Raw genomic sequence first — 57,103 nt, 5'->3', positions numbered from 1 at the left:
GGGTCGAAATAGGCCAGCGTGTGCTTCATCCAGTTCACGTCGTCGCGGTCCGGGAAGTCCTCGCGCGCATGGGCGCCGCGGCTTTCCTGGCGGTTCGCCGCGCTCTCCATGGTGACGATGGCCTGCGAGATGAGGTTCTCGTATTCCAGCGTCTCGATGAGGTCCGAGTTCCACACCAGCGAGCGGTCGGTGACACCGATGTCGCTCGAGGCGTTGAACACGTCGTGGATGAGCTTCTTGCCCTCCTCGAGCACCTCGCCGGTGCGGAAGACGGCGCAGTTGTTCTGCATCACCTTCTGCATGGAGAGGCGCAGCTCGGCGGTGGGGGTGCCACCGCAGGCGTAGCGGTACTTGTCGAGGCGGGAGAGCGACAGCTCGGCGCTGTTCTCCGGCAGGGGCCGGTGCTTCTCGCCGGGCTTCACCAGCTCCGCCGCGCGCAGGCCGGCGGCACGGCCGAACACCACGAGGTCGATGAGCGAGTTAGAGCCGAGGCGGTTGGCGCCGTGCACCGAGACGCAGGCGGCCTCGCCGATGGCCATCAGGCCGGGCACCACCTTGTCCGGGTCGCCCTGGCGCTTGTCCAGAACTTCGCCGTAATAGTTCGTGGGGATGCCGCCCATGTTGTAGTGCACGGTGGGCAGAATCGGGATCGGCTCGCGCGTCACGTCCACGCCGGCGAAGATCTTCGCGCTCTCCGAGATGCCGGGCAGGCGCTCGTGGAGGACGGCGGGATCGAGATGGTCGAGGTGGAGGAAGGCGTGGTCCTTCGCCTTGCCGACGCCACGACCCTCGCGGATCTCCATGGTGATGGCGCGCGAGACCACGTCACGCGAGGCGAGATCCTTGGCCGAGGGGGCATAGCGCTCCATAAAGCGCTCGCCCTCGGAATTGGTCAGGTAGCCGCCTTCGCCGCGGGCGCCCTCGGTGATGAGGCAGCCCGAGCCGTAGATGCCGGTGGGGTGGAACTGCACGAATTCCATGTCCTGCAGGGGCAGGCCGGCGCGCAGCACCATGCCGCCGCCGTCGCCGGTGCAGGTATGGGCCGAGGTGGCGGAGAAGTAGGCGCGGCCATAACCGCCGGTGGCGAGCACGGTGAGGTGCGCGCGGAAGCGGTGGATGGTGCCGTCGTCGAGCTTGATGGCCACCACGCCGCGGCAGCGGCCTTCCTCATCCATGATGAGGTCGATGGCGAAATATTCGACGAAGAACTCGGCCTGATGCTTCAGCGCCGCGCCGTAGAGCGTGTGCAGCATGGCATGGCCGGTGCGGTCCGCCGCGGCGCAAGTGCGCTGGGCGGTGCCCTTGCCGAAGTGGGTGGTCATGCCGCCGAAGGGGCGCTGGTAGATCTTGCCGTCCTCGGTGCGGGAGAAGGGAACGCCCCAGTGCTCCAGCTCGTAGACGGCGGCCGGCGCATTGCGCACGAGGTATTCGATGGCGTCCTGGTCGCCCAGCCAGTCCGACCCCTTGACGGTGTCGTACATGTGCCATTCCCACTTGTCGTCGCCCATGTTGCCGAGCGAGGCGGCGACGCCGCCCTGGGCAGCGACGGTGTGGGAGCGGGTGGGGAACACCTTGGTGATGCAGGCGGTGCGCAGGCCCGCCTCGGAGCAGCCCACCACGGCGCGAAGGCCCGCGCCACCGGCGCCGACCACGAGCACGTCGTAGGTGTGATCCTCGATGGGGTAGGCGGCGCCGTTGATGCCGGGCGCGGCAGCCCCGTTCGTTGCGGTATCGGCCATGTGTCAGCCTCCCAGGCTGATCTTGAGCACGGCGAAGGCGCCGGCGAGGGCAACGGCAATGCTGAAGAAGGTGTTGGCCACGATGAGCAGCACCTTGAGGCCTTCCGTGTGCACGTAGTCCTCGATGACCACCTGCATGCCGATGCGCATGTGCGTCGTAACGGAAAGCAGCGTCAGAAGAATGATCACCGCCACCAGCGGATGACCGAGCGTCGCGCGGGCCGCGGCGTAGCTCTGGCCGGCCACCGAGATCACGATGATGATGAAGGCGATGGAGAGCAGGAGGTTCGCGGCGCCGGTGAGGCGCTGCGTGAAGAAGTGCTCGGTGCCGGACTTGGCGGCGCCGAGGCCGCGGACGCGGCCGAGGGGCGTGCGCATGGTGGCACGTGCGGGCGCGGGGCCGGAGTGGGGGGTGCTCATGGCGTTCTCCTCAGCCCTTCAGCGCGAGGCCGATGATCCAGACGACCACGGTGAGCACCACCGAGCCGGCCAGGGTGGCCTTGGCGAGCAGCACGCGCTCCGGACCGAAGCCGTGGATGAAGTCCCAGATGAAGTGGCGCACGCCGCCGAGGGCGTGGTGCAGCAGGGCCCAGGTGAAGCCGAACAGCACGAGCAGGCCGATGGGCGAACCCGCCACCGCGCTGAAGGTGGCGTAGGCCGAGGGCGAGGTTGCGGCCGCGAGCAGCCACCAGACCAGGATCGCCATGCCGAAATACAGCCCGACGCCCGTGATGCGATGCACAATGGACATCATCATCGTGAACAGAGGACGGTAAATCTGTAGGTGTGGCGATAGGGGGCGATCAATGCGCTGAGGGCTGTCGGCCATGGGGCCTCCTCCTTAAAAATCGATCGATCAGGTATCTCAATCGTCGTCTCTTCGCAACGATTCCAAAGCACCTTGGGCGGCTTTAAAGACCGATACGCAGTGGCCGGCAATTGGATGATCGTCCTATGCCCGCGCTTGTAGCGACCGTTTGCTGCGGTGCCAACGCCCCGCCGGGGGGCGGAGCGTCAGGCGCACGAACGAATATGCCGCCTTCGCGGCGCGGCGCGGCGCAGAAATATCCGGGGCGTACCGGCGGGCAGGCGAAAAAAAACGCCGGGCGAGCCCGGCGTTTTCTTGAATTTCGACTGGATCGGTCGATCAGAAGCGGTAGGTCACGCCCGTACCGAAGATCCAGGGATTGATCTGCGCGCTGCCCTGCAGGTAGGCACCGCCGACGGTCTGCAGCAGGAAGTCGGGCTGCAGGAAAATCTTCTTCACGTCGACGTTGAAGCCCCAGTGGCGGTCGATCATCCAGTCGAAGCCGGCCTGGAGGGCGAAGCCCCACGCATCGTTGACCTTCAGCGAGGAGAAGGCCGGGTTGGTGGCTTCCTGGCTGAAGAAGGCGGTGTAGTTCACGCCGGCGCCGATGTAGGGCTTGAACGGGCCGAAGTCGGTGAAGTGGTACTGCAGCGTGAGGGTGGGGGGCAGCAGCCACACCTTGCCGACCTGGCCGAGGCCGGTGATGGTCCCCGCGCCATTGATGTCGTGGGGCGTCACGCCCAGAATGAGTTCGGCGGCGATATTCTTCGTGAAGTAATAGGTGATGTCGAGTTCGGGAACGACCGAGTTGGAGATGGAGAGGTCGGAGCCGGGAATGCCCGTCACCGAACCGCCGGCCTCCGGCACCACGTAGAGAGCGCGCACACGGATCTGCCAGGGGCTCAGCGGCTCTTCAACCGCGGGGGCCTTGTAGACCGGGGTGGAAAGATCGGCGGCCGTCGCGCTGCCGGCAACGAGGGCGCTGAGCCCCGCCGCGAAAATGATACCAAGTCCGAGCTTCGACATGCCCCGCTCCCACAAGCCCTTTGAGATAACTGATGGGAAACACTTCCTCCTGAGAGGCGCTGTTCAGTTTGATCTAGATCAAATTGGCAGCGGTGCCGCCGCGTGTGTGGCCGGGATGACACACCTCCGCCCCGCCGCCGCCGTATTCGCAGGGCAAGCCTGTTCCCGCTGGCAGGGGCGGCGGCCGCGATAAAATCTATTTGTTTCAAGAGGCTTATTGCGCTCATGACGGTCCTTGCCGCCCTTGTTCGCCGCCGACTGGCCCCCGATGCTTCGACTTTAGACGTGTGGCAATCGTGGCTGCGGCGGGGCGCCGCTGGCAGCTGGATGTTCCGTGCGAGTCTCTTTTTGTTCCTGCTTTGGTCGGGATCTGCTCCGCTCCATGCGGAATCGGTCAAGGACCTCAGGCTTTCGGTCAACGGGGAGACGCGCCGCTACGTCGTGGTGACACCCGATGGCGTCACCACGACTGCCCCCACGGTGATCGCGCTGCATGGCGCGGCCCAGACGCCGGAAAGCTTCCGCGCCTATTTCGGGCTCGATGCCGCGGCGGCAAAGCACGGCTTCGTTGCCGTCTATCCGGAAGGCGAGGGGCGGACGTGGAACGATGGCCGCCCGGCGGCCATGCGACTCAAGATGATGCTGCGGCCGGGCGACGACGTGGGGTTCCTGGTGGCGCTGGCGCGGCGGCTGGCGGTGGACGGCATCGCCGATCCGAACCGCATCTACCTCACCGGCATTTCCAACGGCGGCTTCATGGTGCAGCGCATGGCCTGCGAATATGCCGAGCTGTTCGCCGCCTATTCGGCGATCATGTCCACCGCGCCGGCCAACTATAAGGAAGAGTGCCAGCCGTCGAAGCCGGTCTCCATCCAGTTCATTCACGGCACGGCGGATTCGGTGATCGGCTATGCCGGTTTCTGGACGCCGCTGGGTTCGACCCTCTCCGCGCCCGACAGCGCCCGCCTCTATGCCGCTCTGGACGGATGCGGGCCGGCTACGAGCACCAAGCTGCCCGACCTTGCCCCGGATGACGGTACCACAGCCGAGCTGCGCCGATGGGAAGGGTGCCGGGATGGCAGCGCGGTGGAGCTCATCACCATCGAGCGCGGCGGGCACCAGTCGCCGGCCATGGTGGAAACCAAGCCCGACCTCGCCACGCCATTTCTCGGCCTGCGCAGCCACGACATCGATGCCGGCGAGGAGATTTGGCGCTTCATGTCGGTCTATGGCGGTGTGCCGGCCGCGGCGGCGCCTGCCGCTCCGCCGCGCAAGCCGAAGCCCAAGCCGACCGGATCCGGGGCTGCGGCGAAGCCGCCGGCGACCAACTCGGGGGCGGCCGACGGGAGCAAGCCGGCGGAAGCGAAGCCGACGGCTGCCAAGCCCCAGGGGGCAAATGCCGCACCGCCCACGGCTTCGGCCGGGGCGGCGTCGGGCGCGGCCGGTCAGCGCGGGATCAGCGCCCAGTAGTCGAGATCGAGGATGACGCTCGGGTCGTAATCGCCGTTCTCCGCCTTGAAGGGGAAGTCGGCGGTCGGCCGGTCCTTGGTGGCGACGGTGCGCAGGCGCAGCGCGCCCACGTCGTCCCGGCCGGGCAGTTCCTGCGCGTCCAGCACCTCGCTCCAGGCATGGACGGTGAGGCCGGCGAACAACGGCGCGACATGGCGGCCGCCATTGATGGCGGCGATGTGGAAGGCGTTGGCGAGGCCGTTGAAGGAGAGCGCACGGGCGATCGAGATCACGTGCCCGCCATAGATGAGCCGACGGCCGAAGCGGCCCTGGCCCTCGGTGAACTGGTTGAAGTGCACCTTCGCCGTGTTCTGGTAGAGGCGGGTGGCGATCATGTGCTCCGCCTCCTCCACCGTCATGCCGTCCACATGGTCGATGCGCTCGCCCACCGCATAGTCGCTGAAGCGGGCGGTCGAGCCGGAGAGGTCGTCGCGCCAGCCGCCGAGGTCGAGCACGGGCACAGCGCCGCCAAGGGCATCGGGGGCCAACGCCGCGGGAAGGGTGGGAACCACGGGCTCGGGCGCGGGGAGGGAGGGGTCCGCCTTGCGCACCATCACCCAGCGCACATAGTCCAGCATCTCGGTGCCGTCCTGGTTGAAGCCCACGGAGCGGACATAGACGACGCCGCTCTGGCCGTTGGAATTCTCACGGAGGCCGATGACTTCGGACACGGCGGTCAGGGTATCACCCGGATAGACAGGGGCGAGGAAGCGGCCGCCGGCATAGCCGAGATTGGCCACGGCATTGAGCGAGATGTCCGGCACCGTCTTGCCGAACACCGTGTGGAACACGAGCAGGTCGTCCACCGGGGCGGCCGGATAGCCGATGTCCTGGGCGAAGGTGTCGGCGGACTGGACCGCGAAGCGGGTGCCGTACAGGGCGCTGTAGAGGCTCACGTCGCCCACCGTCACGGTGCGCGGCGTCGCGTGGCGGATCACCTGTCCGACGCTGAAATCCTCGAAGAAATTGCCCCGGTTGGTCTTGCTCATCTAGGGTCCCCCAATTCGTCGGCGCATGTTGCAGAGCCCGTGGGTGCGACGCAACAGGCCGAAGGGAGAACGTGCCGAATCTCGGCCGCGATGCCGGATCGGCTTGACGCGTGCCCCCCTCATGGTCCTCATGGGGCGTTCCGGAGGGGTGCTGGGCCACTCCGGAAGGCGCAGCGGGCAAGAGGGGGCGTTCGTGTCGGGTTCGGCGAGCCAGAATCTGTCGTTTCAGGCCATGATTTTCACGGCCTGCCTGTTTCCCTTCTACATTCTCGCTGCAACGCTCACCAATTCGGCGGCGATCCTCACGGACCTGCTCGCCACCTCGTTCGACCTGACGGCGCTCACCGCCTGCTGGCTGGTGCTGAAGCTCGCCCACAAGGCCCATGCGGGCAAATATGCCTACGGCCTCGGCAAGCTGGAAAACCTCGCCGAGCTGATGATCGCGCTGCTGCAGACGATCCTGGTGGTCATCGCCGGCACCCGCGCCATCATCCGCGTGATGCACCCGGAGGGCGTGGACGGCGCCGAGCTCGGGCTCTTCGTGGCGGCCCTGGCGGTGGTCGGCAACGTAATCCTGAACCGCAAGGCCACGCGCCTCGCCCACGAGACCCATTCGCCGGTGCTGGCCGCCCAGGCCCGCGTTCACCTCGTCTCGGCCATCGCCTCCGGCTCGGTGTTCACGGTCACGGTGATCCTGTCGATCTTCAACAACATCCCGATCCTGTACTACCTCGATCCGATGGGCTCGTTCGTGGTCATCGGGTTCATGATCTACAACATCTACGCCATGCTCTCGAACTCGGTGGCCTCCCTGCTGGACCAGGCCATCGACGAGGCGGGGCAGCTGCGCATCCTCAAGGTGCTCACCACCCATTTCGACGACTTTGACGAGCTGGGCGACATCCGCACCCGCCAGTTCGGCGGCAAGATGTTCGTGGAGCTGCATCTTGGCTTCGAGAGCGACTGGACGGTCGCCCGCGCCCGCGCCGTGGTGGCCAAGCTCACCGAGTCGGTGAAGCGGGAGTTCCGCGAGGCCGGCGACGAGGTGGATGTGTCCATCGTCCTCATGCCCGGCCACGCCGCTTCTGCCGAGGCGAAGGCGGTCTGATCCGCCGCCGCGCGTCCTGATCGGCGCGCCCTTTGCGCAGGCTCAGTGCTCGGAGAGCACCACCTCGTCCGACCACTCGCCTTCCACTTCCTTGACGATGGCCTGGCCGCAGATGACGCGGCCCTGAACGCTGTCGAAGGTGAGGGTGGGAGCGCCGTGGAGCTGCCAGCCCCGGTTGAGGGCGGCGGACACGCGCTTGCAAAAGGCAGCGTCGTCGGGGCCAGTGAGATAGCGATAGAGCTTCATGGTTCAGTCCCCCCGGGGTCTCAGAGCCGCGCGCCGATGCGACGGGCGACGGCGTCGCGCTTGTCCTGGAAGCCCTGCGTCCGGCCACGGACCTCCTCGACAAGGCGGGGATCCTCCTTGTCGCGGGGCGGGAAGGGCGGTTCGGGCTGGTATTCGATGGCGAGGGTGATGCGCCGTGCCTCGTCCTCGCCGGCGATCTCGCTCGCCAGCGCCAGCGCCAGGTCGATCCCGGAGGAAACGCCGGCGCCGGTGAGGCGATTGCGGTCGATCACCACCCGTTCCTCCACCGGGATGGCACCGAGATGGGCCAACTGCGGCAAAGATAGCCAGTGGCAGGTGGCGCGGTAGCCCTTGAGCAGCCCCGCGGCACCAAGGATCAGCGAGCCGGTGCAGACGGAGGTCACATAGCGCGCGCCGTCCGCCATCTCCTGCAGGAAGCCGAGGGTTTCCCGGTCTTCCATGAGCTCAAGCTGGCCCGGCCCGCCGGGCACGAACAGCACGTCGCAGTCGTGGATTTCCTTGAACGCGGCGGTGGGCATGATGGAGAGACCCGCCACGTCCTTCACCGGTCTGGTGCTCGTCTTCCAGACGATGTCGATCTTCGCGCCGGGCAGCCGCGCGAATACCTCAAACGGGCCGGTGAGGTCGAGCTGCGTCATGTCTGGATAGGCGACCATGACGATGTGCAGGGGCGCAGGAGCGGTCGGGGCGGCGGGTGTGGTCATGGTGCGGTCAGCTGCGGGCGGCGATGGCGTCGGCCAGCGCGACGGTGCGCTTCGCCATCTCGGCGTGGAGCAACTCCACCATGCGGCCGTCCAGCGTGATGACGCCCTTGCCCGCATTCTCCGGCAAGGCGAAGGCGGCGATGATCGCCCGGGCCCGCGCCACCTCGGCCTCCGGGGGGCTGAAGGCGATGTTGCAGGGCTCGATCTGGCTCGGGTGGATCAGCGTCTTGCCATCCATGCCGAACTCCACGCCCTGGGCGCATTCGGCCTTGAAGCCGTCGAGGTCCTGGAACTGGTTCCACACGCCGTCAAGCACGTCCACGCCATAGACGCGGGCGGCGGCGACAACGAGGCTCAGCCAGCCGACCATGGGCGCGCGGCCCGGCACCAGAGCGGCACGGGTTTCCTTGGCGAGGTCGTTGGTGCCGAGGACGAACACCGAGAGACGGGTCAGCGGGTCCTGCGCGGCGGCGGCGATGGCCTTGATGTCGAGGATCGCCAGCGGCGTCTCGATCATCGCCCAGACCCGCGTGGTGGCCGGCACGTCCAGCGCCTTGAGGCGGCGGCCCACCGTGACGAGTTGCTCCACCGATTGCACCTTGGGCAGCAGGATCGCGTCGGGCGTGGCGGATGCGGCGGCTTCCAGATCATCCGGTCCCCACGGCGTGTCGAGGCCATTGATGCGGATGACCACCTCGCGCGGTCCGAAGCCGCCGGCCTTCACCGTCTCGACGATGCGGCCGCGGGCTTCGACCTTGGCGTCGGGGGCGACCGCGTCCTCAAGGTCCAGGATCACCGCATCGGCCGGAAGGGTGCGCGCCTTCTCCAGCGCGCGGGCGTTGGAGCCGGGCATGTAGAGGACGCTGCGACGCGGACGGATGGACGCGGCGGAATTTCCCTCGGACATGACGGCTCCTCGACCCATGCAGCGGGCGGCGCCCGCACTTCTTCCCTGAAATCGGTAAAGCGCCGCTCCGGCTTTGCAAAGCGGATTTTGCCGCGCTGCGGCAGAGGTGGTCAGGCTGCCGGAAAGACGGGAACCTTCAGCGCGCCGGCGGAGCGGCGGCCGGTTCGGCGCCGGGAGGCGGCCAGGTGAAATCGTCGGCCCGCCCACGGACGGGTGGCGGCGCAACACCATCCTTCAGTACCTTCGCGGCCGAGGCGGCGCTGGTGGAAACCTGCACCGCATCGGGGCGCGCGTCGCGGCCCGTGGCCGGGGCACCGGCGAGGGCGGAGGGCCGCTCCGGTCCGCTGGTGGCGTCCGGGGTCGGCGAGGCCTTGGCGCCGCCGCTCTCCTCCAGCATGCGGTTGATGTCCTTCTGAACGAAGAAGGCCAGCTTTCGCCCGCCGGCGCGGGTAAAGCGCACGCCATCGTTGAATCTCAGGCGCCTGCGCTGGCCGTCCACCGCCGGGCCGTTCGCCATGTACTTCCCGTCCTCGTCGACGAAGCCGTCCCAGACATTGGCGAAGGTGAGCCCCGCGCGGGCGACGCGGGCGCGCAGAATCTCGTTCAGCTTGGCATAGTCATCGGACAACTGGCCGTTGGCGACGGGGGCAAGGCCGACCACGATGATCCGTCCGGCCTTTTCGCGCAGCGCGGCAAGCACCTCGTCGACACGCTTGCCATAGAGCTCGTTCCACCGCTCGGTCATCGGCTGGGCCTGGGTATCGCCATCCTTGATGGGCTGGAGGTCGTCCGAGCCGAGCGCAACGACGGTGACGGAAGGCCGCGCGGTCGCAATCGCATCGGGAAGGCGGGCGAGCCAGTCCACCGGCGTCGGCAGGAAGCCGCTCTCGTCGACCGTGTTGTCGACGATCGCGATGCGCTGGCGCTCCGGCACGTAGGAATCGGCGAGGCCCTGCGCCAATTGGCCTGCCATGCGGTCACCGAGCACCAGAACGAACTGGCTGGGCGGGACACGCTTGCCCTGGCTCGCGGCATCGGCGGAGCCATAGACGACGCCTGTGGGCTCGGCCGGCGCCTGGGGCTTTACCTGCTGCTGGGGCGGAGGCAGGAGGTCGGGCTGGGGCTGGAACGGCCACCAGCCGGAATTCTGCGGGGGACGCTGCTGTTGCTGCTGCCGCTGTTGGGGCTGGGGATTGCCGCGCGGCACGTTGGCCGGGGGACGTAGGAAGAAGAAGAAGTCGTTCTGCGCAAAAGCGGGGCGCGCCGCATCGGCGGCCAGCAGCACGCCGGTAAGAAGGGCGAGCAGAAGCAGTGCGAGGGGATTGGGCCGCACAGGCACACCGCCTCGCCTCCGGCTTGGTCCGGTCTCGGAAGAATGGGGTTCCGCTGCGCGCCACATATCCTAGCAATGGACCAGCGCGGCGGCTCAATCAAGGCGTCCGCGGAGCGGGGGCGGTGGGCAGGTTCGGAGCCCCGAGCAGCGCTCCGGGCCGCCGGGCGGGTTCTGGCGCGGCGTAGAGATAGGGCGCGCCACGTCTCAGAGGCATTGAAAACGAAAAAGGCCGCCAGTGGCGGCCTTCTGGAAGAACGGAGCGGCTTGCGCTCAGTTCAGCTTGGTCTTGACCTCGCCGATGGCGTGGGAAATCAGCCGATCGGAGACGTCGCCGGTTGCGGCGCGGCCCAGAAGAACCTCGGCGGCCTTGGCGGCGGCTTCGGCGGCGATGGCCTTCACGTCGGCCACGGCCTGGTGCTCGGCCTGGGCGATCTTGTCCTCGGCCATCTTGGTGCGGCGGGACACGAAGTCTTCGATCTTGGCCTTGGCCTCGGCCGCGAGGCGCTCGGCCTCCGCCTTGGCTGCGGTGACGATGGATTCAGCCTCAGCCTCGGCCTCGCGCTGCTTGCGCTTGAACTCGGCGACGAGCTTCTGCGCCTCTTCCTTCAGCCGGCGGGCTTCTTCAAGCTCGGCCGAGATGCGCTGGCCGCGGCTGTCGAGCGCGGAAGCGATGGCGCGGTGGGCGCCGGCATAGATGAGGATGCCGACGAAGACCACGAAGGCGATGGCGACCCAAAGTTCAGCCAGTGACATCTCGTTCATAACGTGGTCCTCGGGTCCGTCTGCGTCCGCCCGGTCCGGGCCCGCGCGACGTTGAAACGTCAGGGTCTCGTCCAGAACGCGAACCGGTCAGGCGCGTTCAAAATTCCAGAACCCGGCTGCCCTGAAGGCGCGCGGGCGTCGCGGCCCTCAGGCCGCGTCCTTCTTGGCGAGGGCGCTGTCGACGGCCTGTTCCACCTCGTGCTGAGCGGGGCTCGTGCCGATGAGGGTGGAGACGATGGCGCCGGTGGCGTCCACGGCGATGCCCTTCACATGGGTGAGGGCCTCGGTCTTGGTGGAGGCGATGCGCTCCTCGGCAGCGGCGAGCTTGGTGGCGAGCTCCGCCTCGAGCGACTTGCGGTTGGCGTCCTGCTCGGCATTGAGACGGTTGCGCGTCTCGCCGGCGATGGAGTTGGCCTTGGCGCGAGCCTCGGCGAGGGCCTTCTCGTAGGCCGCCTGGGCGGCCTCGCTGTCAGCCTTGTGCTTCGCCGCCTCCTCGAGGTCGTCGGCGATGCGGTCATGGCGCTCTTCCAATATGCGGCCGATGCGCGGGAGGGCGATGCGGCTCATCAGGAAGTAGAGGAGGCCGAAGCTCAGGACGAGCCACAGCAGCTGCGAGGCGAAGGTGGTGCCGTCGAAGGGCGGGAAGTGGCTCTTCTTGCCATGATCTCCGGCCGCATCCGCATGTCCCGTGCCGGGAGCTGCGGCGGCAGGCTCGTGGGTCCCATGCCCGGCGGCGCCGGTGGGCGGAGCCGCCTGTGCGACCGTGGCCGGCTTGCCGGCAGGATCGCTCGCCGCCGAGACGGGAGCGCCCATCAGGACCGCACCCGCAAACGCCAGCGCGACAGTCACTTTCCACGACTTCATCATGGCTTGCCCGCCTTCGCACCTGTCGAGGCAAGGGTGCCTCGTCACAGGGTGTCAATCACTGCGCCCGGGCGCTTGGCGCCCGGGAGACCTCTTCCGTCGCGAACCTGAGATCAGGCCACGAACAGCAGGACGAGGGCGACGACGAGCGAGAAGATGCCGAGACCTTCCGCGAGCGCCGCGCCAATGAACGCGCGGGCGAACTGGCCGTCGGCAGCCGACGGGTTGCGCAGGGCGCCGGAGAGGAAGTTGCCGAAGATGTTACCGACGCCGACGCCGGCGAGACCCATGCCGAGGCAGGCGAGACCGGCACCAATGAACTTACCAGCTGCGGGATCCATGGACTGCTCCTTCAAAAACTCGAGTGTTGGGGTAATCGGCGGAACGGCGAGGCGACGTCCAGATCAGTGACCCGGGTGGATCGCGTCGTTGAGGTAGATCGAGGTGAGCACCGCGAACACGTAGGCCTGTAGCACAGCCACCAGAAGCTCCAGCGCGGTGAGCGCCACGATCATCAGGAAGGGCAGCGTCGCGCCGAACCAGCCGGCCACACCGGCCGAGGCGAGGCCCACCACGAAGAAGGCGAACACCTTCAGCGCGATATGACCGGCCAGCATGTTGGCGAACAGACGCAGCGACAGGCTGATGGGGCGGGAGAGGAACGAGACGACCTCGATCACCACCAGGAAGGGAAGCAGGAAGCCCGGGACGCCCGACGGCACGAACAGGTGCAGGAAGTGGGTGCCGTGCTTGACGAAGCCGTAGATGATGACGGTGCCGATCACCAGCAGCGCCAGAGCGGCGGTGACGATGAGGTGCGCCGTGACGGTGAAGGTGTAGGGGATGAGGCCCACCACGTTCGCCACCAGCACGAACATGAACAGCGAGAACACCAGGGGGAAGAACACCATGCCCTGGTTGCCGGCGCTGTCACGCACCATCTTGGCGATGAATTCGTAGCTCATCTCCGCCGCCGACTGGGCCCGGCCCGGCACCAGGGTGCGGCCGCGGGTGGCGTAGGTGAGGAAGAAGAAGATGATCGCCACGATGCCGAACATGAACACGGCGGCGTTCGTGAACGAGAATTGCACGCTGCTGAGGTTCAGCAGGTCCACGTAGCGCTTGATCTCGAACTGGTGGATCGGATCGACGGTCATCCGAACGCGCCCCCTGCCATCGCGGCCTCGGCCGCTGAACCCAAGATCACGGCCGAAGCCGCCAAATGTATCAACAGGCCGAAATCCGCTGCCGGACCCCGCCCCAATGACCCGGACGGCTCGCGCCGCCCCGAAAACCCTGTCCCGCCGCGCCATCCCCGCTTCGAGGTGGCGCCCGTCAGGACGCGCCGGGGCCCTTTTTCCGGCCTTCGCCGGACGCCCTCAGCATGTTCGTCACGCCCGCGGCGAAGCCGACCAGCGTGAATACGATCAGCCCCCAGGGCGTGATCGAGAAGAAGCGGTCGATGCCGTAGCCGATGAGAGACCCCACCAGAACGCCCGACACGAATTCTGCACCCAGCCGGAAGGCAAGCGCGACGCCCGACTTGGACGAGGTATCCTGCTCTTTCGGAGCCGGCACCTCGGCTTTGGCGCGGACGTGGCCCAACGAGGTGTTGAGCTGCTCAAGCCTTGCGGAGAGCTCGGTATCGCTTGGCCGGGAGCCTCCCGCCCCGCCCGGTCCGCTTTTGCCTCCTGCGGAGGTATTGTCAGGTCCGGACATTGCGCGAGTTCCTGGCTCCGGTGGAGGACAGCAGCCCTCCCCCTCGAACCGCGGCGCACCATAGTTGCGTCAAAATTGAGTGTCAAGGCAGCCGTAGGGGGTATCAAGTTTTTGAAAATAAAGAAGAAAAATGTGGCTGCGACATCGTGCTTCGCCGTCTCGGCGCTGCCGCAGTGGAAAGCGTGCACCCGCCTCCTTCCGTACGGGCGCTCCGGCGCCCTGAGAAAGGCCAAGCTCCAGCAAGTCTTGGGAGGCTAGACGGCCTCGCGCAGCCGCTCGGCGCTCTGCAAATCCACCGAGACCAGACGGGATACGCCGCGCTCGGCCATGGTCACGCCGAACAGGCGATTCTGGTGGGCCATGGTGATGGGATTGTGGGTGATGGTGAGGAAGCGCGTGTCGGTGAGGCGCGTCATTTCCTCAAGCAGGGTACAGAATCGCTCCACGTTGGCGTCGTCGAGCGGCGCGTCCACCTCGTCCAGCACGCAGATGGGCGCGGGATTGGTGAGGAAGACGGCGAAGATGAGCGCCATGGCGGTCAGAGCCTGCTCGCCGCCGGACAGCAGCATCAGCGTCTGCGGCTTCTTGCCCGGGGGCTTGGCGATGATGTCGAGGCCGGCCTCCAGCGGATCGTCCGCGTCCGTGAGCACCAGTTGCGCCTCGCCACCGCCGAACAGCGTGTCGAACAGCTTGCGGAAATGCCCGTCCACCACCGCGAAGGAAGCCTGAAGCCGTTCGCGGGCCTCGCGATTGAGGCTCTGGATGGCGGCGCGCAGGCGGCGGATGGCTTCGTTGAGGTCGTCGCGTTCGGTGGTAAGCCGGGTGTGCTGGGCCTCCGCTTCCTCCAGCTCCACATCGGCACGCAGGTTCACGGCGCCGAGTCGATCCCGGTCGCGCTTCGCCCGCTCCAGCGTCGCCTCAATGGCGGCGACGTTGGGGGGAGGGGATGAGTCGGTCAGACCGGCCTGTTCGCGGGCAAGGTCCGGCGGGCCGTCGAGGATGTCGGCGATCTCGCGCTGGAGGTCGTCGCGGCGCTGGCGGGCGCCTTCCAGCCGGGCGTCGGCGCGGGCGGCCTCGGCGCGGGCGCCGGACATGGCTTCCAGCGCGTCTCGGGCGGCCCGGTCGGCGGCGGCAAGCGCCTCCTCGCCCTCGGTGAGGCGATCGGCGGCCTCGCGGCGGGCGGCCTCCGCCTCTTCCAGCGCATTCATGAGCGCGCGGCGGCGGCGGATGAATTCGGAGGGGGCTTCCTCGATCTCGGCGAGCTCGGCCTTCGCCTCGGCCTCGCGGGCGGCGACGGCGGCAAGCCGTTCCCCGGCACCGCCGGCGCGCTGGCGCCAGGAGCGTTCTTCCGCGGCGATGGCTTCCAGCCGGCGCATGCGCTGGGTGGCGTCGCGCCTCAGCGCATCGAGCCGGGCGCGGGCCTCGGCCACGGCGGCGCGGCGTTCGGCGGTGTCGGCGCGGGCGCGGGCCAGCTCTGATTCGAGCACCTGCGGCGTGTCGAGGGCGGCGAGCTGGCGCTCGGCGTCGGCCAGCGATGCTTCCGATTCGGCGCGCACGGCGGCGAGGCGGTTGCGTGCCTCGGCCAGAGCCGAAAGGCGCGCGAGATGCTGTGCGGCGCGGCGCTCGGCGGCTTCCAAAGTGGCACGGCTCGCCTCGGCGGAGCGCTGTGCGGCGCGGCGGGCCTCCCGAGCGAGATTTTCCCCCTCGGCGGCCTGACGCAAGACGGCTTCGCGATCGGCGAGGGTCGCACGTACCTCATCGAGATTTGCTTCCGCCAGAGCCGCCTCGGCCTCGATGTCGGCGAGGCGGTTGCGCTCGGCGAGGCGGCGGGCGGCGGCTGTGGGGGCATCGGCGGCGGCGACCACGCCGTCCCAGCGCCACAGGTCCCCCTCCATGGAGACGAGGCGCTGGCCCGCCTTCAGCCGGCTTGCCAAAGCGGGGCCGTCGGCGCGGGCTACGATGCCCACCTGCACCAGCCGTCGCGCCAGCGCCGGGGCGCCGGAGACGAACCGCGACAGGGGCTGGGCGCCTTGCGGCAACGGGGGGTCGGACGGGTCCAATGCCGCGCCGGCCCAGCGGGCGGGGGCGGCGCCGTCCACCGGCAAATCGAGATCGTCACCCAGGGCGGCGCCCAGCGCCGTCTCATAGCCCTTGGCGACTGTGACGAGATCGGCCACGGGCGGGAAGCGCGCATCGCTGGACTGGAGCACCTTCGCAAGCGTTCGCGCCTCGGTCTCCAGCCGGCCGAAACGGGCCTGCGCCTCGGCGAGGGTCGGGCGCAGTTCCTCGATGGCGCGGCGGGCGACGGTGTGGGCCACCTCGGCGTCGATGCTCGCTTCCTCGGCCTCGGCCAAAGCGTCGCGGGCGGCCTCGGCCTCCATGCGCAGGCCTTCGAGGGCGTCGGTGCCGGCCTGCTGCTTCAGGCGGCTTTCCTCGGCCTCCACCGAGGCGCGCTCGGCGGCGTTGCGCACCAGCCGGTCGCGCGTCTCGCGCAGAAGCTGTTCCAGAGAGGCGCGTCGGGCGCCGAGATCGGCAAAGTGCGCGGTCTTTTCTTCCAGCGCGCGCTCGGCCTCCTCCAGAAAGGCGGCGGCCTCTTCCTGCATGTCGGCGGCAATGGCCTCGCGCTCGGCCGCTTCCTCCTGCTCGAAGCGCAGGTTCTCGGCCTCGGCGGCGAGACGCTCCAGCACGCTCTCGGCGTCGTGGGAGAGGGCCTCCTCGCGGGCGGTATCCTGGGCCAGCTGGACGAGACGACGTTCCAGCTCTTCCTTGCGGGCGGCGAGGCGGGCCTCCTCGGCATCCAGCTCCTGGCGGGCATGGGTGATGCGCTGTAGCGCCGCGGCGGCTTCCGCCTCCTTCTGGCGCAAAGCGGGGAGGGCGTGGGCGGCGAGGGCCTGAAGGCGCGCGGCCTCGGCCTGAAGGCGCGTATGCTCGGCGCCGTCGCGCTTGGCGGCTTCCACGGCCTGCTCGGCATCGGCCAGCGCCTTGGTGACGTCCTGCCAGCGCAGCCAGAGGAGGGTTGCCTCGCACTGACGGATTTCGGCGGCCAGCGACTTGTAGCGCACGGTCTGGCGGGACTGGCGGCGCAGGCTGTCCACCTGCGTGCCCAGCTGGGTGATGACATCCTCCAGCCGCAGCAGGTTCTGCTCGGCGGCCTTCAGCCGGGTTTCGGCCTCGTGGCGGCGGGCGTGGAGGCCGGCGACGCCGGCGGCCTCTTCCAGGATGCGGCGGCGGGCATTGGGCTTGGCGCCGACGATCTCGCCGATCTGCCCCTGCCGCACGAGGGCGGGGGAGCGGGCGCCGGTGGAGGCGTCGGCGAAGATGAGCTGGACGTCGCGGGCGCGCACGTCCTTGCCATTGATGCGGTAGCTCGATCCGGCGCCGCGCTCGATGCGGCGGACGATCTCCAGCTGGTCCCACTCATTGAAGGCGGCAGGGGCGGTGCGGTCGGAATTGTCGAGGTGCAGCACCACTTCGGCCGAATTGCGCGACGGCCGGCCCGTGGTGCCGGAGAAGATCACGTCCTCCATGTCGTTGGCGCGCATGGCCTTGTAGGAGCTTTCGCCCATCACCCAGCGCAACGCCTCGACAAGATTGGACTTGCCGCACCCGTTCGGCCCCACCACGCCGGTAAGGCCGGGCTCGATCAGGAGATCGGTGGGCTCGACGAAGGTCTTGAAGCCCACGAGCCGCAGGCGGTCGAACTTCATGCCGCGATCTTGGCTGTGGGGACGGGAAACAGGATCATCGCCTCGGGGTGTGCCAGCCTTTCCGGTGGAGGTCAAACCAGCGTGCATGCCCCGCCGCCCCTGTGCAAGCCTTGGCCGGGCAACGATCCACAGGGGGTGCCCGGTGCGCCGGCGGGAGATGCGCGTCGGTGCGTCCTGGGGTTGTGTCGGCGCCTCCCGCCTTACCTTCCGCCCCTGAAAGGGGTACAAGGCGGCAAGCGCCGCATTGCGTCGGTGTGACGGCGCCCCATCTAAGGGGGGCTTGTCCCGGCGATGCCGCCTTCGGGCGCCGCGGGGCTGGATTTTCGGGGATTGCGACACATGCTGCTCAATCAGGCAGGCGCCACGGGTGCCAAACCGGCTGCGGCTTCCGACAGCGCCGGCGGGGACATCATCGACACCACCACCCAGACCTTCATGGCCGAGGTGATGGAGGAATCGAAGCGCCGCCCGGTCCTCGTGGATTTCTGGGCGCCCTGGTGCGGCCCGTGCAAGACCCTCACCCCGGTGATCGAGAAGGTGGTCAAGGCCGCCAAGGGCAAGGTGCGCCTCGCCAAGCTGAACATCGACGACCATCCGGTCATCCCCGGCAAGCTCGGCATCCAGTCGGTGCCCACGGTCTATGCCTTCGTGAACGGCCAGCCGGTGGACGGCTTCATGGGCGCCCTGCCGGAGGGACAGGTGAAGGCGTTCATCGATCGCCTCCTCGGTCCCGGAACGGACGGGCTGGAAGAAGCCCTCGCGGCGGCCGAAGGCGCGTTGGCGGATGGCGATTTGACCGCGGCGGCGGAGATCTTTGCCGGCGTGCTCGGTGAGGAACCGGACAATCTGAAGGCACTCGCCGGCCTCGTGCGCACCCAGGTCGCGGCCGGCGCGCTGGAGCAGGCCAAGGCGACGCTGGCGCTGGCGCCCGCCGACAAGGCCAACGACCCGTCGGTCGCCGCCGCCCGCGCTGCCCTTGATGTGGCCGAGCAGGCCGCCTCGCTGGGCGATCTCGCGACGCTGCAGGCCAAGCTCGACCTCGACCCGGCCGACCATCAGGCCCGTTTCGACCTCGCGATCGGGCTGAATGCCAAGGGCCGGCGCGAGGATGCGCTGATCCACCTGCTCGACATCGTGAAGCGTGACCGCTCCTGGAACGAGGATGCCGCGCGCAAGCAGTTGGTCCAGCTGTTCGAGGCCTGGGGTCCGACCGATCCGCTCACCCTTTCGGGACGTAAGAAGTTGTCAGCGATCATGTTCGCCTGAGAGCGCGTCCTTCCAAACGCGGGTGCGGGACGCTGCCTTCGATCGTTCGGGTCGATGCGCTTTCCCGATGCGGACGGAGTTTCGCGCGACGGCGCTCGAAAAGGATTTTTTCGTGGCTACCAACCGCAATTACCTGTCGCCGGCGGACATTCCGCCGGTGATCCCTGTCTTTCCGCTCACCGGCGCGCTGCTGCTGCCCCGGGCGGAACTGCCGCTCAACATCTTCGAGCCGCGCTATCTGGCCATGGTGGACGATGCGCTGTCCGGCGCGCGGCTCATCGGCATGATCCAGCCGGACGAGGCCGCGCCTGCGGGCGCGAGCGGGCCGGCGGTGCACAAGGTGGGCTGCGTGGGGCGTCTCACCCAGTTCGGCGAGACCGGCGACGGGCGCTATCTCATCACCCTGAGCGGCATCTGCCGCTTCCGCGTGGTGGAAGAGATGCCGGTGACCACCCCCTACCGCCAGTTCCGTATCGATACGGCGCCCTTCGCCGAGGATTTCGATGTTTCGGCGGGTGAGGCGGAGGTGGACCGGGAGGCGGTTCTCGCAGCGCTCGCGGCCTTTCTCGACGCCAACAAGCTGGAAGCCGACTGGGACGGCATCCGCCAGGCCGGCACCGAGACGCTGGTCAACGCGCTCTCGGTGATGTCGCCTTACGGCGCACTGGAGAAGCAGGCGCTGCTAGAGGCGGAGGACCTCAAGGCCCGTGCGGACATGCTGGTGGCCATTACCCAGATGATGCTGGCGCGCATGCCCGGCGACGGCGAAGGCTCGCTTCAGTAGCTCAGGGCTCTACCGCGAAGCGCAGCCGGCCCGCAGGGGCGAGGGTGCGGGCGTCGAAGGTGCGGATCTCGGTTGCGCCGTTGACCTCGATGGCCACCACCACCACGTCGCCGGAGACGGCGGTGGAGACGATCCGGGCGCCCTTGGGCAGAAGCGCCGTCATTTCGCCGGTGGCCAGCGGTTTTGCCCGGATCATGCGATAACCGATCACGCCGAACACGGCCGCCACTCCCAGCACCATGACCAGCATGGAGATGCTGGAGAAGCGGCGGAACTTGCGGATCACGCGCTCCTGCTCCGGCGTCAGCGCCTCTTCGGGGGTGTCGATCTGGGGCGGGCGGTGGAACATGAGGGGCCGGGGCTCCTGGCGGGACAAGAATGAACGCGAAGACGACCGAAGCTGCCCTTGCCGACGGCTTCGACGACCTCACCGATGAGATCGGGCCGGACGAAGCCGGTCAGGACGCGGGCGCGAGCCTCACCCTCGCCGTCGCCCCCGAGGATGCGGGGCAGCGGCTGGACCGCGTCCTGGCGCGCCTTGCGCCCGAACTCAGCCGCACCCGCATCCAGCGTCTCGTAGCGGAAGGGCAGGTGTCCATCGGCGGGGGAGTGGTAGGGGACGCGGCCGCGAGGGTCAATGCCGGCGAGGTCTACACCCTGACCCTGCCGCCTCCCGAGCCGGCCGAGCCGGTGGCGGAAGACCTCCCGCTCACCATCGCCTTCGAGGACGATCACCTCATCGTCATCGACAAGCCGGCCGGATTGGTCGTGCATCCCGCGCCGGGCCATGCCTCCGGCACGCTGGTGAACGCGCTTCTGCATCATTGTGGCGACAGCCTCTCCGGCATCGGCGGGGTGCGCCGCCCGGGCATCGTCCATCGCATCGACAAGGATACCTCTGGCCTGCTGGTGGTCGCCAAGTCCGATGCCGCACACAAGGGCCTCGCCGCCCAGTTCGCCGACCACGGCCGTACCGGGCCGCTGGAGCGCGCCTATCTCGCCTTCGTCTGGGGCGTGCCCGAGCCGAAGGGCAGGGTGGATGCGCCCATCGACCGGCATCCGACCCATCGCCAGAAGATGGCGGTGCGGGGTTCCGGCCGTCACGCGGTGACCCATTGGGAGGTGCTGGAGACCTTCGTCGGCAAGACCGGGGCGGAGGTGGCGAGCCTCATCGAATGCCGGCTGGAGACCGGACGGACCCACCAGATCCGCGTCCACATGGCCCATGCCGGCCACCCGCTCCTGGGAGATGAGGTCTACGGCCAGGGCTTCCGGACCAAGGTCTCCCTGCTGCCGGACGAGGCCCGGGCCTGCCTCGCCGCACTGGGCCGGCAGGCGCTTCATGCCGCGCGGCTCGGTTTCGCGCACCCGGTGACGGGCGCGGAATTGTCGTTCGAAAGTGAGTTGCCGCAGGACCTTGCGGCTCTGGAGGCGGCGCTGCGCGACTAGTTTGTGAGCGTGCAGAAACGCAATTCGCTCTCGCAGCGACGTGAGAGGATGAAACCTATCCGCGCCCCATTCGTATCTATATCATCGTGCGTCGCGGTCGGCGTCATGCGGCCGCACGAGCGGCTGCCCGGATGGGGGCCGCGGGAGAAGGAGGCCTCGTGATGGCCCAGCATAAGTCCATGCCTATTCCCTCCGCAGAGGGCGGGCTTTCGCGGTACCTGGAGGAAATCCGGCGGTTCCCCATGCTGGAGCCGCAGGAGGAATATATGCTCGCCAAAAGCTGGCGCGAGCACGGGGACCGCGACGCCGCTCACAAGCTGGTGACGAGCCATCTGCGTCTCGTGGCCAAGATCGCCATGGGCTACCGCGGTTATGGCCTGCCCATCTCCGAGGTGATCTCCGAGGGCAATGTGGGCCTCATGCAGGCGGTGAAGCGGTTCGAGCCCGAGAAGGGCTTCCGCCTCGCCACCTATGCCATGTGGTGGATCCGTGCCTCCATCCAGGAATACATCCTGCGCTCGTGGAGCCTCGTGAAGATGGGCACCACGGCGGCGCAGAAGAAGCTGTTCTTTAACCTGCGCAAGGCCAAGAGCCAGATTTCCGCGCTGGAGGAGGGCGACCTGCGCCCCGATCAGGTGCAGCAGATCGCCACCAAGCTCGGCGTGACCGAGCAGGACGTGGTGGACATGAACCGCCGCCTGTCCGGCGACGCGTCCCTCAACGCGCCGATCCGCGAGGACTCGGAGGGCGGGGAGTGGCAGGACTGGCTGGTGGACGAGCGCCTCGACCAGGAGGAGCAGCTCGCCGAGAGCGAGGAGTTGGCCAACCGCCGCTCAGCCCTGTCCGGCGCGCTGTCCGTGCTCAATGATCGTGAGCGTCGCATCTTCGAGGCGCGCCGGCTCTCCGACGACCCGATGACGCTGGAAGACCTTGCCGCCGAGTTCGGCGTGTCGCGCGAGCGCGTGCGCCAGATCGAGGTGCGGGCGTTCGAGAAGGTGCAGAAGGCGGTGATGGACCGCGTTCGGCAGATCGAGGCCCCGGAGGCGGTCTCGGCCTGAGCCGGGACCGCGCGACTTCTCACATTCCTCCCTGAGGTGCCGTTAGGTGATCGGCGTGAGAGTATCACTTGCCGCTTGCGGCCGGAGAGCACTCCTATAATACCTCCGAAGGCTTTCCCGTGGTGTGGGGGCTACACCTGGGTTGACCTATACGGCACTCAATCAACTCTAAATATCTGCTCCTTTGCGAAAATCGATCCAAATGGGGATGGATTGGATCGATCTGATCTGGATCGCATGGACTTAGCATGATACCCGCCTAGCTTGACCTCTGGGGTGGCTTTGACAGGAACTCCCGTGCCGACGGTTGTTCCTGCCAGCGGTTCAGCCATGGCGCGCGTGGTGGCAGTGGGCAATGCGGGATGTTGCGGTCATTGTCGTCGATGACGACAAGGAGTTCCTTCTTGAGGTGCGAGAGGGCCTCGCACTCGAGAACCTGCCAGTCGTCTGCGCCTCTTCGCCTTTGAGCGCTCTCGATATCGTCGAGCAGAACTTCGCCATACGCGTTTTGGTCACCGACCTTGCCATGCCGGGTCTCGACGGTCTGGAGCTGATCCGTCGCGTGGGTGAGCTTCGTCAAGGCGCGCAGATTCTTCCCATCATTCTCACGGGAAACGCATCGCTGGAGAATGCCATTGCCGCCTTGCGCATGGGTGCGGTGGATTTTCTCCAGAAGCCGGTGGAAATCGCCGATCTCGTGGCCGCCATTCGGCGCGCGCTGGACCTTTCCGTGCAGAAGCGGCGGGCTGCGACCCTGCTCGACGATCCTCTGGCTCTCCTGCGCCTGCTCGACGGCCTGCGCATGGACCGCAAGCGGGTACTTCCAAGGGTTGCCGGCGGAGATGCCGCCTGGGAAATGCTGCTCGATCTCGCCATGGCGCAGGCCGCTGGCCGGCAGGTTTCGGTCTCGGCGCTGTGCGCGGGGGCCGGAACCTCAACCACCACGGCCCTGCGTCGCCTCGAAGCGCTTGAACATGAAGGGCTCGTCGAGCGGCACCCCGACCCCGAGGATCGCCGAAGGGTATGGCTCCAGCTCACCCACAAGGGTGGGGCATCCGTTCGCCAGGCCGGCCGACGCTTTGCTGAAACTCTCCGCGCACTTATTTAGTAGTTATCCGTACGAGAGTTGTATTTTGCGAAAATGTCTCGCCGCAATGAACTATTTTTGGCCTCATGCCTTAGGATAAATGGGTTCATTCTGGATGCTATGACTATATTCTGAACCTGATTATCATTGTGAAAATTTTGGTACCCGGGCACTTTCCGCGCAGTTAAGCGGGTGGAGTGCCATGGGTGCAGCTGTTCTTGCTGATGACGGCGGTCGCGTCATCAATCCCTCTCACCATGAGAGAGGTCTTGTGGCGGCTTGGCTCGGAAATGCCGTCGGAACGTTCGTCGATGTCGGTGCGGGTGATCCCATCCGCGGCAACCAGACCTATCATCTCGAGCTGAACGGCTGGAAAGGGCTGCTCATCGAGCCGTCCGTCGAGCTGGCCAAGGCGTTGGAGACGACGCGAAAGTCTCCGGTCGTCCCGGTCGCCTGTGCGGGGCCTGGAGCGCCCGACACGCTTCAGCTCTGGCTTCTGGGATGGGAGGCGCGGTCGCACCTGTTCCCCGGCGACCAGCCGAGCGGCATGATCCGGGTGGCGGCCAGAACGCTCGATGACATTCTGGCGGAGGCGGGCATCACCAGCTTCGACTTCCTCTCCGTCGACGTGGGCGGCACGGAGGCGGACGTGCTTTCCGGCTTCACTGCGTCCCGCTTCAAGCCGCGTCTCATCCTGGTCGACGACCGGGTGAATTTCGGCCGCAGCCGTCGCCTGCTGCGGGCGCATGGTTACGTGCCGGTCCGTCGCACCGGGCACAATGCCTGGTTCGTGCCGCGCAGGCTCGCCCGCATTGCGCTCGCGGACAGGATGACGCTCGCGTGGCACTATGGGCCGGCCCGCCTCACCCGGCGGCTGATGCGTCGCGTCATGGTTTGATCGCGGCGAAGGCTGCCCCTTAGCCGGCGGGGTCGGCCGCTTCCACGGCCGCGCCTCGCCTTTGGTGGAGCGCGGACAGGACGAACGATGCGATGAGCATCAGGCCGACGCCGATGAAGATGCCGGCGAGGCGTTCCACCACCGGCATCAGCTCGGCGGGTGGCCCGCCGTCGGTGACGAGCGCGGTGATGAAGGCGACGCCGCCCTGCGTCCCGATATAGCTCTGCGGCCCGCCGCCGGTGTGCAGGCGGGAGAAATAGAAGATGCCGCCCGCGAGCACGGTCAGATAGACGAGAAGAGTGTCGAGCTGGAGCAGCAGCGCGGCCAGCCCGGCGAGCGCGCCCAGGACGCAGCCGAGCACGCGCTGGCGCCCGCGCCCGCGCATGGTGCCGAAATCCCGGTCCAGCACCGCGAGCGACGAGCCGATGGCCTGCGGCAGCGATGGCAGGTCGAACCACGACCACAACGTCACCATGGCAACTGCCGAGATGCCGGCCACGAGGCCGATGTGCACGAGATCGAGGTCCGCCGGATGAGCCGGCACGGGCGTTGTAGCCGGCGCCGCCCGATCGGTGCGCGGGCGCCCAACGGCATGCACGACGGCGCTCGCCACCACGCCGCAGGCGATCTCCAGGAAACGGTTCTCGGCGAAGGAGAAGAGCGCTTCGGTCTCGAGGATGCTCACCGCCAGCATCAGCATCAGCGTGATGGTGCCGTAGAACCAGGCATAGCCGTAGCGACTGGAGAAGCGCAGGTAGGAGCCGACCCCGCAGATGATGAAAAGGGCGAGGGCCTGGAAGAGGGGAATTCCCTCCAGCGCCACCGCCAGCAGATAGCCGGCAGAAAGGCCGACCGCGGTGCCGGCGAGGCGCATGCCCGCCTTGCGCCACAAGGCGGCGAAGTCGGGATTGGAGACGATCCAGGCGGAGATCGCCGCCCACCACAGGCCCTCAAGCCCGAGCGCCGCCGCCATCAGCAGCGCGAGCACCACGCTCGCGGCGGTGATGAGCCCCTGCCGCGCGCTCCAGCCCGCTGCGGCCATCGCCTCAGAACCAGATCAGCACGCGGGCATCTGCCCCGCGATAGAGCCGTTCGCGCGCTGGCAGGTCGCCCATGTCGATGAGCACGGGAAAGCGGCGGGGCAGGCGGATCCAGTCGGTGCTCAGCGGCACGTAGGGCAGGGCGCCATCCTCGCCGGCGCTGCGGGCGATGCCGGGAGAGATGGAGCGTACCGTGCCCCAGTGTGGCCGCCATGGGTCGGAGCCGATGGTGAAGAGCACGCTCTGGCCCGGCTTCAGCCGCGCCAGGTGCCGCTCGTCCACCGCTGCCACGATGTGCCAGTCGAGGTCCGAGACCACCGCCGCGAGCGGTTTGCCCGCCGTGGCATAGTCGCCGGTGCGCACGGTGAGCGGCGCGACGCGCCCCTTTACCGGGCTCACGATGCGGGTGCGGGAGAGTTCGTAACTGGCCTTGGCGAGGGCTTGGGCGGCGGTCGCCTGCTCGGCGCGGCGCACGGTGACGAGGGTCTGCGCCACCGCCGCAAGGCTCTCCGCCTTCTGCAAGTCGGCGGCGGCGACCACCGCATCGCGCCGCACCGTATCCAGCGCCTCGGCGGAGATGTCGCCGGTCTGGGAAAGGGATTCCGAGCGCGTCTGCTGGCGCCGGGCATTGTCGAGGGAGGCGCGGGCGGCGGAGACCATGGCCGTGCTCTCGTCGATCGCCGCTTCGGCGAGGCGGATGCGCTCGGCGGCCAATGTCACCTGCGCCTCGGCGGCCGCCACGGCCAGCGCGAAGGGCTCGCGCTCGATCTCGGCGAGAACGGCCCCGGCGGCGACCGACGCATCGTCGCCCACGACCACCTTGGCGAGCGGGCCGGACACTTCCGGGGCGATGAAGATGACATCCGTCGCCACATAGGCATCGCCGGAATAGGCGAAGAAGCGCACCGAGGTCTCATAAACGAGGAACGCCAGCACCACGGCGCCGAGGATCGAGGCGACCACATGGCGTTCGACGAAGGACAGCAACGGCGCCTCCCCACAGAACCGCTCCGCGGGCGCGGAGGTCAACCGCCCGCCGCGCCGGGGCGTACCGCCGCTTGATACCCTTTGGGAACCCCTCGGCGCCAGAGCCGGATTTGAGAAGGCCCGGCACCGCGCGCCGGCTCAGCCGTGCCTGTCCTTGTTCTCGCCGATGGAGGTGGCGATGTCGGTGAAGGTCGGGGCGGGGCCTTCCTGGCGATTGGTGGCCGCGCGCAGGAAGCGGATGGGAAACAGCACCCCTTCGGCCTGCCCCGGGCTGATGGTGCGGCAGGCGGCATCGCGGCGGCAGGCGTCCTCCGCCTCGGCCAGCGCCGTCTCGATCTCTCCGGATGTGAGGAGGCCCTTGTGCCGCATGGTCTCAAGCAGGCGTGACAAGGCGAGGAGCACGCCTTCCAATTGCAGGTTCGCGGTGTTCATGGGGTCCTCCGGACTGGCCCGGCGTTTCGCCGTCCAGCCATGCCAACGCTGCGGACCTCCCCCCGGTTTCCCCGCGCGCACCGCAGGTTCTCAATTGCACCGTTGCCGCATAGGATGCCCGCCCGCCCCGGCGCCTGCCGCCATTCCACATCCGGTCTCGTCTCCCGTCACGCTTCGCCAGATGGTCGAAGAACGGCGGCCCACGGCGCACCGGGGCGCAAGGCCCGATTCGAACGCCCGATTCGACCGGCGCCCGCGCGGTCCACGGTGCGGCGCCCCTAGGAGGAAGCCAAATGTCCGACGCCTATCCCAACGTCCAGCTCCACATCGACGGTGTCTGGCGCGATGCCGAGGGGGGCCGCCGCATCCCGGTCATCAATCCTGCCACGGAGGAGGAGATCGGCTCGGTCGCCCACTGCTCGCGCGCCGACCTCGACGCGGCGCTGGAGGCCACCGAGCGCGGCTTCGCGACCTGGAGCAAGGTGTCGGCTTTCGAGCGGTCCAAGCTCATGCGCAAGGCCGCCGACCTGCTGCGCGAGCGCGCCGATGGCATCGCCCGGCTGATGACGCTGGAGCAGGGCAAGCCGCTGGTCGAGGCGCGGATGGAGACGCTGGCGGCCGCCGACATCATCGACTGGTTCGCCGAGGAGGCGCGCCGCGCCTATGGCCGCGTCATTCCTGCCCGCGCGCCCGGCGTCTATCAGCTCGTCATCAAGGAGCCGGTGGGGCCGGTGGCGGCCTTCACGCCGTGGAACTTCCCCATCAACCAGGTGGTGCGCAAGCTGTGCGGCGCGCTGGCGGCGGGCTGCTCGATCATCGTTAAGGCGCCGGAGGAGACGCCCGCCTCGCCTGCCGAGCTGATCCGCGCCTTTGTGGACGTGGGCATTCCGGCCGGCGTCATCGGTCTCGTCTATGGCGTGCCGGCGGAAGTGAGCGAATATCTCATTCCGCATCCGACCATCCGCAAGATCACCTTCACCGGCTCCACGCCCGTGGGTAAGCGGCTGGCGGCGCTGGCGGGCGAGCACATGAAGCGCGCCACCATGGAGCTTGGCGGACACTCGCCGGTGATCGTCTTCGACGATGCGGACGTGACCGCCGCGGCCAAGCAGATCGCCACCGCCAAGTTCCGCAATGCCGGGCAGGTGTGCGTCTCGCCGACCCGCTACCTTATTCAGGAGAACGTCTACGAGGAGTTCGTGGACGCCTTCGTCACCGTCGCCAAGGCGGTGAAGGTGGGCAATGGCCTGGAGGCCGGCACCACCATGGGCCCGCTCGCCAACGAGCGCCGCATCCCGGCCATGGAAGCCCTCATCGCCGATGCCCGCCAGAAGGGGGCCGAGGTGGCGACCGGCGGCGCGCGCATTGGAAACAAAGGCTATTTCTTCGAGCCCACGGTGGTCACGGGCGTCACCCGCGAGATGCGGATGATGAACGAGGAGCCGTTCGGCCCGCTGGCCATGATGCTGCCCTTCTCGGATTTCGAGGAGGCCGTCACCGAGGCCAACCGGCTGCCCTATGGCCTTGCCTCCTATGCCTATACCCGCTCGGCCAAGACCGCCCAGCAGGTGGCGCACCGGGTGCAGGCGGGCATGATGACCATCAACCATCTGGGTCTTGCGCTGCCTGAGGTTCCCTTCGGCGGCATCAAGGATTCCGGCTATGGCTCGGAGGGCGGCTCGGAGGCCATCGAGGCCTATCTGAACCCCAAGTTCGTGTCGCAGGCCGGAATCTAACCCTCGGGCAGAAAACCACTTTCGCCGCCCTCCGGCTGGGCTGGAGGGCGGCGGCGGTTCAGGCGCCTACACCAGCATCTGCATGTCGCCGTCCACCGCGATGGCCTGGCCGGAGATGGTGGAGCCCATCGGGGACGACAGGAAAACCGCAACATTGGCAAGGTGTTGTGGCGGGATGAGGCGCTTCAGCGAGGTGGCGGAGAGGGCCATGGCCTGCACCTCCTCCATGGACATGTTGCGCTCGCGCGCCTTGTTCTCGAACACCGAGCGGATGCGCGGCCCGTCCACCGATCCGGGCAGTATGGCATTGGCGCGTATGCCGAATTCGCCCAGCTCCATGGCCAGGGACTTGATGAAGCCCACCACCCCCCATTTCGCCGCCGCATAAGGCGAGCGCAGGGGAAAGCCGAAGCGGCCGGCGGCCGAGGACAGGCCGATGATGGAGGCGTTTTCGCTCTCCTTCAGGGCCGGCACGGCGAGGCGGGTGACGTTGAAATGGCCGGTGATGTCCACCGCCAGAGTGCGGTCCCAGTCCTCCGGCGAGATCTGGTCCACGCGGCCGGTGGGGCCGGCGATTCCCGCATTGTTTACAAGCACATCGAGCCCGCCGAGGCGGCCCAGTGCGCCCTCCATGAAGGCGGCGACGGAGGCGCGGTCGGACACGTCGCACCAGGTTCCGGTGGCGCCCGGGGCGGTGTCGCCGAGGGCTTCCAGGGCGGCATCGTCCACGTCGCAGACTTCCACCCTGGCCCCCTCCTTGAGGAAGGCGCGGGCGATCTCCAGGCCGATGCCGCCAGCGCCGGCGGTGACGATGACTCGGATGCCGGCAATGCCGAGGTCCATGGCGTTCTCCCGAGGTTTTCTTGTGGGGTATCGGTGGTGTCAGGTGCCGTTCGGCGCGCGTTCGGGATCCAGTCAGTCCGGAAGCACGTCGCGCGAGAGGATGAAGTCGCCCGCACTCCAGATATCGGCGACCAGGGCGTCCCGTGCCGCGTCCGAATCGCGGGCCTTGAGGGCGGCGACGAGCTGGGCGTGGTGGAGGTGGGCCTCCCCCTGCCGCACCCGCTCCGGGCCGGCGCGGAAGTCGAGGTTGAGCACGGGGCCGATCTGCAGCCAGAGGCCCTCGATCATCCCCATGAGGGTGGGTAGGTGGGCGGCGCGGTAGAGGGCGAAGTGCAGGTCCTTGTTGTGGCGCATGGCGGCGGCGCCGTCCGGCTTCTTCTTGTCGCGCTCGGCGGCGAAGGCGCGCTCGCAGCGGATCACCTCGGCGATCTCCTCATCCGTCGCCTCGCGGGCGGCGGTGGCGGCGGCGAGGCCTTCGAGACTCGTGCGGATGAGCCGCAGTTCGGCGAAGCGGGCGCGGGACATGAGGGGCACGCGCACGGCGCGGTTGGGCAGCACTTCCAGCGCGTTCTCGGCGACCAGCCGTGACACCGCCTCGCGCACCGGCATGGCGCTGGTGCCGATGGCGGCGGCGAGGCCGCGCAGGGTGAAGCGCTCGCCCGGCGCGGCGCGGCCGGAGAGCAGCAGCTCCTTCAGATCGCCATAGACCTGATCGGCCAAGGTCTGGCGGACGATGCGGCCGACGCGGGCATCGAGCGTGACCGCCGGCTCTTCGCCGCGGACCTCTCCGGCATCGCCGTCTCCGGTGGAAGGTGTCTTGTGTTCCATGATCCGCGTCTGCTATGTGTGATCACAGATAACAGATAGCCGAGCCAGTCGGCAATCATTCCGGTGCGGTCCGAACGGGAAAAATCCTGCCGCCGCAACGTCCAGCCGGATCCATGGGAGGAGACGACGCCGTGAACGACATTCCCCATCACGCCCGCATTGCGTCCGCATCCGTCGGTCGTCGCACGCTCCTGAAGGGCGTCGGCGCGGCCGCGCTTCTCGGCGGCGTCGGCATGCCGGCCATCGTGAAGGCGCAGGCCGACACCGTGACCTTCGGCCACCTCACCCCGCTCACCGGCTTCCTCGGCCCGCTCGGCGCCTACGGCCAGATGGGCGTGCAGCTCGCGGTGGAGGAGCTGAACGCGGCCGGCGGCATCAACGGCCGCAAGATCAACCTGGTGATGGAAGACAGCGTGAACCCCGCCACCGCCTCCTCCAAGGCGGAGCGCTATATCGAACGCGACAAGGCGGCGGTGATCGTGGGCGAGATTTCCTCCGCCTCGGCGCTGGCCATCGCGCAGGTTGCGGCGCGCAACAAGATCGTATTCGTCAATACCGGCGGCAATTCCGATGCCCTGCGCGGCAAGGATTGCAACCGCTACATGTTCCATGTGGAAGGCGCCAACACCCAATATGTGAAGGCGGTGGGCGCGGCGATGCTGCGCGACGGCCTCATCAAGGGCAAGAAGCTCTTCTTCCTCACTGCCGATTACGCCTTCGGCCACGATCTCTCCCGCGTCGCCAAGCGCTACATCGCCCAGAATGGTGGCGAGGTGGTTGCGGATGAGCTGGTGCCCACGGACGCGACGGACTTCTCGCCCTATCTGCTCAAGGTGCGTCAGGCGCGCCCCGACGTGGTGATCTCCAACCTCGCGGGCAACCAGATCACCAACTTCATCAAGCAGTATTCGGAGTTTGGCCTCAAGTATCCGTTCGGCGGCTTCGGCTTCGATACGGCGGTGGCCTGGGGCGCGGGCAAGGATGCCTTCGGCGGCATCTGGCCGCTCATCTGGCACCACGATGTTTCCGCGCCGTCCTCCAAGGCCTTCGTCGCCGCCTTCGTGAAGAAGTGGGGCAAGCCGCCGGAGAATCAGGCGTGGGGCGATTATGTCGCCACCAAGCTCGTGGCCCGCGCCATGATCGAAACCAAGAGCACAGATTCCGCGCAGATCATCTCCTTCTTCGAGAAGGAGAAGGAGCTGGACATCCTGAAGGGGCGCAAGGGCTACTTCCGCGACTGGGACCACCAGCTCATCCAGGAGATGTACACGGTGACGCCCCGCCCGGTGGCGCAGGTGAAGGATAATTGGGACATCATGCTCCTCGGCCCCGCCGTCCCCGGTGACGGCACCGCCCTCGACGTGATCGCGCCCACCCCGGAAGAGAACGCCTGCACCTTCCCCGCGGGGTGAGGATTCCTCCCCTCTCCCCTCGCGGGAGAGGGGCCGGGGGTGAGGGGTGGGGATGTTCCCGCTGGCGGATGCCGGTTCCTGCGACGCCATGCCCCTCACCCCAACCCTCTCCCGCAAGGGGAGAGGGCGTTCGGCCGGCTCGTGCATCACCCTCGCGCCCCGGACGCATGCAGCGCGAGCGGAATGCGAACCGGGACCGCAAGGGTTCGCCGAAGGCGGCTCAAGCGGGGAGGGGGCGGGGCTTTGCCGGCTTCGCCGAACTTTCCGCTGGACCCCGGCTCGGCGCTCCGGCTCCGCCATCGCTGGTCCGGGGCGCAAACGCCTCCCGTCTCCCGCTAGGGGAGAGGGCTTTTGATCGGTAGTCAGGCCGGAGAAGACTTCATGCCCATGGAACTCGTCTTCCTCATCGAGCAGTTGCTCAACGGGCTTCTGGTGGGTGTCGCCTATCTGCTGATCGCCCTCGGCCTCTCGCTCATCTTCTCTCTGGGCGGCATCGTGAACCTCGCCCATGGCGGTTTCTATGCCATCGGCGCCTATATCGGCGTCGAGGTCGGAAACCGCTTCGGCTTTCCCGCCGCCTTCGTCGCCGCGCCCCTCTCCGTGGCGCTCATCGGCATGGTCATCGAGCGCACCTTGTTCTCGCGCTTCTACCGGGCCGATCCCATCCTCTCTTTGCTGCTCACCTTCGGCCTCGCCATGGTGATCGAGCAGGCGCTGCGCATGGCCTTCGGCGCCACGCCCATTCCCTTCTCCATCCCCGCCTTCCTGAAGGGCCAGGTGTTCCTCGGCGACTTCATCTATTCGCGCTATCGCCTCGCCATTCTGGTGGTGGCGGCGGCGGCGGTGCTCGGCCTATGGCTCCTGCTCCAGCGCACCGCCTTCGGCCGGGTGGTGCGGGCCGGCGTGCAGAACCCGGACATGGTGGGCGCGCTCGGCATCTCGCTCACCCCCTATCTCACGGCGGTGGCGGCCATCGGCATCGGCCTTGCGGGCCTCGCCGGCATCATGCTCGCGCCCATTTCCGGCGTGCATCCGGCCATGGGTTCGGAAATCCTCACCGCCGCCTTCGTGGTGGTGGTCATCGGCGGCCTCGGCTCCTTCTGGGGCGTGGTGGCGGCGGGGCTGCTGGTGGGCCTCGTGCGCGGCCTCACCGTCTATTTCATCCCGCCGGCGGCCGAGGCGTCCATGTACGTCCTGATGCTGGCGGTGCTGCTCACCCGTCCGCGCGGCCTGTTCGGCGAGCGCATCCTGCGCTTCGAGTGATTGCCATGCCCAAGGCCTCTCCCGTGCCCGCCGCCTCCGCCGCCCCTTTCGTGACTGCGACCCCTCCCGCCTCAGGAGCCGCGATGCTCGCCCGCAATGCCAACCTCATCGTCGCCGCCGCGGCGCTCGCCGTGCTGCCGGCGCTGCTCTCCGCCCTCGGACTGACGGTGACGTCCGCGACCGACGTGGTGATCCTCGCCCTCGCCTGCATGGCGCTGAACCTGCTCGTCGGCTACACCGGCCTCGTCTCCTTCGGCCATGGCGCCTGGTTCGGCCTCGGCGCCTATGCGGCCGCGCTCCTCCAGCAGCGGCTGTTTCCAGAGTGGGGCCTCGTGCTCGCCATCCCGGCGGCGGTGCTGGTGACGCTGGCGGCCATCCCGGTGGGATACGTGGTGCTGCGGCGGCGCGGCGTCTATTTCTCCCTGCTGACGCTGGCGCTGACGGCGCTCGCTTATACCGTCGCCTTCCGCTGGACCGCCGTGACCGGCGGCGAGAACGGCCTCGGCGGCGTCAATCGCGGCCCCTTCCTCGGCCTCGACGTGGATCGCAATGCCACCTTCTACTGGGTGGTGGCGGTGGCGGCCTTCCTCATCATCCTCACGCTCCAGCGCTTCGTGCGCTCGCCGGTGGGCACGGTGCTGGTCGCCATCCGCGAGAACGAGCAGCGGGCGCGCTTCATCGGCTACGATACGCGGGCCTACAAGATCGCCTGCTTCACCCTCTCGGCCGGCCTCACGGCGTTCGCCGGGGCGCTGCTCGCCTTCAACCACCGCTTCGCCTCGGCCGATCCCATCGCCATCGCCTTTTCGGGCGAGCTTCTGGCCATGGTGGTCATCGGCGGCATGCGCTCCTTCCTCGGGCCGGCGCTGGGCGCGCTGTTCTTCGTGCTGTTCCGCGAGTTCCTGTCCATGTGGACGGCGAACTGGCTGTTCTGGTTCGGCCTGCTGTTCATGGCCTTCATCGTCTTCTCGCCCACCGGCCTCGTCGGCGTCGCCGGCCGGCTGCTGGCGCCGCTGAGGAAGAAGACCGTCGAAGCGGCCGCCATGGGCCGGCGCACTTCGGCGGAGCGGCGGCCGCTTCCGTCGTCCCTCACCGCCCGGGCTCGCTGGGAGAGCCCCGCGCCGCTTCTGGAGGCGAAGAACCTCGCCCTGGGCTTCGGCGCCATCAAGGCGGTGCGGTCCGGCGCGGTGGCGGTGAAGGACCGGACGCTCCACGCCCTCATCGGCCCCAACGGCGCGGGCAAGACCTCCACCTTCAACATGATCTCCGGCATGTTCCCGCCCAATTCCGGCGAGATCCGCCTCGCCGGCGAGCGCATCGACGGGCTCTCGCCCAACGCCGTGTGCATGAAGGGCCTCGCGCGCTCCTTCCAGATCACCAACCTGTTCCCGACCCTCTCGGTGGAGGAAAACCTGCGCCTCGGCGTGCAGGCCACCCACAAGAGCCGGCTCAACCCCTGGCGCGATGCCGCCGCCATTCCCGAGATCAACGCCGAGACGGCGGAGATGGTGGCCTTCCTCGGGGTCGCCGGCATGGAGCGGGCGGAGGCGGGTGCGCTCTCCTATGGCGGGCAGCGCCTGCTGGACATGGGTCTTGCGCTGACCTCCCGCCCGCGCGTGCTGCTGCTGGACGAGCCTTTGGCGGGCCTTGCGGCGGCGGAGCGCAACCGCGTCTCCAACCTCATCAAGGACATTTCCGCCGAGGTGCCGGTGCTCCTCGTGGAGCACGACATCGACCGGGTGTTCGAGCTCGCTGACGCGGTGACCGTGATGGCCGATGGCGCGGTGCTGGTGGACGGCACGGTGGAGGATGCGCGCTCCGACAAGCGCGTGCAGGAGGTCTATATCGGCTCCGGCGCCGCCGCCCTTGCCGCCCGCGACCTCGAATCCGCCGCCACCGACACCGTTATGCTGCGGCTCCACGGCATCGACGCCTTCTACGGCAAGAGCCGCATCCTCGCCGGCGTCTCGCTGGAGGCGAAGGAGGGCGAGATCCTCGCGCTGCTCGGCCGCAACGGGGCGGGCAAGTCCACCTTGCTCAAGGCCATCACCGGCATCGTCAAGCCCATGAACGGGTCGCTGACGCTGGCGGGCGAGGAACTCATGGGCCTGTCCTCCGCCGCCATCGCCCGGCGCGGCGTCGGCTACGTGCCGCAGGGCCGGGCGCTGTTCCATGGCATGAGCGTGCGCCACAATCTCGAACTCGGACGGCTGAAGCGCATCACCGGCGCGGGCAAGCACTTCAGCGAGGAGGAGGTGCTGGACCTCTTCCCCCGCCTCAAGGTGCGCATGGACACGCCGGCCGACCTGCTCTCCGGCGGAGAGCAGCAGATGGTGGCGGTGGCCCGCGCGCTCATGGGCGACACCCGCGTGCTGCTGCTGGACGAGCCCTTCGAGGGCCTGTCCCCGGCGGTGACGGAAGAATTGTTCGACGCCTTCGACCGGCTGCGCCGCTCGCTCACCCTCGTCATCGTCGATCACCATCTCGACGTGGTGCTGAACCTCGCCGACCGCGCGGTGGTGCTGGAGCGCGGCGAGGTGGTGCACGAAGGCCCCGCCCGTCCGCTCGCCCGCGACCTCGACCTGCGGAGGCAGGTGCTGTGGCTGTGAGTGTGGTTCGCGCCTATGCGCCGCGTTTCAAGTCATGCCCCGGCTTGTCCGGGGCATCCACCCTGCCGTGAGAGGCGTTTCCCGGCAGCCATGCGCCGGACTTTCGGCAAGGTGGATCCCCCGGACAAGCCGGGGGATGACGACGGTTTGCAGTGAATCCATGAAGAGGCAGTCATGACCAAGATCGCCATCATCGGCTCCGGCTTCATCGGCCGCGCCTGGGCCATCACCTTCGCCCGCGCCGGGTTTGACGTGGCGCTGGCCGACAAGGCGCCGGGCGCGCCCGAGGCGGCGCTGGCTTACATCGAGGGCGTGCTGCCCGATCTCGCCGCCAACGACCTCCTCAACGGCGCGAGCCCCGAGGCCGTGCGCGCGCGCCTGTCCGCCGCCGCCTCCTATGACGAGGCGCTTGAGGGCGCCGTCCACGCGCAGGAGAATGCGCCGGAAGATCTCGCCCTCAAGCAGGCGCTCTATGCGGAGCTGGACGCGCTCGCCGCGCCCGAGACGGTGCTCGCCTCCTCGACCTCGGCGATCCTGCCCTCGCGCTTTACCGAGACCCTGACGCATCGCGAGCGGGTGTGCGTGTGCCACCCCATCAACCCGCCTTATCTGATCCCGGCCGTGGAGGTGGTGCCCGCGCCGTGGACCTCCGCGGACACCATGACCCGCGCCGCCGACCTCATGCGCGCCGCCGGCCAGTCGCCCATCGTGATGAAGCGCGAGCTGGACGGCTTCGTCATGAACCGCATGCAGGGCGCGCTGCTGGAAGAGGCGTTCCGCCTCGTGGCGGACGGCTATGCCAGCGTCGAGGACGTGGACATCGGCATCCGCGAGGGCCTGGCCCTGCGCTGGTCCTTCATGGGTCCGTTCGAGACAATCGACCTCAACGCGCCCGGCGGCGTCGCGGACTATGTGGCGCGCTACCAGCAGATCTATGAGCGCATCTCGCCCGACCAGTGGCGCCGCGTGGACTGGGCCGGCCCGGTGCTGGAGACCGTGCTGGCCGAGCGCCGCGCGCGCCTCGCCCACGATGCCCTTCAGGAGCGGCAGGTGTGGCGCGACCGCCGGCTGATGGCGCTCGCCGCCCACAAGCGCAAGGCCGACAAGGACATCGGCGCCTGAAGCTTTCGCCTTTCCGACATTCCCGACCATAGAGGCAAGACCATCATGACCGAGGCAGCCCCCGCCAAGAAATCCAACCGCAAGGTCATCATCACCTGCGCCATCACGGGGGCGATCCACACGCCCACCATGTCGCCCTATCTGCCCATCACGCCGGACGAGATCGTGGCCGACGCGCTGAAGGCAGCCGAGGCCGGCGCGGCCATCCTGCATCTGCATGCCCGCAACCCGGAAACCGGCCAGCCGGACCAGACGCCGGAGGCCTTCGCGCCCTTCCTGCCGCGCATCAAGCAGGCCACCAGCGCGGTCATCAACATCACCTCCGGCGGCAGCCCCTACATGAAGGTGGAGGAGCGCGTGCTGCCCGCCGCCACCTTCAAGCCGGAAGTCGCCTCCCTCAACATGGGCTCCATGAATTTCGGGCTGTTCCACCTGCTCGACAAGTACAAGGAGTTCAAGCACCCGTGGGAGAAGACGCATCTTGAAAACACGCGCGATCTCGTCTTCCGCAACACCTTCAAGGATATCGAATATATCCTGACCACCTGCTACGATAACGGCACCCGCTTCGAGTTCGAGTGCTACGACATCGGCCATCTCTACAATCTCGCGCACTTCCTGGAGCGCGGGCTGGTGAAGCCGCCGCTGTTCGTGCAGTCCGTGTTCGGGCTTCTCGGCGGCATCGGTCCCCACCCCGAGGACGTGATGCACATGAAGCGCACCTGCGACCGGCTGTTCGGCGATCAGTATCGCTGGTCCGTGCTCGGCGCCGGCCGCAACCAGCTCCCCATCGCCGCCATGGCCGCTTCCATGGGCGGCAACATCCGCGTGGGGCTGGAGGATTCGCTCTGGGCCGGCCGCGGCAAGCTCGCCACCTCCAACGCCGATCAGGTGAAGCTCGCCGCCAAGATCATCGAGGGTCTGGGGCTGGAAGTGGCCAGCCCCGACGAGGCGCGTGAGATCCTGGAGCTGAAGGGCGCGGACAAGACGAACATCTGAGGGTGCGAAGGCGCGGCAGCTCACCTCGTGAGCCGCCGCGCACTGCGGGCCCCATCAACGACGCACAAAAAAGCCCCCGGCCGATGGCCGGGGGCTTTTGCTTTCAGGATCAGGCGATCTCGATCTGCGGCTCAGGCCATGGGCCTCAGCGCGGCAGGGTGGTGGCGCCCATCAGGTCCTTGTCGATGGCGTGGGCGGCCTGACGGCCTTCGCGGATGGCCCAGACCACCAGCGACTGGCCGCGGCGCATGTCGCCGGCGGCGTAGAGCTTCGGCACGGAGGTGGCATAGGCCTCCTCGTCCGCCTTCACGTTGCCGCGCTTGTCCAGCGCCGCGCCGGACTGCTCGATGAGCCCGGAGAACAGCGGGTGGGCGAAGCCGATGGCAAGGAAGACGAGATCGGCGCGCAGCACGAACTCGGTGCCGGGGATGGGCTGGCGCTTGGCATCCACGCGGGCGCACTTCACGCCGGTGACGCGGCCGTTGCGGCCCTCGATGCCCAGCGTGGCGCAGGCGAACTCGCGCTCGGCGCCCTCGGCCTGGGAGGAGGAGGTGCGGAACTTGGTGGGCCAGAAGGGCCACACCGCCAGCTTGTCCTCCTTCATGGGCGGCACGGCGCGGATGTCGAGCTGGGTGACCGAGAGCGCGCCCTGGCGGAAGGCGGTGCCCACGCAGTCGGAGGCGGTGTCGCCGCCGCCCACCACCACCACATGCTTGCCGCCGGCGAGGATCGGGATCTCGTTCACCGGCTCGTCGCCCTCGCGACGGTTGGACTGCACGAGATAGGGCATGGCGAAGTGCACGCCTTCCATCTCCTGCCCGGGCAGGCCGGGATCGCGCGGGGCCTCGGAGCCGCCGGCGAGCAGCACCGCATCATGGCCGTCGAGCAGCTCCTGCAGGGGGCGCACCACACCGATATTCTCGTTGTAGTGGAAGGTGACCCCTTCCGCCTCCATCTGCTTCACCCGGCGGTCGATGTGGTGCTTCTCCATCTTGAAGTCGGGGATGCCGTAGCGCAGCAGGCCGCCGGCCTTGGGCTCGCGCTCATAGACATGCACGTCGTGGCCGGCGCGGGCGAGCTGCTGGGCGGCGGCGAGGCCCGCCGGGCCGGAGCCGATGATGGCCACCTTCTTGCCGGTCTTCACGGCGGCGGGCTCGGGCTTGATCCAGCCCTTCTTCCACGCCTTGTCGGCGATGGCCTGCTCCACCGTCTTGATGGTGACGGGCACGTCCTCGAGGTTCAGCGTGCAGGCTTCCTCGCACGGGGCGGGGCAGATGCGGCCGGTGAACTCGGGGAAATTGTTGGTGGAGTGGAGATTGCGCGAGGCCTCTTCCCACTCGTTGCGATAGACGAGGTCGTTCCAGTCCGGGATCTGGTTGTTGACCGGGCAGCCGGTGGAGCCGTGGCAGAAGGGGATGCCGCAATCCATGCAGCGCGACGCCTGGTTCTCCACCTCGGCGTCGGGCAGCGGCAGCGTGAACTCGCGGAAATGGCGGATGCGGTCGGATGCGGGCTGATACTTCTGCTCGCGCCGATCAATCTCCAGGAACCCCGTGACCTTGCCCATAAAAACCTCGTTGGCGAACCTTGAGGGAACCGCCGCGCGCGCCGGATGTCTCCGCGTGCCGCACCACCAGTTCCATTACAAGAATTGTTCCAGCTTGAGGACTCGGTTTTCGCGCGCGTTCCCGCACGGGCTACCGGCCCGCTCGCCGGCCGTTCGGGGCCGGCCGGCGTCCCCTCCGAAGAGGGGACGCTCCTGCCTCATTCGGCCGCCGCGAGGCCGCGGCGCTTCTCCATTTCGCGCAGGGCACGGCGGTATTCCACCGGCATCACCTTGACGAACTTGGAGCGGTAGTCCGCCCAGTTGTCGAGGATCATCTGCGCCCGCGCCGAGCCCGTATGGTGCAGGTGCTTGGCGATGAGCTGGTGCAGGCGCTCCTCGTCGTGGCGGGACATGTCGCCCTGCACGTCGATGCGGCCCTTGAACTCCAGGTCGCCGCCGTGGTGGTGGAGGCGCTCCAGGAGATCCTCCTCCTCCTCGACCGGCTCCAGGTCCACCATGGAGAGGTTGCAGCGCTTGGCGAAGCTCTTGTCTTCGTCGAGCACGTAGGCGACGCCGCCGGACATACCGGCCGCGAAGTTGCGTCCCGTGGGGCCGATGACCACCACGATGCCGCCGGTCATGTACTCGCAGCCATGGTCGCCGGTGCCTTCGACGACGGCGATTGCCCCCGAATTGCGCACCGCGAAGCGTTCGCCGGCGATGCCGTGGAAGTAGCACTCGCCTTCGGTCGCCCCATACATCACGGTGTTGCCGACGATGATGGAGTTTTCCGGCACGATGGCCGAATGGGCCGGCGGCCGCACGATGATGCGCCCGCCCGAGAGGCCCTTGCCCACATAGTCGTTGGCCTCTCCGACGAGGTCGAAGGTGACGCCGGCCGCGAGGAAGGCGCCGAAGGCCTGGCCCGCTGTGCCCGACAGGGTGACGTGGATGGTGTCGTCGGGCAGGCCGGCGCCGCCATAGGCCTTCGCCACCGCGCCCGAGAGCATGGCGCCGGCGGAGCGGTCCACCGAGCGGATCGGCGTCTCGATCTCCACGCGCTCGCCGCGCTCCAGCGCCGGGGCCGCCTTCGCGATCAGGGTGCGGTCGAGCACCTTCTCGATGGGGTGGTGCTGGCGCTCGGTGTGGCGGATGCCCACGTCGGCCGGCATCTGCGGCACCGCGAAGATGCGCGAGAAGTCGAGGCCCTTGGCCTTCCAGTGGTCGATGGCGGCCTTCTGGTCCAGCACGTCGGCGCGGCCCACCATCTCCTCCACCTTGCGGAAGCCGAGGGAGGCCATGAGCTCGCGCACCTCTTCCGCGATGAAGAAGAAGTAGTTGATGACGTGCTCGGGCGTGCCCTTGAAGCGCTTGCGCAGAACAGGGTCCTGCGTCGCCACGCCCACCGGGCAGGTGTTCAGGTGGCACTTGCGCATCATGATGCAGCCCGCCGCGATGAGCGGGGCGGTGGAGAAGGCGAACTCATCGGCACCGAGCAGGGCGCCGATCACCACGTCCCGGCCGGTGCGCAGGCCGCCGTCCACCTGCAGCGCGACGCGCGAGCGCAGGCGGTTGGCCACCAGCGTCTGCTGGGTCTCGGCGAGGCCCATCTCCCAAGGCGAGCCGGCGTGCTTGATGGAGGTGAGCGGGCTCGCGCCCGTGCCGCCTTCGAAGCCGGAGATGGTGATGTGGTCGGCGCGCGCCTTGGCCACGCCGGCCGCCACCGTGCCCACGCCGACCTCGGAGACGAGCTTCACCGACACGTCCGCGTCGGGATTCACGTTCTTCAGGTCGTAGATGAGCTGGGCGAGGTCCTCGATGGAATAGATGTCATGGTGCGGGGGCGGGGAGATGAGGCCCACGCCCGGGGTGGAGTGGCGCACCTTGGCGATCACCGCGTCCACCTTGTGGCCGGGCAATTGTCCGCCCTCGCCGGGCTTGGCGCCCTGCGCGACCTTGATCTGCATCACGTCGGAATTGACGAGATATTCCGCCGTCACGCCGAAGCGGCCGGAGGCCACCTGCTTGATGGCGGAGCGCATGCTGTCGCCGTTGGGCAGGGGCTTGAAGCGCTCGGGCTCCTCGCCACCCTCGCCGGTGTTCGACTTGCCGCCGATCCGGTTCATGGCGATGGCGAGGGTGGTGTGCGCCTCGCGCGAGATGGAGCCGAACGACATGGCGCCGGTGACGAAGCGCTTCACGATCTCGGAGGCGGGCTCCACCTCGGAGATGTCCACGCTCGCCTGCCCGATCTCTTCCGCGCCCTTGATGCGGAACAGCGAGCGCACGGTGAGGAGGCGCTTGTCCTCCTCGTTGATCATGGCGGCGAACGCCTTGTACTTGTCCTGCGCGTTGCCGCGCACGGCGTGCTGCAGGGTCGCGACCGAATCCGGCGACCAGGCATGGTCCTCGCCGCGGATGCGGTAGGCGTATTCGCCGCCCACATCGAGCGCCATGCGGAAGATGGGCGCGTCGGAGAAGGCGAGGGTGTGCCGCCGCACGGTCTCCTCGGCGATCTCCGGCAGGCCGACGCCCTCGATGGTGGTGGCGGTGCCGAAGAAATACTTGCTCACCACGTCGGAGGAGAGGCCCACCGCATCGAAGATCTGCGCGCCGCAATAGGACTGATAGGTGGAGATGCCCATCTTGGACATCACCTTCAGCAGCCCCTTGTCGATGGACTTGATGAAGCGCTTCACGATCTCCTTGTCGTCCACCTCCTCCGGGATCTCGTCCTTCATGGAGAGCAGGGTCTCGAAGGCGAGATAGGGGTTGATGGCCTCGGCGCCGTAGCCGGCGAGACAGGCGAAGTGATGCACTTCCCGCGCCTCGCCGGTCTCGATCACGAGACCGACCGAGGTGCGCAGGCCCTTGCGGATGAGGTGGTGGTGCACCGCCGCCGTGGCGAGCAGCGCCGGGATCGGGATGCGGTCCGGTCCGATCATGCGGTCGGACAGGATGATGATGTTGTAGCCGCCATGGACGGCCGCCTCGGCGCGCTCGCAGAGGCGCTCGACGGCATCCTCCATGCCCGCCGCGCCCTTGTCGGACGGGTAGGTGATGTCCAGCGTGCGGGTGTCGAACCGCTCCTCCATGAAGCCGATGGAGCGGATCTTCTCCAGGTCCTCGTTGGTGAGGATGGGCTGGCGCACCTCAAGGCGCTTGCGGCGGGCGTTGCCCTCCAGGTCGAAGATGTTCGGCCGCGGCCCGATGAAGGAGACGAGGCTCATCACCAGCTCCTCGCGGATCGGGTCGATGGGCGGGTTCGTCACCTGCGCGAAGTTCTGCTGGAAGTAGCTGAACAGCGACTTCGACTTGTTGGACAGCACGCTGATGGGCGTGTCGGTGCCCATGGAGCCCACCGCTTCCTGGCCGGTGATGGCCATGGGCGCCATGAGCAGCTTGAGGTCTTCCTGCGTGTAGCCGAAGGCCTGCTGGCGATCGAGCAGCGACACGTCGGTGCGCACCTCGCGCGCCTCGACGGGGCGCAGGTCTTCCAGCACCAGCTGGGTGTGCTTCAGCCACTCCTTGTAGGGGTTGGCGCGGGCCAGCTCGGTCTTGATCTCCTCGTCGGGGACGAGGCGGCCTTCCTCGAGGTCCACCAGCAGCATCTTGCCGGGCTGGAGGCGCCACTTGGTGACGATCTTCTCCTCGGGCAGCGTGAGCACGCCCATTTCCGAGGCGAGGACGATGGTGTCGTCGCTCGTCACCATGTAGCGGGCGGGGCGCAGGCCGTTGCGGTCCAGCGTTGCGACGATCTGGCGGCCGTCGGTGGCGACGATGGCGGCGGGGCCGTCCCACGGCTCCATGAGGGAGGCGTGATACTCGTAGAAGGCGCGCCGCTCCTCGTCCATGAGCGGGTTGCCGGCCCAGGCCTCGGGCACCAGCATCATGGCCGCGTGGGGCAGCGAGTAGCCGCCCTGCACCAGGAATTCGAGCGCGTTGTCGAAGCAGGCGGTGTCGGACTGGCCCTCATAGCTGATGGGCCAGAGCTTGGAGATGTCGGCGCCGAACAGCTCCGAATCCACGCTCGCCTGCCGCGCCGCCATCCAGTTGACGTTGCCGCGCAGGGTGTTGATCTCGCCGTTGTGCGCCACCATGCGATAGGGGTGGGCCAGCGGCCAGGCCGGGAAGGTGTTGGTGGAGAAGCGCTGGTGCACCAGGGCGAGCGCGCTCTCGAAGTCCGGATCGTGCAGGTCCGGATAATAGGCGCCGAGCTGGTCGGCCAGGAACATGCCTTTGTAGACCAGCGTGCGGCAGGACAGCGACACCGGGTAGTAGCCGGCGGTGCGCGGGTCCTTGGCGCCGTAGACGGTGTTGGAGATCACCTTGCGCAGCACGAACAGGCGGCGCTCGAAGCCGTCCTCGTCGCCCGCGAACTCGCCGCGGCCGATGAAGATCTGCACATGCTTGGGCTCGGTCGGCAGCACGCTGACGCCGAGGGAGGAATTGTCGGTGGGCACGTCGCGCCAGCCGATGAGCACGAAGCCCTCTTCCGCCACCACCCGCTCATAGGCGGCGCGCACGATGGCCTCGCCCTCGGGATCGCGCGGCATGAAGATGTGGCCGACGGCATATTCGCCGGGCTCGGGCAGGGTGATGCCGAGGCGGGCCGCCTCCTTGGCGAAGAACTTGTGCGGGATCTGCACCAGCATGCCCGCGCCGTCGCCGGCGCGCGGATCGGCGCCCACCGCGCCGCGGTGCTCCAGGTTGAGCAGGATGTTGATGCCGTCCTGGACGATGCGGTGGCTCTTGCGGCCCTTGATATCGGCGATGAAGCCGACGCCGCAGGCGTCACGCTCGTGCGCCGGGTCGAACAGGCCGAAAGCGTCCGGACGGCCGACGATCGCCGGGTCTTTCACGGCGGCGGCAGTGTGAGCCACGCTTCCGATCAAGCCATCCTTGCGATCCATCGGTGCCATCTGACCATTCCTTTTCCATAGGGCAGCACGCTGCCCGCCATTGCCGGCTGTGCCGCCGGCTTCCCCAGACTGTCGGTCCCATGCGCATCGCGCCGGGCGCCGGACCCCCTTCTCCCGGACGGGACGTCCCGGCGATATCCGATACCTGCTTTGCAACTTTTGCACCACAGCCGCGCCGCGCGGAACTGCGCCTCCGTCCGACCTCGGCCGGCGGCGGGCCAGCCCTGTGGAACGTGAGCTCGGCAATTCAGCGCGCACGGGAGATAGGGAAGTACGACTGCCCTATCTCGGCGAAGATGACAGAAAAGCAGCAGCCTCACAAGCGCCACGATGGCGCAGAAGCGGTCAAATTGGCGAAAAATTGCGCGACCGGCGGTTCTGGCGCAAGAACGGTACGGGGCGGTTGTCCCTCGCGCAACGGGATTTCGGCGCCTCCCGAGGGCACCCGCGCCCGATGCCGCCTGCCCGACCCCGTCCCGTCCCACGGCTGCCGCATTGGAAGGCTTATGTGACCGGGAATCGGGCGCTTCGCCAGATGCTGCTTAAGCCTGCGTGCCCGCGCGAGACCGGATATGCAGGCGCCGGCCGATCGATGCGAAGCGTCCAACGCCACTTCTATCGATCCGGAGCAGCGCCGTGCCCCACACCGTCACCCTTCCCGTCGGCTCCCGGCCGGTGCTGCGCGCGGCGGCCGTCTCTGCCCTTCTCCTGGGCAGCGCGCTGCCGGCTGCGGCGCAGGTGCTGATCTATGAGGGGCAGCCCGGCCTTGCGCCGCGCGGCTATCCGGTGCCGCCCGGCGCCTATCCCCCGGGCACCTATCCCAGCGGGGCGTATGGCGTGCCGCAGGCGCGCTATCCCGTGCTGCCGCCGGAGGAGATCCGCGGCATCGTCCAGAGCCTGGGCTACTGGAATATCGGCGCGCCCAAGCTCTCTGGCCGCTTCTATCTCATCGCCGCATCCGATCAGGAGGGGCGGGCGCTGCTGCGGGTGAATGCCTTTACCGGCCGCGTGGTCAGCGCGCGCACCATTCCCGGCGGACCCGCCGTGGCGGCGCCGGCTCCCGCGCCCCAGCGCCAGGCGCCGCCCGCGACGGCGCGCGCCGTTCCGCCGGCTCCTGCGCCGTCCTATTCCGCTGCTCCGTCGCCCTCGATAGCCGGCACCCCGGCGCCGCTGCCGCCCCAGCGCCCGCCCGAGGCGACCATGGCCGCCGTCACGCCCGCGCCTGCGGCCGTGGCCCCCGCCGCGCCGGTCGTCCCCACGCCTGCGCCTGCTGCCGCATCGGCTCCTGCTGCTGCGACGCCTCCGGCCCAGCCGGCGCCCGGCGCCAGCGCGAATGCACCGGCCGGGCAGACGGCCGCCCAGCAATCGGCCAATGCCGCGCCCTCCGCGACCCCGGCGAGCCCCGCCCAGCCGCAGAAGCGCAAGGCGGGCGCCGGCACGGCGACCACCGACAGCGCGTCGGCAGGCACCGCCTCGGTCCTGTCGCGTCCGAAAGGTCAGTAAGGAAGGCCGGCGGCCTCAGATGAAGTAGGCCGCCGCCACCAGTCCCAGCACCACCACCGCCAGCAGCCCCAGCGTGACGAGGCCGAGCCGCTTCTCGATGAACTCGCGCGCCGACGGGCCGAAATAGTGCAGCAGCGCCGCCAGCAGGAAGAAGCGGGCGCCGCGGGTGATGACCGACAGCACGATGAACCAGAACAGGCTGTAGTTCGCAAAGCCCGAGGTGATGGTCACCAGCTTGAACGGGATCGGCGTGAGCCCCTTCAACAGGATCACCCAGTGCCCGTAATGGGCATAGGCGGCGCGGAACTGGTCGACCTTCTGGCCATAGCCGTAGAGGTCGATGAGGAACTTGCCCACGCTGTCATAGAGCAGCGCGCCGATGGCGTAGCCGACGAGGCCGCCCAGCACCGAGGCGATGGTGGCGATGAGGGCGTAGCGCCAGGCCTTGTCCGGCCGCGCCAGCGTCATGGGCACCTGCAGCACGTCCGGCGGGACCGGAAACACCGAGCTTTCCGCAAAGGCGACGAGGGCGAGGGCCCAGGGTGCCGACGGCTTCGACGAATACGCGATGATCCAGTCGTAGAGCTTGCGGAGCATGGGCGCCTTGCTGCGTCGCGAAAGGGTGCCCTCGCTTAGAGCCTCGAACGATCCGAGTAAAGCGCCGCGCGGACCTGCCGGCGCGGCCTTTCGCCAGCCCGCGGCGCGGCCTCCCGCCGGCCGGCGGGGCAGGGGCCTTACCCGGCTGCTCACCCGCGTAAACCGCTGCTTTACCACCCCGGTTCACGCAGGGGCGCTGTGACTCGCAGGACACAGACACGTGACGCGGCGCGGTGTAAACCCGGTTTCGCTGCGGTCGAGTCGCGGGGGCGATACCCCGGTCGCAGTGCCGGCGGGGCAGGCCACGCCCCGGACGATTTCCGGGGAACACCCCGGTGCCGTTCAGTCTTTATGAACCGGTGCTGACACACTCATTCAGCTCCGGTGCCGCACGGGAAGCGTATTCGTGCTGCACCGCCGCAAGAGTGTCGTCGGCAACGGAAGCCGCGACGCAAGTTCCGAGGATCGAGGATGACCAAGCGAATCGCCGTGTTTGCCGCTCTCGTGCTGGGCTATGTGCTGACAGGCATGGCGCTGAACGCCAGCCAGCCGGCAGACGCCGCTTCCCCCGTCTCTCCTGCCGCCGCGCAGACCGAGAGCAACTGAACGCATCCCGATCAAGGCGCCCGTCGGGGGCGCCTCCCGCCCAGGGTTCGGTTTGAACGTGGGCGGGTGCAAGGTCGATGGCGGCGCGGTTTTCCTGAAGCGACACAGAGAAACGACACAGGCATGAAAAAGGCCGGGCAAGCGCCCGGCCTTTTCATTTTCCATCACCCTGGTGCCGCGTCCGATGACCAAGCGGGCCCGGCCATCGGGGGAGGGGCTCAGTGCACGGCGGCCTTCTTCTGCGGCTCGAGATCGGCGGCGGTCAGCGGCGGGTTGGCGAGGATGCCGCCGAGGCCGGCCATGGCGGCGCGCTGGCGCACCAGGGCGAGCACCACGTCGAGGGTGGGGGTGGGCATGTCCAGCATCTGGCCCATTTCCTGGACGACGCTGACCAAAGGATCGATCTCCATGGGGCGGTCGCGCTCCAGATCCTGCAGCATGGAGGTCTTGTGCGCGCCCACGGCACCGGCGCCGTTGATGCGGCGTTCCACGTCCACGCGGAAGTTCACGCCGATGCGCTCGGCGATGGCCTTCGCCTCCAGCATCATGGCCTTGGCCACGGCGCGGGTGCCGGGATCGGCGGCGATCAGGTCGAGGGTGGCGTGGGTGAGGGCGCTGATGGGGTTGAAGCAGAGGTTGCCCCACAGCTTCAGCCACAGCTCGTCGCGGATGTTGGTCATCACCGGCGCGCGCAGGCCGCCCTTCTCCATCATCTGGCTGAGGGCGGTGACGCGGGGCGTGATCTCGCCCGACGGCTCGCCGAGGGGGAACTTGTCGCCATAGATGTGCTGGATGACGCCCGGGGCCACAACTTCGGTCGCGGGATAGACGATGCAGCCGATGGCGCGCTCGGGGCGCAGCACTTCCCACTGCTTCGCGCCGGGATCGATGGTGGCGAGGGTGCGGTTCTCCAGCTGGCCGCCATTCTTGTAGAAATACCAGTAGGGCACGCCGTTCACGGCGGTGACGACGGAGGTGTCGTTGCCGAGGAGGGGGCGCATCTGCTCCACCACGCCGGGCACCGAATGGCCCTTGAGGGCGATGATGACGTAATCCTGCGGGCCGAGTTCGCGCGGGTCGTCGGTGGCGCGCACCTTGGCGACGCGCTCCTCGCCGTTGATCAGCAGCTTCACGCCATTGGTCTGCATGGCCTCCAGGTGGCCACCGCGGGCCACAAGGCTGACCTCGGCGCCGGCCTGGGCGAGCTGGACGCCCAGATAGCCGCCGATGGCTCCGGCACCGTAAATGCATACCTTCATGGCTGATCCTCCCTGCAGTGCGCGATCTATGTCGTATTATGTATACCAGATTAGCGGGCAGCCCCGCCGTTCGGCAAGTGACCGACACCATACTTATGGAAATTAATTCCGCAACGTGGAAAATTTGACGCAGGGGCAGCGCGCGGGGTGGACGGGGGCGAGGGGAACGATAGTTTGGTGGGCAACGAAGTGGGAGGAGAAAGCGGCATGCCGGACACCGAGGTTGCACCGCGGCGCAGGGGACGGCCGGCATCCGGCACGTCGTCGGAGGGCGGGGCCGAGGTCCAGTCGCTGGACCGCGCCATCGCCCTGCTGCGCGTGGTCGCCGACCAGGACGGCATGGCGCTGGCCGAAATCGCCCGGCGCGCCGAGCTGCCCGTCTCCACGGTGCACCGCCTGCTGACGACGCTGGAGAAGCGCCAGCTGGTGAATCACGACCTCTCCACCGGGCTATGGACGGTGGGGCTCGGCCTGTTCCGCATCGGCTCGGCCTATCTGCGCATCCGCAAGCTGCCGGACATCGGCCGCCCGGTGATTCGCCGTCTCCTCCACGAGACCGACGAGACCGTGAACCTCGCCATGTTCGATGCCATGGAACTGGTGGTGGTGGCGCAGGCGGAGGCCCATGCCCCCGTGCGCGCCTTCTTCCGCCTGGGCGCGCGGCTGCCGCTGCATGCCACTGCCGCCGGCAAGGCGGTGCTCGCCGCCGCAAGCCCCTCCTTCCGCGGCGCCTGTCTCGCCCAGATCCGCTACGAGCCTTTCACCACCGCCACCCGCCGCGAGGAGCGGGCGCTGATGGACGACGTGGCCGAAATCCTGGAGCGCGGCTTCGCCGTGGACCGGGAGGAGCACGCCCCGGGCATGCGCGCTGTCGCGGCCGCCATCCTCAATGAGTGGCGCGATCCGATCGGTGCGGTTTCGGTGTCCGGCCCGGCCGTGCGCATGAGCGAGGATCGCATCCAGCGCCTCGGCCGGCGCGTGGTGGCGGCGGCGGAGCAGATGACGCGCCTGTATTCAGGTGCCGATGAAAACCTGCCGCAGGACTACGCCGCCTTCCGTTGAGGCGGCCTTCCGCAACTGGAATACAGTATTCCAAAGTTGTGGCATACAACGTACCTAATTCCGAATTGAAAATTCCAATTGACACCCCTCCCTTGGTCTATACTCTTGCCAAGCCGCCGTAACGGCAACGGTGGGAACGCCAACTCAATTGCCGGCATAAATCGCGTATTGGTGAAAATGCGCGAAGTCAAAACAGGCTGAAGTCCCGTTTTCGTCTGCTCCATAGAGGCTAAGCCCAGGGGTTCGACGAACATTGATGTTATCGGGAACTTGCCCGGCGCAGCAGGCGCCGGTTGAAACAAGCTCTGGAATTGCGATCCGCACCAAAAAGAACGCGGACGTGGGGAGGAAAATCAGATGCATTCGGCAATCGCCAAGATCGTCAGGAGAGGTGTGGCTGCAATCGCGGTCACGGCGGCGCTCGCGCCGGCCATGGCCCATGCGGCCTGGGAGCCGACCAAGACCGTGGAGTTCATCGTTCCCGCCGGCACCGGCGGCGGCGCTGACCAGATGGCGCGGATGATCCAGGGCATCGTCCAGAAGAACAATTTGATGAGCCAGCCGCTCGTCGTCATCAACAAGTCCGGCGGTGCCGGCGCTGAGGGCTTCCTCGACGTGAAGGGGTCCAACCGGAACCCCCACAAGATCATCATTTCCCTCTCGAATCTCTTCACCACCCCGCTCGCCACCGGCGTGCCCTTCTCCTGGAAGGACATGACCCCGGTCTCCATGCTCGCGCTCGACGAATTCGTCCTGTGGGTGAACGCCAAGGCGCCCTATGACGACGTGAAGGGCTTCCTCGCCGCGCTCAAGGCCGCCTCGGGCGACCAGATCTTCAAGATGGGCGGCACCGGCTCCAAGCAGGAAGACCAGATCATCACCGCCGCCATCGAGCAGAAGACCGGCGCCAAGTTCATCTACGTGCCCTACAAGGGCGGCGGCGACGTCGCGGCCCAGCTGGTGGGCGGCCATGTGACCGCCTCGGTCAACAACCCCATCGAGGCCGTGTCCCAGTGGCGCGCGGGCGAGCTGAAGCCGCTCTGCGTGTTCGACTATCAGCGGCTGCCCTACAAGGAGCCCATCGCCAGCGGCAAGTCCTGGGCGGACATCCCGACCTGCAAGGAATCCGGCCTCGACATCGAATATCTGATGCTGCGCGGCATCCTCATGCCGCCGAATGCCACGAAGGATCAGGTCGATTACTTCGTCGAGCTGTTCAAGAAGGTCCGCGCCACCCCCGAGTGGCAGGAATTCATGCAGAAGGGGGCCTTCAACACCACGGCCCTCAGCGGTCCCGAATATGCCGCCTGGCTCACCAAGGCCGAGGCCACGCACAAGGACCTCATGGAGAAGGCGGGCTTCGTCGCCAAATAACTTGGCGAAGTGAGCGACGAGGTTCGCGGCGCCCGTGCCGCGGCGGCCGCTAGGCCGCCGGCATGGAAAGGGCAGGGGACGGCAGAGGCTTCGCCGCGCGACGGCGGGGCCGAGCCGGCCGCCGACCCCGTGCGCCGATCTGGGAAGCCCAACCGGGACGCCGCGCGGAACATGACCGCCGTGTGCCCCGGCCGTGACCGGCCCCGTATTGAAGCCCCGCAGGATGCCTGAGAAGGACGCCTGACTGGCGGGGCGCTTCAAGGATCTGATCCCATGAGCACCGAAAGCGGACATTCCGCCCCCACCGCGCACAATGAGAAGACCGTCACCAACCGCACCATGGACGCGGCGGTGGCCGTGCTGTTCATGGCCCTCGCGGCCGTCGTCATGTCCGACAGCTGGCGCGTTGGCGCGAGCTGGGCGTCGGACGGCCCGCAGGCCGGCTACTTCCCCTTCTATGTCGGCCTCATCATGTTCATCGCCTCCACCGTCACCCTGGTGACGGCGCTGGTGAGCCGCCATCCGGACCTTGGAAACTTCGTCGATCGCTCGCAGCTCGTCTCGGTGATGCAGGTGTTGATCCCGACGACAGTCTATGTGGGCCTGATCTTCCTCGTCGGAATCTATCTCGCTTCGGCGGTGTTCATCGCCTTCTTCATGTGGTGGCTCGGCAAATACCCGGTGGCGAAGATCATCCCCGTCGCCGTGGGCGTGCCGCTCGCCCTCTTCGTCATGTTCGAGATCTGGTTCCTCGTGCCGCTGCCCAAGGGCCCGCTCGAGACCGCGCTCGGCTACTGACCGCCGGCGCCCTGCGCCGCGGTCCCGCCAGCGCGCCCCGCCACCGGGGCCGCGGGAGGCGAAAGACGATCTCCGCCCGGCTCGACCCGGCGGACCAGGGGCGATGCGACGCCCACCCATCGATTCGAGACCATCGACGCACAACAGGCAACGCGCCCGACCCCGCGCGAGCCGCCACAGAAGCGGCCGGGGGGCGCAACGGAGGACCCCGTGGAAGCGCTCACGTCACTCATCGGAGGGTTCGGTGTCCTCGCCGACCCCATGAACATCATCTACATGTTCGTCGGCATCGCGCTCGGCGTCCTCATCGGCGTGCTGCCGGGGCTGGGCGGGGCCAACGGCGTGGCCATCCTCCTGCCGCTCACCTTCTCCATGACGCCGGTGTCGGCGATCATCATGCTCTCCTCCATCTATTGGGGAGCCCTGTTCGGCGGCGCCATCACCTCCATCCTGTTCAACATTCCCGGCGAGCCCTGGAGCGTGGCGACAACCTTCGACGGGCACCCCATGGCCCAGAAGGGGAAGGCCGGCGAGGCGCTGACGGGGGCCTTCACCGGCTCCTTCATCGGCGCCTTCTTCGCCGTGCTGCTCATCACCTTCCTCGCCCCGGTCATCGCCAAGTTCGCGCTGCAGTTCGGCCCGGCGGAGTTCTTCGCGGTCTACCTCCTCACCTTCTGCGCCTTCGTCGGCATGGGACGCGAGCCGGCGGCCAAGGTGATCTCGGCCATGATGCTCGGCTTCGCCCTCGCGGCGGTGGGCATCGACACGGTGACGGGCCAGCTGCGCATGACCTTCGGCTCGGTGGAGCTGCTGCGCGGCTTCGACTTCCTGGTGGCGGTCATCGGCCTGTTCGGCGTCGGCGAAATCCTGCTGACCATGGAGGAAGGCCTCGCCTTCAAGGGCAAGAGCGCCGCCATCAACGCCAAGGTGGTGTGGGAGACCTGGAAGAAGCTGCCGAAATACTGGGTCGGCTGCCTGCGCTCGGCCATCGTCGGCTGCTGGATGGGCGTGACCCCCGGCGGCGCCACGCCCGCCTCCTTCATGAGCTACGGCCTCGCCAAGAAGTTCTCCAAGAATGGAAACAACTTCGGCAAGGGCGAGCTGGAGGGCGTGGTGATGCCGGAAGTGGCGGCCCACGCGGCCGGTACCTCGGCGCTGCTGCCCATGCTCACCCTCGGCATCCCCGGCTCGCCCACCGCGGCGGTGCTGCTCGGCGGCCTCCTCATCTGGGGTCTCCAGCCCGGCCCGCTGCTGTTCGTGGAGCAGAAGGACTTCGTGTGGGGCCTCATCGCCTCGATCTATCTCGGCAACATCGCCGGCCTGATCGTGGTGCTGACCACCGTTCCGATCTTCGCGGCCATCCTGCGCATCCCGTTCAGCGTGATCGCGCCGGTCATCCTCGTGATCTGCGCGGTGGGCGCCTACACGGTGCACAATGCCGGGCTCGACATCGCGGTCATGCTGGTCTTCGGCGTCATCGGCTACCTGTTCAAGAAGCTCCAGTATCCGCTGGCGCCGCTGGTGCTGGCCCTGGTGCTCGGCGACATGGCCGAATCGTCCTTCCGGCAGGCCATGCTGGTTTCGCAGGGCCACCTCTCCATCTTCTGGTCCAACCCGCTGGTGGGCTCCATCGTCACCCTGGCGCTGGTGATGCTGGTGTGGCCGCTGGTGTCGAAGGTGATGGCCCGGCTGAACGGGCACAAGGAGCCGGCGGCAGCCGAGTAAGGCTCAAGGCGACGGGCGGGAGCACATGCTTCCGCCCGTACCGTTTCACCCGTCCTGACCTTGGGTCGTGCTGCAGCGCGCAACCGATTTCCGGCAAGATGGGATTGATACGGAGTTCTGAACACCGTATACAGTATTTCACGGATGAGGAACGCCTCGACAGAAGGCGGCCGCTTCCAGGGAGAGGAAGTCCAGGTCGTGCAGACGCCCGTGCATCAGACGCCCGCGCTTGAGGTCGTTGATCCTCCGAAGCTCAAGGTAGAGCCTCTGGAGGCCGCGTCCAGCCTGCGCATGCTGGCCTACGAGGCCCTGAAGCGCGCCATCACGCAGATGGACATCTACGGCTCGACCACCGAATTCCGTCTCGACGAGCGCCAGCTCTCCGAGACGCTGGGCGTCTCGCGGACCCCGATCCGCGAGGCCATGACCGTTCTGGAGCAGGAGGGCTTCGTGCGCTCCGTTCCGCGCCGCGGCATCTTCGTGGTGCGCAAGACCAAGCGCGAGATCCTCGACCTCATCGTGGTCTGGGCGGCGCTCGAGGCGATGGCGGCGCGCCTGGCCGCGACCCACGCCTCCGACAGCGAGATTGCGGGCCTGCGCCGGCTGTTCCACGAGTTCGAGGCGCAGCCCCTCGCCAGCCACATGAACGAGTACTCGGAGGCGAACATCGCCTTCCATCAGGCCGTGATCCGCATGGGCGGGTGCCGGCTGATCGTGGACATGACGGAGAACCTGTTCCTGCACATGCGCGCCATCCGCGCAGTGTCGGTGCGGCAGGAGAACCGGCACGAAATCTCCATGCGGGAACACATGGCGATCATCGATGCGCTCGAGACCCGAGACCCAGATCTCGCCGAGCGCCTGGTGCGGGAACACACCATGGGCCTTGCGGCTCATGTGGAACGGCACGGCGTCTTCCCCGAATAGGCCGGTCACAGGCCACGGAACGACGCCCTAGGAGATCCTCATGGCTACGGCGGAAAAGTCCAAGATCGAAGACAACGTGGTGCACATCGACCCGGCCGCCGAGGCCGAGCGTGAGCTCACCGACGGCTTCCACCTCGTCATCGATGCCCTGAAGCTGAACGGCATCGAGACGATCTACGGCGTGCCCGGCATCCCGATCACCGATCTCGGCCGCATGTGCCAGGCCGAGGGCATCCGTGTCATTTCCTTCCGTCACGAGCAGAATGCCGGCAACGCGGCGGCGATTGCGGGCTTCCTCACCAAGAAGCCCGGCATCTGCCTCACCGTGTCGGCCCCCGGCTTCCTCAACGGCCTGACGGCGCTGGCTAACGCCACCACCAACTGCTTCCCGATGATCCTCATCTCGGGCTCCTCCGAGCGCGAGATCGTCGACCTGCAGCAGGGCGACTATGAGGAGATGGACCAGCTCGCCATCGCCAAGCCCCTCTGCAAGGCGGCCTTCCGCGTGCTGCACGCCGCCGACATCGGCATCGGCGTCGCCCGCGCCATCCGCGCGGCGGTGTCGGGCCGTCCGGGCGGCGTCTATCTCGACCTGCCGGCGAAGCTGTTCGGCCAGGTGATGGATGCCGAGGCGGGCGCCAAGTCCCTCGTCAAGGTGATCGATCCCGCCCCGGCGCAGATCCCGGCCCCGGCCGCGGTGGACCGCGCCATCGAGCTGCTCAAGGGCGCCGAGCGTCCCCTCGTCATCCTCGGCAAGGGCGCGGCCTACGCGCAGGCCGACGACGAGATCCGCGCCTTCATCGAGAAGAGCGGCATCCCCTTCCTGCCCATGTCCATGGCCAAGGGCCTGCTGCCGGACACCCATCCCCAGTCGGCGGGCGCCGCGCGCTCCACCGCGCTCAAGGATGCCGACGTGGTGCTCCTGGTGGGCGCGCGCCTCAACTGGCTGCTCTCCCACGGCAAGGGCAAGACCTGGGGCGACGCCCCGAAGAAGTTCATCCAGGTGGACATCGAGCCCAAGGAGATGGACTCCAACGTGGAGATCGCGGCCCCGCTCGTCGGTGACATCGGCTCGGTGATCGCGGCGCTGAACGCCCGCCTCGACGGCTCCTGGAAGACCCCCCCGGCCCAGTGGACCGAGGCCATCCGCACCAAGAAGGAAGCCAACATCGCCAAGATGGCGCCGAAGCTTCTGAAGAACTCCGTGCCCATGGACTTCCACTCGGCCCTCGGCGCGCTGAAGAACGTCATCAAGGAGCGTCCCGACGCGCTGCTGGTGAACGAGGGCGCCAACACCCTCGACCTCGCCCGCGGCATCATCGACATGTACGAGCCGCGCAAGCGCCTCGACGTGGGCACCTGGGGCGTGATGGGCATCGGCATGGGCTTCGCCATCGCGGCGGCGGTGGAGACCGGCAAGAAGGTTCTCGCGGTGGAAGGCGACAGCGCCTTCGGCTTCTCCGGCATGGAGGTGGAGACCATCTGCCGCTACAACCTGCCGGTCACCATCGTGATCTTCAACAACAACGGCATTTATCGCGGCACCGACACCGATCCCACCGGGCGTGATCCCGGCACCACGGTGTTCGTCCCCGGCTCGCGCTACGACAAGATGATGGAAGCCTTCGGCGGCGTGGGCGTGAACGTCACGTCCCCCGACGAGCTCTATCGCGCGGTCAGCGCCGCCATGGATAGCGGCAAGCCCACCCTCATCAATGCGGAAATCGATCCGGCAGCCGGCTCCGAGAGCGGCAATATCGGCTCGCTGAACCCGCAGAGCGTGGTCAAGAAGAAGAAGTGAGCGGCGCCCCGGAGCAAGTCATCCGGCGCCACTCATGATGCAAGGCTGGTCGGCGGGGCCTCAGGTCCCGCCACCCAACCCGACGATACCAAAACAATAAAAGTAAAACCGGGAACGAAAACAGAGCGGAATTGTGAGGATACGATGGGCAAGGCACTAGAGGGGGTCCGCATCCTGGACTTCACCCACGTTCAGTCCGGACCGAGCTGCACGCAGCTGCTCGCCTGGTTCGGCGCGGACGTCATCAAGGTGGAGCGTCCCGGCGAGGGCGACGTGACGCGCGGCCAGCTCCGCGACGTGGACGGCGCCGACAGCCTCTATTTCACCATGCTCAACTCGAACAAGAGATCGATCACCCTCGACACCAAGAATCCCGAGGGCAAGGCCGTCCTCGAGCAGCTGGTGCGCCAGTGCGACGTGCTGGTGGAAAATTTCGCCCCCGGCGCGCTCGACCGCATGGGCCTCACCTGGGAGCGCCTCTCCACCATCAATCCGCGCCTCATCCTCGCCTCCGTGAAGGGCTTCGGCCCCGGCCCGTTCGAGGATTGCAAGGTGTATGAGAACGTCGCCCAGTGCGCGGGCGGCGCCGCCTCCACCACCGGCTTCCGCGACAGCCTGCCCATGGTCAGCGCCGCGCAGATCGGCGATTCCGGCACCGGCCTCCATCTCGCCCTCGGCATCGTCACCGCGCTGTTCCAGCGCGAGCACACCGGCCGCGGCCAGCGCGTGATGTGCGCCATGCAGGACGCGGTGCTGAACCTCTGCCGCGTGAAGCTGCGCGACCAGCAGCGCCTCGCCAACGGCCCGCTCAAGGAATACAGCCAGTTCGGCGAGGGCGTGCCCTTCGGCGAGACCGTGCCCCGCGCCGGCAACGATTCCGGCGGCGGCCAGCCCGGGCGCATCCTGCGCTGCAAGGGCTGGGAGCACGATCCCAACGCCTACATCTACTTCATCACCCAGGCCCCGGTCTGGGAGAAGATCTGCGACGTCATCCACGAGCCCGAGTGGAAGACCGACCCGAACTACGCGACGCCGGCCGCGCGCCTGCCGCACCTCAACGAGATCTTCACGCGCATTGAAGCGTGGACCATGGCCCACACCAAGTTCGAGGCCATGGAGATCCTCAACAAGTACGACATCCCCTGCGGTCCGATCCTTTCCATGAAGGAGATCGCCGAGGACCAGTCGCTCTATGCCACCGGCACGCTGGTGGAGGTGGAGCACCCGATGCGCGGCACCTACCTGACCGTCGGCAACCCCATCAAGCTCTCGGACAACCAGGTCGAGGTGGAGCGCTCGCCGCTGCTCGGGGAGCACACCGAAGAGGTGCTCGCCGGCGTGCTCGGCCTTGCCCCCGACCGCATCGACGCCCTGCGCGCCTCCGGCGCCATCGGGACCCCCCGCCGCATGGCGGCGGAATAGACACCTCGGGGCGGCGGTCCTTCAAGGGGCCGCCCCATCGCCGGCGACGGCGGGAGGTGAAAGGTTCGAAAGGAAGACGTGATGAGTACGGCCCTCGATCTTGCTCAGCTGATGGATGCCGTGGCGGACGCCATCGTGGTCTGCGACAAGGCCGGCGACATCGCGCTCTGGAATTCGGCCGCCGAACGCATGTTCGGCTTCACGCCCGACGAAGCCATGGGGCAGTCGCTCGACATCATCATCCCGGAGCGGCAGCGCCAGCGGCACTGGGACGGCTACAACGAAACCATGCGCACCGGCGTCACC

Annotated in this window: 49 protein-coding genes (2 of these 49 only partly in view); 24 read left to right on the top strand and 25 right to left on the bottom strand. The window is 68.0% G+C overall.

The window, feature by feature from the left end; translation table 11 throughout:
- From sdhA to FHT36_RS18480, 4 genes are all read right to left on the bottom strand, one after another.
- Positions 1-1,739 carry the 5' portion of a succinate dehydrogenase flavoprotein subunit gene (sdhA, locus tag FHT36_RS18495; protein ID WP_169123965.1) on the bottom strand. It extends 97 nt beyond the left edge of the window, so only the first 1,739 of its 1,836 coding nucleotides appear in the window; its start codon is at positions 1,737-1,739; its stop codon lies off the left edge, out of view.
- 3 nt (positions 1,740-1,742) lie between these two features.
- Positions 1,743-2,159, bottom strand: coding sequence for a succinate dehydrogenase, hydrophobic membrane anchor protein (sdhD, locus tag FHT36_RS18490; protein ID WP_169123964.1), 417 nt, complete (start codon positions 2,157-2,159; stop codon positions 1,743-1,745).
- Between the two features lie 10 nt (positions 2,160-2,169).
- Entirely contained in the window at positions 2,170-2,568 is a 399-nt protein-coding gene (gene sdhC, locus FHT36_RS18485) for a succinate dehydrogenase, cytochrome b556 subunit (protein ID WP_169123963.1), read from the bottom strand.
- 318 nt (positions 2,569-2,886) lie between these two features.
- Entirely contained in the window at positions 2,887-3,573 is a 687-nt protein-coding gene (locus FHT36_RS18480) for an OmpW family protein (RefSeq protein ID WP_169123962.1), read from the bottom strand.
- Between the two features lie 441 nt (positions 3,574-4,014).
- Here FHT36_RS18480 and FHT36_RS18475 point away from each other — a divergent pair, with 441 nt between their 5' ends.
- Positions 4,015-5,043: a PHB depolymerase family esterase gene (locus FHT36_RS18475; RefSeq protein ID WP_169123961.1), complete on the top strand. Its 1,029-nt coding sequence runs from the start codon at positions 4,015-4,017 to the stop codon at positions 5,041-5,043.
- Here FHT36_RS18475 and FHT36_RS18470 read toward each other — a convergent pair.
- The gene (locus tag FHT36_RS18470; protein ID WP_169123960.1) at positions 5,019-6,071 is read right to left on the bottom strand and encodes a MaoC family dehydratase; all 1,053 of its coding nucleotides are present in this window, start codon (positions 6,069-6,071) and stop codon (positions 5,019-5,021) included. The genes FHT36_RS18475 and FHT36_RS18470 overlap by 25 nt on opposite strands.
- Positions 6,072-6,264: 193 nt before the next feature.
- On the opposite strand from FHT36_RS18470, the gene FHT36_RS18465 reads away from it, so the two are divergent.
- On the top strand, positions 6,265-7,179 hold the full coding sequence (locus tag FHT36_RS18465) for a cation diffusion facilitator family transporter (protein WP_169123959.1): 915 nt from the start codon (positions 6,265-6,267) through the stop codon (positions 7,177-7,179).
- Positions 7,180-7,221: 42 nt separating this feature from the next.
- Here FHT36_RS18465 and FHT36_RS18460 read toward each other — a convergent pair whose 3' ends face one another.
- The 10 genes from FHT36_RS18460 to smc form a co-directional block, all read right to left on the bottom strand.
- Positions 7,222-7,425 carry a DUF1737 domain-containing protein gene (locus FHT36_RS18460; protein ID WP_169123958.1) on the bottom strand — a complete coding sequence of 68 codons (204 nt, stop codon included), beginning with the start codon at positions 7,423-7,425 and terminating at the stop codon, positions 7,222-7,224.
- Positions 7,426-7,445: 20 nt separating this feature from the next.
- Positions 7,446-8,150, bottom strand: a complete 705-nt coding sequence (locus FHT36_RS18455; protein ID WP_169123957.1) for a DJ-1/PfpI family protein — start codon at positions 8,148-8,150, stop codon at positions 7,446-7,448.
- Between the two features lie 7 nt (positions 8,151-8,157).
- Positions 8,158-9,057, bottom strand: a complete 900-nt coding sequence (locus FHT36_RS18450; protein ID WP_169123956.1) for a CoA ester lyase — start codon at positions 9,055-9,057, stop codon at positions 8,158-8,160.
- A gap of 136 nt (positions 9,058-9,193) precedes the next feature.
- Positions 9,194-10,396 carry an SGNH family hydrolase gene (locus FHT36_RS18445; RefSeq protein ID WP_169123955.1) on the bottom strand — a complete coding sequence of 401 codons (1,203 nt, stop codon included), beginning with the start codon at positions 10,394-10,396 and terminating at the stop codon, positions 9,194-9,196.
- A 264-nt stretch (positions 10,397-10,660) separates the two neighbouring features.
- Complete coding sequence (locus FHT36_RS18440; RefSeq protein ID WP_169124127.1) at positions 10,661-11,143, bottom strand: ATP F0F1 synthase subunit B; 483 nt, start codon at positions 11,141-11,143, stop codon at positions 10,661-10,663.
- Positions 11,144-11,299: 156 nt separating this feature from the next.
- Positions 11,300-11,965: a F0F1 ATP synthase subunit B gene (locus tag FHT36_RS18435; protein ID WP_169124126.1), complete on the bottom strand. Its 666-nt coding sequence runs from the start codon at positions 11,963-11,965 to the stop codon at positions 11,300-11,302.
- A gap of 164 nt (positions 11,966-12,129) precedes the next feature.
- Positions 12,130-12,357 carry a F0F1 ATP synthase subunit C gene (locus FHT36_RS18430; protein WP_024280371.1) on the bottom strand — a complete coding sequence of 76 codons (228 nt, stop codon included), beginning with the start codon at positions 12,355-12,357 and terminating at the stop codon, positions 12,130-12,132.
- 63 nt (positions 12,358-12,420) lie between these two features.
- Positions 12,421-13,173, bottom strand: coding sequence for a F0F1 ATP synthase subunit A (locus tag FHT36_RS18425; RefSeq protein WP_024280370.1), 753 nt, complete (start codon positions 13,171-13,173; stop codon positions 12,421-12,423).
- Positions 13,174-13,351: 178 nt separating this feature from the next.
- Positions 13,352-13,735 carry an AtpZ/AtpI family protein gene (locus FHT36_RS18420; RefSeq protein ID WP_169123954.1) on the bottom strand — a complete coding sequence of 128 codons (384 nt, stop codon included), beginning with the start codon at positions 13,733-13,735 and terminating at the stop codon, positions 13,352-13,354.
- A 254-nt stretch (positions 13,736-13,989) separates the two neighbouring features.
- Positions 13,990-17,442 carry a chromosome segregation protein SMC gene (gene smc / locus FHT36_RS18415; protein ID WP_169123953.1) on the bottom strand — a complete coding sequence of 1,151 codons (3,453 nt, stop codon included), beginning with the start codon at positions 17,440-17,442 and terminating at the stop codon, positions 13,990-13,992.
- 339 nt (positions 17,443-17,781) lie between these two features.
- On the opposite strand from smc, the gene trxA reads away from it, so the two are divergent.
- Complete coding sequence (gene trxA, locus FHT36_RS18410; protein WP_169123952.1) at positions 17,782-18,708, top strand: thioredoxin; 927 nt, start codon at positions 17,782-17,784, stop codon at positions 18,706-18,708.
- A 112-nt stretch (positions 18,709-18,820) separates the two neighbouring features.
- On the top strand, positions 18,821-19,492 hold the full coding sequence (locus FHT36_RS18405; protein WP_229645261.1) for an LON peptidase substrate-binding domain-containing protein: 672 nt from the start codon (positions 18,821-18,823) through the stop codon (positions 19,490-19,492).
- 1 nt (position 19,493) lies between these two features.
- On the opposite strand, the gene FHT36_RS18400 is transcribed toward FHT36_RS18405, so the two are convergent.
- Positions 19,494-19,841, bottom strand: coding sequence for a hypothetical protein (locus FHT36_RS18400; RefSeq protein ID WP_169123950.1), 348 nt, complete (start codon positions 19,839-19,841; stop codon positions 19,494-19,496).
- A gap of 29 nt (positions 19,842-19,870) precedes the next feature.
- On the opposite strand from FHT36_RS18400, the gene FHT36_RS18395 reads away from it, so the two are divergent.
- The 4 genes from FHT36_RS18395 (at position 19,871) to FHT36_RS18380 (ending at position 23,984) form a co-directional block, all read left to right on the top strand.
- Positions 19,871-20,941, top strand: a complete 1,071-nt coding sequence (locus FHT36_RS18395) for an RluA family pseudouridine synthase (RefSeq protein WP_169123949.1) — start codon at positions 19,871-19,873, stop codon at positions 20,939-20,941.
- A 161-nt stretch (positions 20,942-21,102) separates the two neighbouring features.
- Positions 21,103-21,999, top strand: a complete 897-nt coding sequence (rpoH, locus tag FHT36_RS18390; protein WP_169123948.1) for an RNA polymerase sigma factor RpoH — start codon at positions 21,103-21,105, stop codon at positions 21,997-21,999.
- 355 nt (positions 22,000-22,354) lie between these two features.
- Positions 22,355-23,107 (top strand): response regulator, encoded by a 753-nt coding sequence (locus FHT36_RS18385; RefSeq protein ID WP_169123947.1) that lies wholly within the window; start codon positions 22,355-22,357, stop codon positions 23,105-23,107.
- 250 nt (positions 23,108-23,357) lie between these two features.
- The gene (locus tag FHT36_RS18380) at positions 23,358-23,984 is read left to right on the top strand and encodes an FkbM family methyltransferase (RefSeq protein WP_169123946.1); all 627 of its coding nucleotides are present in this window, start codon (positions 23,358-23,360) and stop codon (positions 23,982-23,984) included.
- Positions 23,985-24,003: 19 nt separating this feature from the next.
- On the opposite strand, the gene FHT36_RS18375 is transcribed toward FHT36_RS18380, so the two are convergent.
- The 3 genes from FHT36_RS18375 to FHT36_RS18365 all read right to left on the bottom strand — a co-directional run bounded on the left by FHT36_RS18375 (position 24,004) and on the right by FHT36_RS18365 (position 26,443).
- Entirely contained in the window at positions 24,004-25,026 is a 1,023-nt protein-coding gene (locus FHT36_RS18375; RefSeq protein WP_169123945.1) for an FUSC family protein, read from the bottom strand.
- 4 nt (positions 25,027-25,030) lie between these two features.
- Complete coding sequence (locus FHT36_RS18370) at positions 25,031-26,011, bottom strand: HlyD family secretion protein (RefSeq protein ID WP_169123944.1); 981 nt, start codon at positions 26,009-26,011, stop codon at positions 25,031-25,033.
- A gap of 138 nt (positions 26,012-26,149) precedes the next feature.
- Positions 26,150-26,443: a hypothetical protein gene (locus FHT36_RS18365; protein ID WP_169123943.1), complete on the bottom strand. Its 294-nt coding sequence runs from the start codon at positions 26,441-26,443 to the stop codon at positions 26,150-26,152.
- A gap of 293 nt (positions 26,444-26,736) precedes the next feature.
- Here FHT36_RS18365 and FHT36_RS18360 point away from each other — a divergent pair, with 293 nt between their 5' ends.
- A complete protein-coding gene (locus tag FHT36_RS18360) occupies positions 26,737-28,179 on the top strand; it encodes an NAD-dependent succinate-semialdehyde dehydrogenase (RefSeq protein WP_169123942.1) in 1,443 nt (480 codons plus the stop codon).
- Between the two features lie 66 nt (positions 28,180-28,245).
- On the opposite strand, the gene FHT36_RS18355 is transcribed toward FHT36_RS18360, so the two are convergent.
- Both FHT36_RS18355 and FHT36_RS18350 read right to left on the bottom strand, forming a co-directional pair.
- The gene (locus FHT36_RS18355; protein WP_169123941.1) at positions 28,246-29,022 is read right to left on the bottom strand and encodes an SDR family oxidoreductase; all 777 of its coding nucleotides are present in this window, start codon (positions 29,020-29,022) and stop codon (positions 28,246-28,248) included.
- A gap of 72 nt (positions 29,023-29,094) precedes the next feature.
- Positions 29,095-29,850, bottom strand: coding sequence for a GntR family transcriptional regulator (locus FHT36_RS18350; protein WP_169123940.1), 756 nt, complete (start codon positions 29,848-29,850; stop codon positions 29,095-29,097).
- A 113-nt stretch (positions 29,851-29,963) separates the two neighbouring features.
- Here FHT36_RS18350 and FHT36_RS18345 point away from each other — a divergent pair, with 113 nt between their 5' ends.
- The 5 genes from FHT36_RS18345 (at position 29,964) to FHT36_RS18325 (ending at position 37,255) form a co-directional block, all read left to right on the top strand.
- On the top strand, positions 29,964-31,262 hold the full coding sequence (locus FHT36_RS18345; RefSeq protein ID WP_169123939.1) for an ABC transporter substrate-binding protein: 1,299 nt from the start codon (positions 29,964-29,966) through the stop codon (positions 31,260-31,262).
- A gap of 387 nt (positions 31,263-31,649) precedes the next feature.
- Positions 31,650-32,525, top strand: a complete 876-nt coding sequence (locus tag FHT36_RS18340; RefSeq protein WP_169124125.1) for a branched-chain amino acid ABC transporter permease — start codon at positions 31,650-31,652, stop codon at positions 32,523-32,525.
- Between the two features lie 83 nt (positions 32,526-32,608).
- Positions 32,609-35,134 (top strand): branched-chain amino acid ABC transporter ATP-binding protein/permease, encoded by a 2,526-nt coding sequence (locus FHT36_RS18335; RefSeq protein WP_169123938.1) that lies wholly within the window; start codon positions 32,609-32,611, stop codon positions 35,132-35,134.
- A gap of 174 nt (positions 35,135-35,308) precedes the next feature.
- A complete protein-coding gene (locus tag FHT36_RS18330) occupies positions 35,309-36,256 on the top strand; it encodes a 3-hydroxyacyl-CoA dehydrogenase (protein WP_169123937.1) in 948 nt (315 codons plus the stop codon).
- Between the two features lie 45 nt (positions 36,257-36,301).
- Complete coding sequence (locus FHT36_RS18325) at positions 36,302-37,255, top strand: 3-keto-5-aminohexanoate cleavage protein (RefSeq protein WP_169123936.1); 954 nt, start codon at positions 36,302-36,304, stop codon at positions 37,253-37,255.
- A gap of 145 nt (positions 37,256-37,400) precedes the next feature.
- On the opposite strand, the gene FHT36_RS18320 is transcribed toward FHT36_RS18325, so the two are convergent.
- Positions 37,401-38,822 carry a glutamate synthase subunit beta gene (locus FHT36_RS18320; protein ID WP_169123935.1) on the bottom strand — a complete coding sequence of 474 codons (1,422 nt, stop codon included), beginning with the start codon at positions 38,820-38,822 and terminating at the stop codon, positions 37,401-37,403.
- Positions 38,823-39,019: 197 nt separating this feature from the next.
- Complete coding sequence (gene gltB / locus FHT36_RS18315; RefSeq protein ID WP_169123934.1) at positions 39,020-43,723, bottom strand: glutamate synthase large subunit; 4,704 nt, start codon at positions 43,721-43,723, stop codon at positions 39,020-39,022.
- 636 nt (positions 43,724-44,359) lie between these two features.
- Here gltB and FHT36_RS18310 point away from each other — a divergent pair.
- Positions 44,360-45,226, top strand: coding sequence for a hypothetical protein (locus FHT36_RS18310; protein WP_169123933.1), 867 nt, complete (start codon positions 44,360-44,362; stop codon positions 45,224-45,226).
- Positions 45,227-45,241: 15 nt separating this feature from the next.
- Here the strand turns inward: FHT36_RS18310 and FHT36_RS18305 are convergent, their stop codons facing one another.
- The gene (locus FHT36_RS18305) at positions 45,242-45,823 is read right to left on the bottom strand and encodes a YqaA family protein (protein WP_024280347.1); all 582 of its coding nucleotides are present in this window, start codon (positions 45,821-45,823) and stop codon (positions 45,242-45,244) included.
- Between the two features lie 471 nt (positions 45,824-46,294).
- On the opposite strand from FHT36_RS18305, the gene FHT36_RS24760 reads away from it, so the two are divergent.
- Positions 46,295-46,429, top strand: a complete 135-nt coding sequence (locus FHT36_RS24760; RefSeq protein WP_256444917.1) for a hypothetical protein — start codon at positions 46,295-46,297, stop codon at positions 46,427-46,429.
- A 218-nt stretch (positions 46,430-46,647) separates the two neighbouring features.
- Here FHT36_RS24760 and FHT36_RS18300 read toward each other — a convergent pair whose 3' ends face one another.
- A complete protein-coding gene (locus tag FHT36_RS18300) occupies positions 46,648-47,688 on the bottom strand; it encodes a 2-dehydropantoate 2-reductase (protein ID WP_169123932.1) in 1,041 nt (346 codons plus the stop codon).
- A gap of 207 nt (positions 47,689-47,895) precedes the next feature.
- Here FHT36_RS18300 and FHT36_RS18295 point away from each other — a divergent pair, with 207 nt between their 5' ends.
- The 8 genes from FHT36_RS18295 to FHT36_RS18260 form a co-directional block, all read left to right on the top strand.
- Complete coding sequence (locus tag FHT36_RS18295; protein ID WP_169123931.1) at positions 47,896-48,750, top strand: IclR family transcriptional regulator; 855 nt, start codon at positions 47,896-47,898, stop codon at positions 48,748-48,750.
- A gap of 357 nt (positions 48,751-49,107) precedes the next feature.
- Positions 49,108-50,124 carry a tripartite tricarboxylate transporter substrate binding protein gene (locus FHT36_RS18290; RefSeq protein WP_210257857.1) on the top strand — a complete coding sequence of 339 codons (1,017 nt, stop codon included), beginning with the start codon at positions 49,108-49,110 and terminating at the stop codon, positions 50,122-50,124.
- Positions 50,125-50,397: 273 nt separating this feature from the next.
- Entirely contained in the window at positions 50,398-50,922 is a 525-nt protein-coding gene (locus FHT36_RS18285) for a tripartite tricarboxylate transporter TctB family protein (RefSeq protein ID WP_169123930.1), read from the top strand.
- 261 nt (positions 50,923-51,183) lie between these two features.
- Positions 51,184-52,647: a tripartite tricarboxylate transporter permease gene (locus FHT36_RS18280; RefSeq protein WP_210257869.1), complete on the top strand. Its 1,464-nt coding sequence runs from the start codon at positions 51,184-51,186 to the stop codon at positions 52,645-52,647.
- A gap of 291 nt (positions 52,648-52,938) precedes the next feature.
- Positions 52,939-53,574 (top strand): GntR family transcriptional regulator, encoded by a 636-nt coding sequence (locus FHT36_RS18275; protein WP_051679355.1) that lies wholly within the window; start codon positions 52,939-52,941, stop codon positions 53,572-53,574.
- Between the two features lie 40 nt (positions 53,575-53,614).
- Entirely contained in the window at positions 53,615-55,375 is a 1,761-nt protein-coding gene (gene oxc / locus FHT36_RS18270) for an oxalyl-CoA decarboxylase (RefSeq protein WP_169123928.1), read from the top strand.
- Positions 55,376-55,519: 144 nt separating this feature from the next.
- Complete coding sequence (gene frc / locus FHT36_RS18265) at positions 55,520-56,797, top strand: formyl-CoA transferase (RefSeq protein ID WP_169123927.1); 1,278 nt, start codon at positions 55,520-55,522, stop codon at positions 56,795-56,797.
- A gap of 81 nt (positions 56,798-56,878) precedes the next feature.
- Positions 56,879-57,103, top strand: partial view of a PAS domain S-box protein gene (locus FHT36_RS18260; RefSeq protein WP_169123926.1) — the 5' portion only. 219 nt of this gene lie beyond the right edge of the window; the window shows 225 of its 444 coding nt (coding positions 1-225); the start codon lies at positions 56,879-56,881; the stop codon falls past the right edge of the window.

This window comes from Xanthobacter sp. SG618 (assembly GCF_012932745.1).
Taxonomy (GTDB): Bacteria; Pseudomonadota; Alphaproteobacteria; order Rhizobiales; family Xanthobacteraceae; genus Xanthobacter; species Xanthobacter flavus.
The sequence above is the reverse complement of the archived record's forward strand: the minus strand, read 5'-3'. Positions and strand labels throughout refer to the sequence as shown.

Coding starts and splice junctions, on each gene's coding strand:
- sdhD (WP_169123964.1), bottom strand. CDS start 2,159: ATGAGCACCCCCCACTCCGGCCCCGCGCCCGCACGTGCCACCATGCGC.
- sdhC (WP_169123963.1), bottom strand. CDS start 2,568: ATGGCCGACAGCCCTCAGCGCATTGATCGCCCCCTATCGCCACACCTA.
- FHT36_RS18480 (WP_169123962.1), bottom strand. CDS start 3,573: ATGTCGAAGCTCGGACTTGGTATCATTTTCGCGGCGGGGCTCAGCGCC.
- FHT36_RS18470 (WP_169123960.1), bottom strand. CDS start 6,071: ATGAGCAAGACCAACCGGGGCAATTTCTTCGAGGATTTCAGCGTCGGA.
- FHT36_RS18460 (WP_169123958.1), bottom strand. CDS start 7,425: ATGAAGCTCTATCGCTATCTCACTGGCCCCGACGACGCTGCCTTTTGC.
- FHT36_RS18455 (WP_169123957.1), bottom strand. CDS start 8,150: ATGACCACACCCGCCGCCCCGACCGCTCCTGCGCCCCTGCACATCGTC.
- FHT36_RS18450 (WP_169123956.1), bottom strand. CDS start 9,057: ATGTCCGAGGGAAATTCCGCCGCGTCCATCCGTCCGCGTCGCAGCGTC.
- FHT36_RS18440 (WP_169124127.1), bottom strand. CDS start 11,143: ATGTCACTGGCTGAACTTTGGGTCGCCATCGCCTTCGTGGTCTTCGTC.
- FHT36_RS18435 (WP_169124126.1), bottom strand. CDS start 11,965: ATGGGCGCTCCCGTCTCGGCGGCGAGCGATCCTGCCGGCAAGCCGGCC.
- FHT36_RS18430 (WP_024280371.1), bottom strand. CDS start 12,357: ATGGATCCCGCAGCTGGTAAGTTCATTGGTGCCGGTCTCGCCTGCCTC.
- FHT36_RS18425 (WP_024280370.1), bottom strand. CDS start 13,173: ATGACCGTCGATCCGATCCACCAGTTCGAGATCAAGCGCTACGTGGAC.
- FHT36_RS18420 (WP_169123954.1), bottom strand. CDS start 13,735: ATGTCCGGACCTGACAATACCTCCGCAGGAGGCAAAAGCGGACCGGGC.
- smc (WP_169123953.1), bottom strand. CDS start 17,442: ATGAAGTTCGACCGCCTGCGGCTCGTGGGCTTCAAGACCTTCGTCGAG.
- trxA (WP_169123952.1), top strand. CDS start 17,782: ATGCTGCTCAATCAGGCAGGCGCCACGGGTGCCAAACCGGCTGCGGCT.
- FHT36_RS18400 (WP_169123950.1), bottom strand. CDS start 19,841: ATGTTCCACCGCCCGCCCCAGATCGACACCCCCGAAGAGGCGCTGACG.
- FHT36_RS18395 (WP_169123949.1), top strand. CDS start 19,871: ATGAACGCGAAGACGACCGAAGCTGCCCTTGCCGACGGCTTCGACGAC.
- rpoH (WP_169123948.1), top strand. CDS start 21,103: ATGGCCCAGCATAAGTCCATGCCTATTCCCTCCGCAGAGGGCGGGCTT.
- FHT36_RS18385 (WP_169123947.1), top strand. CDS start 22,355: ATGCGGGATGTTGCGGTCATTGTCGTCGATGACGACAAGGAGTTCCTT.
- FHT36_RS18375 (WP_169123945.1), bottom strand. CDS start 25,026: ATGGCCGCAGCGGGCTGGAGCGCGCGGCAGGGGCTCATCACCGCCGCG.
- FHT36_RS18365 (WP_169123943.1), bottom strand. CDS start 26,443: ATGAACACCGCGAACCTGCAATTGGAAGGCGTGCTCCTCGCCTTGTCA.
- FHT36_RS18360 (WP_169123942.1), top strand. CDS start 26,737: ATGTCCGACGCCTATCCCAACGTCCAGCTCCACATCGACGGTGTCTGG.
- FHT36_RS18355 (WP_169123941.1), bottom strand. CDS start 29,022: ATGGACCTCGGCATTGCCGGCATCCGAGTCATCGTCACCGCCGGCGCT.
- FHT36_RS18350 (WP_169123940.1), bottom strand. CDS start 29,850: ATGGAACACAAGACACCTTCCACCGGAGACGGCGATGCCGGAGAGGTC.
- FHT36_RS18345 (WP_169123939.1), top strand. CDS start 29,964: ATGGGAGGAGACGACGCCGTGAACGACATTCCCCATCACGCCCGCATT.
- FHT36_RS18340 (WP_169124125.1), top strand. CDS start 31,650: ATGGAACTCGTCTTCCTCATCGAGCAGTTGCTCAACGGGCTTCTGGTG.
- FHT36_RS18335 (WP_169123938.1), top strand. CDS start 32,609: ATGCTCGCCCGCAATGCCAACCTCATCGTCGCCGCCGCGGCGCTCGCC.
- FHT36_RS18330 (WP_169123937.1), top strand. CDS start 35,309: ATGACCAAGATCGCCATCATCGGCTCCGGCTTCATCGGCCGCGCCTGG.
- FHT36_RS18325 (WP_169123936.1), top strand. CDS start 36,302: ATGACCGAGGCAGCCCCCGCCAAGAAATCCAACCGCAAGGTCATCATC.
- FHT36_RS18320 (WP_169123935.1), bottom strand. CDS start 38,822: ATGGGCAAGGTCACGGGGTTCCTGGAGATTGATCGGCGCGAGCAGAAG.
- gltB (WP_169123934.1), bottom strand. CDS start 43,723: ATGGCACCGATGGATCGCAAGGATGGCTTGATCGGAAGCGTGGCTCAC.
- FHT36_RS18305 (WP_024280347.1), bottom strand. CDS start 45,823: ATGCTCCGCAAGCTCTACGACTGGATCATCGCGTATTCGTCGAAGCCG.
- FHT36_RS24760 (WP_256444917.1), top strand. CDS start 46,295: ATGACCAAGCGAATCGCCGTGTTTGCCGCTCTCGTGCTGGGCTATGTG.
- FHT36_RS18300 (WP_169123932.1), bottom strand. CDS start 47,688: ATGAAGGTATGCATTTACGGTGCCGGAGCCATCGGCGGCTATCTGGGC.
- FHT36_RS18295 (WP_169123931.1), top strand. CDS start 47,896: ATGCCGGACACCGAGGTTGCACCGCGGCGCAGGGGACGGCCGGCATCC.
- FHT36_RS18290 (WP_210257857.1), top strand. CDS start 49,108: ATGCATTCGGCAATCGCCAAGATCGTCAGGAGAGGTGTGGCTGCAATC.
- FHT36_RS18285 (WP_169123930.1), top strand. CDS start 50,398: ATGAGCACCGAAAGCGGACATTCCGCCCCCACCGCGCACAATGAGAAG.
- FHT36_RS18280 (WP_210257869.1), top strand. CDS start 51,184: ATGAACATCATCTACATGTTCGTCGGCATCGCGCTCGGCGTCCTCATC.
- FHT36_RS18275 (WP_051679355.1), top strand. CDS start 52,939: ATGCTGGCCTACGAGGCCCTGAAGCGCGCCATCACGCAGATGGACATC.
- oxc (WP_169123928.1), top strand. CDS start 53,615: ATGGCTACGGCGGAAAAGTCCAAGATCGAAGACAACGTGGTGCACATC.
- frc (WP_169123927.1), top strand. CDS start 55,520: ATGGGCAAGGCACTAGAGGGGGTCCGCATCCTGGACTTCACCCACGTT.